This is a genomic window from Alistipes finegoldii DSM 17242, assembly GCF_000265365.1.
GTDB lineage: Bacteria > Bacteroidota > Bacteroidia > Bacteroidales > Rikenellaceae > Alistipes > Alistipes finegoldii.
The window spans coordinates 1,554,685-1,612,355 of sequence record NC_018011.1; the positions used below are offsets into that span (position 1 = coordinate 1,554,685).

General features: G+C 62.1%; 51 protein-coding genes (2 of these 51 only partly in view). 40 read left to right on the forward strand and 11 right to left on the reverse strand.

Annotation, left to right across the window (positions count from 1 at the left end):
- Positions 1–1,395 carry the 5' portion of a lipopolysaccharide biosynthesis protein gene (locus ALFI_RS06895; RefSeq protein WP_014775293.1) on the reverse strand. It extends 75 nt beyond the left edge of the window, so the window shows 1,395 of its 1,470 coding nt (coding positions 1–1,395); it begins with the start codon at positions 1,393–1,395; its stop codon lies off the left edge, out of view.
- 802 nt (positions 1,396–2,197) lie between these two features.
- On the opposite strand from ALFI_RS06895, the gene ALFI_RS06900 reads away from it, so the two are divergent.
- The 7 genes from ALFI_RS06900 (at position 2,198) to ALFI_RS06925 (ending at position 11,441) form a co-directional block, all read left to right on the forward strand.
- Entirely contained in the window at positions 2,198–2,779 is a 582-nt protein-coding gene (locus tag ALFI_RS06900) for a DUF3575 domain-containing protein (RefSeq protein ID WP_193559114.1), read from the forward strand.
- 12 nt (positions 2,780–2,791) lie between these two features.
- Positions 2,792–4,210, forward strand: coding sequence for a DUF3868 domain-containing protein (locus tag ALFI_RS06905; protein ID WP_014775295.1), 1,419 nt, complete (start codon positions 2,792–2,794; stop codon positions 4,208–4,210).
- Positions 4,211–4,229: 19 nt separating this feature from the next.
- Positions 4,230–5,489: a hypothetical protein gene (locus ALFI_RS16520; RefSeq protein WP_244265021.1), complete on the forward strand. Its 1,260-nt coding sequence runs from the start codon at positions 4,230–4,232 to the stop codon at positions 5,487–5,489.
- 193 nt (positions 5,490–5,682) lie between these two features.
- Positions 5,683–5,955 (forward strand): Mfa1 fimbrilin C-terminal domain-containing protein, encoded by a 273-nt coding sequence (locus tag ALFI_RS17400; RefSeq protein WP_244265032.1) that lies wholly within the window; start codon positions 5,683–5,685, stop codon positions 5,953–5,955.
- Positions 5,956–6,024: 69 nt separating this feature from the next.
- On the forward strand, positions 6,025–7,125 hold the full coding sequence (locus ALFI_RS06915; RefSeq protein ID WP_014775296.1) for a FimB/Mfa2 family fimbrial subunit: 1,101 nt from the start codon (positions 6,025–6,027) through the stop codon (positions 7,123–7,125).
- Between the two features lie 12 nt (positions 7,126–7,137).
- Complete coding sequence (locus ALFI_RS06920) at positions 7,138–8,292, forward strand: FimB/Mfa2 family fimbrial subunit (protein WP_014775297.1); 1,155 nt, start codon at positions 7,138–7,140, stop codon at positions 8,290–8,292.
- Positions 8,293–8,309: 17 nt separating this feature from the next.
- Entirely contained in the window at positions 8,310–11,441 is a 3,132-nt protein-coding gene (locus ALFI_RS06925; protein ID WP_014775298.1) for a DUF4906 domain-containing protein, read from the forward strand.
- A 43-nt stretch (positions 11,442–11,484) separates the two neighbouring features.
- Here ALFI_RS06925 and ALFI_RS06930 read toward each other — a convergent pair whose 3' ends face one another.
- Both ALFI_RS06930 and ALFI_RS06935 read right to left on the reverse strand, forming a co-directional pair.
- Entirely contained in the window at positions 11,485–12,468 is a 984-nt protein-coding gene (locus ALFI_RS06930) for a magnesium transporter CorA family protein (protein ID WP_009599088.1), read from the reverse strand.
- 69 nt (positions 12,469–12,537) lie between these two features.
- A complete protein-coding gene (locus ALFI_RS06935) occupies positions 12,538–13,311 on the reverse strand; it encodes a menaquinone biosynthetic enzyme MqnA/MqnD family protein (RefSeq protein ID WP_042493398.1) in 774 nt (257 codons plus the stop codon).
- Positions 13,312–13,558: 247 nt separating this feature from the next.
- Here ALFI_RS06935 and ALFI_RS06940 point away from each other — a divergent pair, with 247 nt between their 5' ends.
- The 16 genes from ALFI_RS06940 (at position 13,559) to ALFI_RS07015 (ending at position 28,280) form a co-directional block, all read left to right on the forward strand.
- Positions 13,559–13,963, forward strand: coding sequence for a hypothetical protein (locus ALFI_RS06940; protein WP_014775300.1), 405 nt, complete (start codon positions 13,559–13,561; stop codon positions 13,961–13,963).
- 134 nt (positions 13,964–14,097) lie between these two features.
- Entirely contained in the window at positions 14,098–15,087 is a 990-nt protein-coding gene (locus ALFI_RS06945; RefSeq protein WP_014775301.1) for a hypothetical protein, read from the forward strand.
- On the forward strand, positions 15,078–17,438 hold the full coding sequence (locus tag ALFI_RS06950) for a hypothetical protein (protein WP_014775302.1): 2,361 nt from the start codon (positions 15,078–15,080) through the stop codon (positions 17,436–17,438). Before ALFI_RS06945 ends, ALFI_RS06950 begins: the two co-directional genes overlap by 10 nt.
- Positions 17,435–17,698 (forward strand): hypothetical protein, encoded by a 264-nt coding sequence (locus ALFI_RS06955; RefSeq protein WP_014775303.1) that lies wholly within the window; start codon positions 17,435–17,437, stop codon positions 17,696–17,698. Before ALFI_RS06950 ends, ALFI_RS06955 begins: the two co-directional genes overlap by 4 nt.
- A 3-nt stretch (positions 17,699–17,701) precedes the next feature.
- A complete protein-coding gene (locus ALFI_RS06960; RefSeq protein ID WP_014775304.1) occupies positions 17,702–18,583 on the forward strand; it encodes a Clp protease ClpP in 882 nt (293 codons plus the stop codon).
- A gap of 66 nt (positions 18,584–18,649) precedes the next feature.
- Positions 18,650–19,627, forward strand: a complete 978-nt coding sequence (locus ALFI_RS06965) for a hypothetical protein (protein ID WP_014775305.1) — start codon at positions 18,650–18,652, stop codon at positions 19,625–19,627.
- Between the two features lie 2 nt (positions 19,628–19,629).
- On the forward strand, positions 19,630–20,127 hold the full coding sequence (locus ALFI_RS06970; protein WP_014775306.1) for a hypothetical protein: 498 nt from the start codon (positions 19,630–19,632) through the stop codon (positions 20,125–20,127).
- Positions 20,124–21,356 (forward strand): phage portal protein, encoded by a 1,233-nt coding sequence (locus tag ALFI_RS06975; RefSeq protein ID WP_014775307.1) that lies wholly within the window; start codon positions 20,124–20,126, stop codon positions 21,354–21,356. Before ALFI_RS06970 ends, ALFI_RS06975 begins: the two co-directional genes overlap by 4 nt.
- A gap of 242 nt (positions 21,357–21,598) precedes the next feature.
- Positions 21,599–22,072: a DUF6712 family protein gene (locus ALFI_RS06980; RefSeq protein ID WP_014775308.1), complete on the forward strand. Its 474-nt coding sequence runs from the start codon at positions 21,599–21,601 to the stop codon at positions 22,070–22,072.
- Complete coding sequence (locus tag ALFI_RS06985) at positions 22,047–22,472, forward strand: phage holin family protein (protein ID WP_014775309.1); 426 nt, start codon at positions 22,047–22,049, stop codon at positions 22,470–22,472. Before ALFI_RS06980 ends, ALFI_RS06985 begins: the two co-directional genes overlap by 26 nt.
- On the forward strand, positions 22,465–22,866 hold the full coding sequence (locus ALFI_RS06990) for a hypothetical protein (protein ID WP_009599093.1): 402 nt from the start codon (positions 22,465–22,467) through the stop codon (positions 22,864–22,866). The genes ALFI_RS06985 and ALFI_RS06990 overlap by 8 nt, the downstream gene beginning before the upstream one ends.
- A 91-nt stretch (positions 22,867–22,957) precedes the next feature.
- Positions 22,958–24,436, forward strand: a complete 1,479-nt coding sequence (locus ALFI_RS06995; RefSeq protein ID WP_014775310.1) for a ComEC/Rec2 family competence protein — start codon at positions 22,958–22,960, stop codon at positions 24,434–24,436.
- The gene (locus tag ALFI_RS07000; protein ID WP_009599133.1) at positions 24,433–25,581 is read left to right on the forward strand and encodes a THUMP-like domain-containing protein; all 1,149 of its coding nucleotides are present in this window, start codon (positions 24,433–24,435) and stop codon (positions 25,579–25,581) included. The genes ALFI_RS06995 and ALFI_RS07000 overlap by 4 nt, the downstream gene beginning before the upstream one ends.
- A gap of 74 nt (positions 25,582–25,655) precedes the next feature.
- Positions 25,656–26,960 (forward strand): YhjD/YihY/BrkB family envelope integrity protein, encoded by a 1,305-nt coding sequence (locus ALFI_RS07005; RefSeq protein WP_009599129.1) that lies wholly within the window; start codon positions 25,656–25,658, stop codon positions 26,958–26,960.
- Between the two features lie 19 nt (positions 26,961–26,979).
- Positions 26,980–27,759, forward strand: coding sequence for a Rossmann-like and DUF2520 domain-containing protein (locus ALFI_RS07010; RefSeq protein ID WP_009599140.1), 780 nt, complete (start codon positions 26,980–26,982; stop codon positions 27,757–27,759).
- Positions 27,735–28,280, forward strand: a complete 546-nt coding sequence (locus ALFI_RS07015; RefSeq protein WP_009599161.1) for a KdsC family phosphatase — start codon at positions 27,735–27,737, stop codon at positions 28,278–28,280. Before ALFI_RS07010 ends, ALFI_RS07015 begins: the two co-directional genes overlap by 25 nt.
- A 145-nt stretch (positions 28,281–28,425) precedes the next feature.
- Here the strand turns inward: ALFI_RS07015 and ALFI_RS07020 are convergent, their stop codons facing one another.
- The 4 genes from ALFI_RS07020 to glsA form a co-directional block, all read right to left on the reverse strand.
- The gene (locus ALFI_RS07020) at positions 28,426–29,493 is read right to left on the reverse strand and encodes a sialyltransferase (RefSeq protein ID WP_244265022.1); all 1,068 of its coding nucleotides are present in this window, start codon (positions 29,491–29,493) and stop codon (positions 28,426–28,428) included.
- Entirely contained in the window at positions 29,429–29,923 is a 495-nt protein-coding gene (locus tag ALFI_RS17405; RefSeq protein ID WP_009599138.1) for a BACON domain-containing protein, read from the reverse strand. The genes ALFI_RS07020 and ALFI_RS17405 overlap by 65 nt, the downstream gene beginning before the upstream one ends.
- A gap of 131 nt (positions 29,924–30,054) precedes the next feature.
- Positions 30,055–31,062, reverse strand: a complete 1,008-nt coding sequence (gene glsB, locus ALFI_RS07025; RefSeq protein WP_009599151.1) for a glycine N(alpha)-acyltransferase GlsB — start codon at positions 31,060–31,062, stop codon at positions 30,055–30,057.
- A 24-nt stretch (positions 31,063–31,086) separates the two neighbouring features.
- Positions 31,087–31,920: a 1-acyl-sn-glycerol-3-phosphate acyltransferase gene (gene glsA, locus ALFI_RS07030; protein WP_009599104.1), complete on the reverse strand. Its 834-nt coding sequence runs from the start codon at positions 31,918–31,920 to the stop codon at positions 31,087–31,089.
- A 93-nt stretch (positions 31,921–32,013) separates the two neighbouring features.
- Here glsA and rsmH point away from each other — a divergent pair, with 93 nt between their 5' ends.
- The 8 genes from rsmH (at position 32,014) to ALFI_RS07070 (ending at position 41,851) form a co-directional block, all read left to right on the forward strand.
- Positions 32,014–32,925, forward strand: coding sequence for a 16S rRNA (cytosine(1402)-N(4))-methyltransferase RsmH (rsmH, locus tag ALFI_RS07035; RefSeq protein WP_014775311.1), 912 nt, complete (start codon positions 32,014–32,016; stop codon positions 32,923–32,925).
- A 52-nt stretch (positions 32,926–32,977) separates the two neighbouring features.
- Positions 32,978–33,493 (forward strand): FtsL-like putative cell division protein, encoded by a 516-nt coding sequence (locus ALFI_RS07040; RefSeq protein WP_014775312.1) that lies wholly within the window; start codon positions 32,978–32,980, stop codon positions 33,491–33,493.
- Positions 33,494–33,499: 6 nt separating this feature from the next.
- Positions 33,500–35,764 (forward strand): penicillin-binding protein, encoded by a 2,265-nt coding sequence (locus ALFI_RS07045; RefSeq protein ID WP_014775313.1) that lies wholly within the window; start codon positions 33,500–33,502, stop codon positions 35,762–35,764.
- Between the two features lie 153 nt (positions 35,765–35,917).
- Complete coding sequence (locus tag ALFI_RS07050) at positions 35,918–37,375, forward strand: UDP-N-acetylmuramoyl-L-alanyl-D-glutamate--2,6-diaminopimelate ligase (RefSeq protein ID WP_014775314.1); 1,458 nt, start codon at positions 35,918–35,920, stop codon at positions 37,373–37,375.
- 15 nt (positions 37,376–37,390) lie between these two features.
- Complete coding sequence (mraY, locus tag ALFI_RS07055) at positions 37,391–38,635, forward strand: phospho-N-acetylmuramoyl-pentapeptide-transferase (protein ID WP_009599171.1); 1,245 nt, start codon at positions 37,391–37,393, stop codon at positions 38,633–38,635.
- Positions 38,636–38,637: 2 nt separating this feature from the next.
- Complete coding sequence (gene murD, locus ALFI_RS07060; RefSeq protein WP_014775315.1) at positions 38,638–39,987, forward strand: UDP-N-acetylmuramoyl-L-alanine--D-glutamate ligase; 1,350 nt, start codon at positions 38,638–38,640, stop codon at positions 39,985–39,987.
- A 4-nt stretch (positions 39,988–39,991) separates the two neighbouring features.
- Positions 39,992–41,452, forward strand: a complete 1,461-nt coding sequence (locus ALFI_RS07065; protein WP_009599084.1) for an FtsW/RodA/SpoVE family cell cycle protein — start codon at positions 39,992–39,994, stop codon at positions 41,450–41,452.
- 6 nt (positions 41,453–41,458) lie between these two features.
- Entirely contained in the window at positions 41,459–41,851 is a 393-nt protein-coding gene (locus tag ALFI_RS07070; protein ID WP_009599111.1) for an RNA-binding S4 domain-containing protein, read from the forward strand.
- 290 nt (positions 41,852–42,141) lie between these two features.
- Here the strand turns inward: ALFI_RS07070 and pth are convergent, their stop codons facing one another.
- Positions 42,142–42,705, reverse strand: coding sequence for an aminoacyl-tRNA hydrolase (pth, locus tag ALFI_RS07075; RefSeq protein WP_014775316.1), 564 nt, complete (start codon positions 42,703–42,705; stop codon positions 42,142–42,144).
- A gap of 10 nt (positions 42,706–42,715) precedes the next feature.
- Complete coding sequence (locus ALFI_RS07080) at positions 42,716–43,285, reverse strand: 50S ribosomal protein L25/general stress protein Ctc (protein ID WP_009599152.1); 570 nt, start codon at positions 43,283–43,285, stop codon at positions 42,716–42,718.
- Between the two features lie 206 nt (positions 43,286–43,491).
- Here ALFI_RS07080 and ALFI_RS07090 point away from each other — a divergent pair, with 206 nt between their 5' ends.
- The 8 genes from ALFI_RS07090 to leuB all read left to right on the forward strand — a co-directional run bounded on the left by ALFI_RS07090 (position 43,492) and on the right by leuB (position 52,505).
- Positions 43,492–44,052: an RNA polymerase sigma factor gene (locus tag ALFI_RS07090; RefSeq protein ID WP_014775317.1), complete on the forward strand. Its 561-nt coding sequence runs from the start codon at positions 43,492–43,494 to the stop codon at positions 44,050–44,052.
- Positions 44,049–44,372: a hypothetical protein gene (locus ALFI_RS07095; RefSeq protein WP_014775318.1), complete on the forward strand. Its 324-nt coding sequence runs from the start codon at positions 44,049–44,051 to the stop codon at positions 44,370–44,372. The genes ALFI_RS07090 and ALFI_RS07095 overlap by 4 nt, the downstream gene beginning before the upstream one ends.
- 13 nt (positions 44,373–44,385) lie before the next feature.
- Positions 44,386–46,053 carry a GIN domain-containing protein gene (locus ALFI_RS07100; protein ID WP_014775319.1) on the forward strand — a complete coding sequence of 556 codons (1,668 nt, stop codon included), beginning with the start codon at positions 44,386–44,388 and terminating at the stop codon, positions 46,051–46,053.
- A gap of 344 nt (positions 46,054–46,397) precedes the next feature.
- The gene (locus ALFI_RS07105; RefSeq protein WP_014775320.1) at positions 46,398–47,918 is read left to right on the forward strand and encodes a 2-isopropylmalate synthase; all 1,521 of its coding nucleotides are present in this window, start codon (positions 46,398–46,400) and stop codon (positions 47,916–47,918) included.
- Position 47,919: 1 nt separating this feature from the next.
- Complete coding sequence (gene leuC, locus ALFI_RS07110) at positions 47,920–49,296, forward strand: 3-isopropylmalate dehydratase large subunit (protein ID WP_014775321.1); 1,377 nt, start codon at positions 47,920–47,922, stop codon at positions 49,294–49,296.
- A gap of 12 nt (positions 49,297–49,308) precedes the next feature.
- A complete protein-coding gene (gene leuD, locus ALFI_RS07115) occupies positions 49,309–49,902 on the forward strand; it encodes a 3-isopropylmalate dehydratase small subunit (protein WP_014775322.1) in 594 nt (197 codons plus the stop codon).
- A 10-nt stretch (positions 49,903–49,912) separates the two neighbouring features.
- Positions 49,913–51,454: an alpha-isopropylmalate synthase regulatory domain-containing protein gene (locus ALFI_RS07120; RefSeq protein WP_009599096.1), complete on the forward strand. Its 1,542-nt coding sequence runs from the start codon at positions 49,913–49,915 to the stop codon at positions 51,452–51,454.
- A complete protein-coding gene (leuB, locus tag ALFI_RS07125) occupies positions 51,444–52,505 on the forward strand; it encodes a 3-isopropylmalate dehydrogenase (protein WP_009599112.1) in 1,062 nt (353 codons plus the stop codon). Before ALFI_RS07120 ends, leuB begins: the two co-directional genes overlap by 11 nt.
- Positions 52,506–52,874: 369 nt before the next feature.
- On the opposite strand, the gene thrC is transcribed toward leuB, so the two are convergent.
- Both thrC and ALFI_RS07135 read right to left on the reverse strand, forming a co-directional pair.
- Entirely contained in the window at positions 52,875–54,164 is a 1,290-nt protein-coding gene (gene thrC / locus ALFI_RS07130) for a threonine synthase (protein ID WP_014775323.1), read from the reverse strand.
- A 15-nt stretch (positions 54,165–54,179) separates the two neighbouring features.
- Complete coding sequence (locus ALFI_RS07135; protein ID WP_014775324.1) at positions 54,180–55,106, reverse strand: homoserine kinase; 927 nt, start codon at positions 55,104–55,106, stop codon at positions 54,180–54,182.
- Positions 55,107–55,900: 794 nt separating this feature from the next.
- Here ALFI_RS07135 and ilvD point away from each other — a divergent pair.
- Positions 55,901–57,671, forward strand: the 5' portion of a protein-coding gene (ilvD, locus tag ALFI_RS07140; protein ID WP_014775325.1) for a dihydroxy-acid dehydratase. It continues 50 nt past the right edge of the window; only the first 1,771 of its 1,821 coding nucleotides appear in the window; its start codon is at positions 55,901–55,903; its stop codon lies beyond the right edge, outside the window.

The following is a 57,671-nucleotide window of genomic DNA, read 5'->3' on the forward strand; positions in this document are numbered from 1 at the left end:
GGCCGCAAACAGCACTATATTAAACGCATAGGCGATCAATTTATTGTCGCCGCAGGCCGTTACGGCTTCGCACACGGCGAAAACCGCGAGCGCCGCGGCGACATACTCGCCGATACGCCGCCAGTCATAGGGCGTCGGATAGAAGCGGCGGTTGAGCCACCAGCTCACGGCGACCATCGTCGATTCGCTCGCCAGCCGCGCCCATGCGGCTCCGTAGTAACCCCACACGGGGATGCACCAGAAGCCGAAAACCAGCATCGAAACCAGACCCGCGCCCGTAACCACGATAGCCAGCGAGGTCTTCTCCTCGCGTTTGTACCAGAACGACAGGTTCAGCCAGACGCCCGTCAGCACATTGGCTCCGAGGACCACCGGGAGAATGAAAATCCCCTCGCGGAAGTCGCGGCCCACGATCAGCGCGAAAACGTCGCGGAACAAGGCGATGCCGAGGAAAATCAGCATCGAAGCCATCACGTAGTATTTCAGCGCCGCGGCGTTCATCTGCACGAAATCCGACTTCTTGAAATTCGACAGGAAGAACGGCTCGGCTGCGAGCCGGTACATCTGGTAAAAGAGCATCATCACCACGGCGATCTTCGTAATGGCGCCATAGATGCCTACCTGCGCCATGGCTCCTTCGGGCACGAGGTATTTGATCAGCTGCCGGTCGATGAACTCGTTGGCCGTACCCGCCAGTCCGCCGACCAGCAGAGGCAGCGAATAGGCGAAGACCGCGGCCAGCAGCGCCCAGTTGATCTTGGGCACGGTGCGGTCCACAGTGGCGAGAATGACCAGCCACGTCACGACGCTGGCGATCAGGTTGGCGACAAAAACCCAACCGACACCGAATTCCGTAGCGAAAAGCCCGGCGACGCCGAAAGCGACCGCCAACGCGACGTTCATCACCACGTTCAGCGCCTTGATGCCGACGAACAGCAGCGCCCGTCCCTGCTCGCGCAGCCGCGAGAAGGGGATGCAGGCCCAGACGTCGAAGAGGATGATAAGCCCCACCCAGACCACATATTCGGGATGCGCGGCATAAGCCTCGCCCATCAGCCCCGCGACGCCGTTGCGGAACGAAGCGACAAGCACGAAGAACACCACGGCGGCGAGCGACGTAACGCCCCATGTCGTGGCGAAAAGCCTGCGTTTGGCGGCCCGCACGTCGCCCCCGGCCTCCTCGGCCTTGGCCGAAAAGCGGAAGTAGCTCGACTCCATGCCCATCGTCAGCAGCGTAAGCGCCAGCGGAATGAGGGCATAGATGTCCGTGACGATACCATAGGTCTCCTGCCCGAAAATACGGGTATAGTAAGGCGTGAGCAGATAGCTCAGAAACCTCACCACAATGGTGCTGATGCCGTAGACGGCGGTTTGTTTGGCCAATTTTTCGAGCATGGCAGACGATTTGCAGTCGACAAAGATATTGCACGCCGGGCTTTGCGCCCGACAAAGATACAAATTTTAGCCGGAAACCCCGCATAATGCCGTTTCTTTCGGCAAGGCAAGATAAAAACGTCCCGGAAGCCGGACAAAGCCCCTGACAATCGGACCGAACAGCGTATTTTTCCACCCAAAATGATATAAATAAAATTGTGAATCAATATCTTTTATTCTTGCAGAAAAAATACTTTTTTATGGAAATTTGCATGAAATTTCCATAATGAGTGTTGTTCAATCCGAAAATTATTTTCTAATTTTGTCCTGTCGCAAACCGACAGACATACGGAAAGTGTTTTTCACTCTGTCCTTACAAAGAAATCTGACAGTTTCAACGTGAATCGGGGCAATGAACAGCACTCATTTTCTTGTTTAGATAGATTCGGCCAAAACAATTTTGCGCCGCAATTTTCGTATCTATTCAAGTGTGGGGTAAAGCATTCGTTTATTCGATTCTGGGTTTTGTCAGAACCTCTTTGTAGATGAACGAAAACAGCTCCACACTTTCTTTTTGTACAACCCACTACATGTAACACCCGCCTTGTGGAGCTACGAGGGGGGGGGAATTTGCCGAATATCAGCCGGATACTCATCTCGAATGAAACGGCATATCGAAGAATTGCCCTATGGAACAACCTTGTATACGCAGTTGTCCGAGTTCCGAAACCCGGCACGTATCCGAAAGAATACGGTCCGGGAGCGTCCGTTTGAGGATGATCCGTATACATGCATGCAGACGAACCTGATCGAAGATACGGCCATGAAATTCAGAATCTTTCTTTTGTTATGCGCATCGCTCTGGGGATGGAACGTCCGGGGGCAGAGCGTAGCTTTGAAAACAAACGTACTGTCCGATGCTTTTATGAATATAAACCTCGGAGTAGAAACCGGTCTGGCCCCGAAATGGACATTGGACATCACGGGCGATTTCAACGCATGGACGCTGTCGCACGGCCGCCGCTGGAAACACTGGCTCGTGCGCCCCGAAGCGCGGTTATGGTTCTGCGACCGTTTTGCAGGACATTTCATAGGTTTCCACGCGCACGGAGGGCAGTACAACATCGGAGGCGTGAAAAATGGAATCTCGTTCTTGGGTTCCGATCTCTCGAAACTTTCGGACTACCGCTATCAGGGCTGGTTCATAGGCGCCGGCGTCGCCTACGGATACGCTTGGATACTCGGCAGGCACTGGAACCTCGAAGCCGAAATAGGCGTGGGATACGCCTACACGCAATATGACAGCTTCCGATGCGTAGGCTGCGGAAAGAGAGTCGAGAAGGACAAACCGCATCATTACGTGGGGACGACCAAAGCGGCCGTCAATCTGGTTTACGTATTCTAAATGCTCGCTGCAATGAAACGAACGATTTTTTTCCTGTCGCTGCTGTTGGGAACGAGTCCGCTGCCGCACGCCCAAGAGATAGACGGGGTCACGGTCGGAAACCTGAAGATGGATCGGAACGGCGAATATCTGGTCGTGGAGATGGATGTCGAACTCTCCCGGCTGGAGGTAGAGGCGAACCGCGCCGTACTTCTGACTCCCCGGCTCGTGAACGGAGCCGATTCGGCCGACCTGCCCGCCGTCGGCATCTACGGCCGGCGCCGTTACTATTATTATGTAAGAAACGGCGCAAGCATGCTGTCGGGCGACGGCGAGACAAGTTTCAAGGCCGCCGAAAAACCCGAACGGGTAGCCTATCACGTCATCGTGCCATACGACGGATGGATGAACGGCGCCACGCTCCGGCTCTCCCGCCGCGACTACGGCTGCTGCAACACGATGCTCGCCGCACAGCAGGGCCTGCTGGGACACTTCGAGGAACCCGTCCCCTACACTCCCCGGCCTGTCTACGTCCGGCCGACGGCCGAGGCCGTCAAAAGCCGCTCGCTGAGCGGGTCCGCGTTCATAGACTTCCCGGTGAACAAGACCGTCATCTATCCCGACTACCGCCGCAACACGGCCGAACTGGGCAAGATAGAGGCCACCATCGATTCGGTGCGGAACGACCGGGACGTGACGATCACATCGGTATGGCTCAAAGGCTACGCATCGCCCGAAAGTCCGTGGACGCACAACCGCATGCTGGCCATAGGCCGTACCGAAGCGCTGAAAAAACATATCAGACAACTCTACCGCTTCGATGAGGGGGTCATCGAAACCGATTACGAACCGGAGGACTGGGCCGGACTGCGCAGCTATGTCGAATGCTCGAACCTGACGCACCGCGCGGAGATACTCGCCCTGATCGACAGTTCGCTCGAACCCGACGCCAAGGAGGCGAAAATCAAACGCTCCTATTCCGAAGAGTACGATTTCCTGCTGAAAAACCGCTATCCCGCGCTGTGCCATACGGACTACCGGATCACGTACACCATCCGCACGTTCAGCGACGCGCAGGAGATCCGGCACATCATGCTCACGCAGCCGCAAAAACTGAGTCTCAACGAATTCTACTTGCCCGCACAAGCCTGCAGCCCCGGTTCGGACGAATTCAACGAAACATTCGAAACGGCCGTACGCATGTATCCCGAAGATACGGCGGCGAACCTCAACGCGGCGAACACGGCCATGCAGAAAGGCGATCTGAAAAACGCGGAACACTATCTGCGAAAAGCCGGGGAGTCGCCCGAAGCCCTCTATGCGCGGGGCGCATACGCCATGCTTACGGAGGAGTACGAAACGGCCGCCGGCTATCTACAGGAAGCCGAGAAGGCCGGCATACGCGAGACCAGAGAGGCTTTGGAACAGTTGCAAAAACGGAACAAAAAATAAAACTTCAATCACATCTCCTATGAAACTGAAAAACATCCTTTGCGGGATACTCGTTTGCGGAGCATTCTGCGCTTGTTCGGACCAAGAGCCCGAAAACAGCAACAAGCCCGGATCATTCGACGGGAAAGCCTATCTGAGAGTCAACATCACCGACGCGAACTCCACGCGCGCGACCGGAGGCGACTTGGAATACGGCGACGCGACCGAGCACGAAGTGGTCAACGCCGACTTCTTCTACGATACGAACGGCATATTCATCGCCCGTGCAAACGTCTGGGACAGCGGCACGGAGAATGAGGACAACCCCGCGGGCAACATCGAATTCTTCGGTAAATCGGTCATCGTGCTGAAGGGCCTGACCGAAACCAACCACCCGAAACACTTGGTCACGGTGCTCAACACGCCGGAGGATTTCGAGCCGGCAAACACGCTGGACGAGATGAAGACACTGCTTGCAGGCAGCATCTACAACGGGTCGCACTTCACCATGAGCACCACCAGCTACGGCCGCACGGCGGCGGTTCCCTACTTCGTGACGGAGGTGAGCGAATCGGACTTCAAGAAGGAGCTGGACGAGGCGCAGAACGCAACGCCCGTAGACATCTACGTGGAGCGTCTGGCGGCGAAAGTCACCCTGCGCGTGGACAACGATAAGCTCGTTCCGGTCGATGGGAAACCCGGAATCTACAAGGTCAAGGTGACTGTCGCCGGAGACCCCAACCAACAGGAGCAGGGAACGCAGACCGGAGCGGCCGACATCTACGTCCGATCCCTCGGATGGGGGGGGGCTGAACGCCACCGCCAAGGATTCCTACATCGTCAAGAACATCGAAACCGCATGGTCGGATGCGGACCTCGGATTCGTTTGGAACGATGCGGTCTGGTTCCGCAGCTACTGGGGAAAGTCCTACAACTACGGCAAACAGGACGGCAAGTATCCCGACGTTTCGGCAGAAGCCGCAGTCGCCGAATACCTGAATTACATCAACGCCGACAAGCTTACCAAACAATTCGGGCAGTCAGCCTATTGCGCCGAGAACTCCAACACGTCGGAAATCGTATCGGAGTATCTCCATTCGGCCGTGACGAGCATCCTGCTCAAAGCGCAGATCCTCGACGAGAACGAACAGCCGCTGGAGATGATACGCTACAACGGAACGCTCTACAAACGCAACGACTACCTGAACTACGTGCTCAACACGCTTCAGAAAGGCAACAAGCTGAACCTGTACTGTCTGGAAGACGAGGCGACCGGAAAATACGTGCAGATAGATCATGACTGCGTCGAGCTGGCCAACGACCGCGACGGAAAGGTATACCTGAAACTGAAACCGCTCGCCGCAGGCACCTCGCTGTACAGAAAATCGGGCGAGACGTATGCCCCGGCCACTGATACCGAGCTCGGCGAGGTCGAGAAGAACATGAAGGATTTCAACGCCTACAACGAAGCCATCGGCTACAAGGACGGACTGATGTACTACAACATCCCGATCGAGCACCTGAACAACGCCGCGACGACCACCGACGCCGAAAACAAACGGGTGATCCCCGTCGCCAAGTACGGCATCGTCCGCAACCATCACTATGTGGTGACCGTCAACAGTCTCACGAAGATCGGCAAAGGCATCTTCGACCCCGAAGAGGAGATCGTTCCCGGAAAGAACGACGAAAAGGATACCTATTACGTAGGCGCCCGGATCAATATCCTCTCATGGAAGATCGTCAACCAGAACGTAAATCTGTAGTTTCCGGCAGCCCCTTCGCGGAAGGGGCTGCCCCGGTCCGGACCCGATGAACTAAACAGAGTGACAGAGATGGGCACATCGTCTTACATATACGCAATAGGCAAAAGGACGCTCGCGGCGATCGTCTGCGCCCTGACGCTGCTGGGCTGCGACAGCGTGATCTACGACGGCGAGGGCGACTGTTCGGTAAATTACCGGGTGAAGTTCCGCTACGACATGAACCTCAAATTCGCCGACGCATTCGCCCGCGAGGTCGAGTCGGTAACGCTCTATCTGCTCGACGGCGGCGGCAGGGTGGTCTGGCAGCGCACGGAAAGCGGCGAAGCCCTCGGCAAAGAGGGATACGCCATGGAGGTGGACGTCGCTCCGGGAACCTACGACCTGCTGGCATGGTGCGGATCGACGGACAAAGGTTCGTTCAGAATCCCGGAATCGGCATCCGGAAAGGAGCTGACCTGCACGCTGATGCGCGAATCCGGAACCGACGGGACGGGACACGTCCGCGAAGACCTCGACAGGCTCTACCACGGCTATCTGCCGAATCAGACCTTCGGCGACACGGAGGGCACCTATACCTACGTCGTACCGCTCGTGAAGAACACCAACAACGTTCGCGTCGTATTGCAGCAGACGTCGGGAGAGCGGCTCGACGAGAAGCGTTTCTCGTTCCGGATCACCGCCGAAAACGGCCGGATGGACTGGGACAACCAGCTGCTGCCGGACGAACCGGTGACCTATCATGCGTGGCACAAGCAGTCCGCGACGGCCGGAACAGCGCTTCCCGACCTCCCCGACGCCGTGACGTCGGTCAATGCCGTTATCGCAGAGCTGACCACCGCACGGCTAATGGTGCGCGACAAGAGCGCGACGGTCCGGGCGGAAACCGGAACGAATCCGCCGCAACTACAGCCGGAGGAATTGCCGGAGGAGCGCAAGATGAGGCTGACGGTGCGCGACAACGACACCGGAAAGACCGTTCTCAGCATCCCGCTGGTGGACTACGCCCTGCTGGTCAAAGGCGAATACCGCCGGGATATGGACGAGCAGGAATTCCTCGACCGCATGGACGAGTACAACATCGTATGCGTGCTGGGAGAGGGAATGCGCTGGGTCAGCATGAGCATCAACATCCATTCGTGGAAAATGGTTTGGCAAAATACGGGAATCTGACAATTTACGCACATGTCACCGAACGGAATCATACGCATTTTCATCTGTCTCGCGACGCTCGCCGGCGCGACGCTCGTGTCGTGCCGCCGGACCGGACATGAAGAGCCGGTCCCCGGAACCGGCACGGAGCGGCCGGACGACGTGCGGGTAAGTTTCCGCATCGCGCTCGGCAGCACGAACGGCACGCGGGCGGGCGGAACGCCCGAAGGCTCGTACGACGACGGCACGCAGAGCGAATTCGAGAACGGGATCGACCTCGAAAACGGGAATTACAGATTCTTCTTTTTCGATGCGCAGAACCGATACCTCTCCGCGTTCCAGACGGTGGAGCTTATCCCCGACGGAAACGACTCCGACCGGTCGAAAACGTATGAAGTAGTCGGAAAAACGGACAAGATGCCGCCCGCGAATTTCAAGGTCGTCGCACTGGCGAACTGGCCCTCCTACCCCGAAAAAATGACGGCGGGAGAGACGACGATCGAGGAGCTTTGCACGGCGGAAAGCAGCCGTTACACGTTCTCCGCACCGTTCGTACTGTCCCGCGAACGGCTGATTCCGATGTACGGCGTAAAAAGCTGCGAGGAGATGACTTTCACACCGGGGATGCTCACCCATCTGGGGACCGTCCACCTGCTGCGCGCCATGGCCAAGGTAGAGGTGAGCTGCAAGACATCGGGCTGGACGCTCGAAAAGGTCGAACTGCTCCGGTACAATGCGACGGGATGCTGCGCTCCGAGTGGGGTCTACTCGCAGGACGACTATGTCAAGGGAAACTACGCCGGCGACTACACGGACGCCGTGCATCTGCCGGACGGCAGGAACGACGAGGCCCCGAAAACACGCGCATTCGACCGCACGGCGGACGGGCGCTTCATCGCCTACGTCCCCGAATACCGGAACGTCGCGGCAGGGACCGCGAACCGCAAAGCGGCCGACGCCGCCGAAATGCGGGTCCGATTCAAGGAGGCGCCCGGCAAGGAGTATGCCGTAGAATTCAAATACTACAACGCGCCGCCGGAAGGCAGCGCCGTCGGAGATCCGTTCGACATCCGGCGCAACTATTACTACAAATTCTCGATTTCGAAGACATCCGAACCGGATCTCGTCGTAGAGGTATTTCCCTACGAACTGGTCGAACTCGATCCCGGATTCGGACTGTTACCCTAAACAGACGACTGAAACGGATGAAAAGCAAAGCGATATATTACCTGCTGCTGGGCGGCATGCTGTTCGGATTCGGTTCCTGTATGCGCGACGACTTGGAAGCGGACGCGGGACCGATCGGCAAGGGCGAAAGCCGCGTATCGTTCGCCGTGACCTTTCAGGCCCTTTCGAACCTCTCCCTCGGAAAAACCCGCAGCCTCAATGGCGACGAGATCGCCGAAATCGAAGATATCTTCATCGCATGGTACAACGAAGACGGCTCGCTCGCGGGAAACGCCTACCGGACACGGGAGCAGATGAAGATTTCGGACCCCGACCGGGAAGGAAGCCCGTCAGAACAGACCACGCAGCGGGCCGAATTCACGTGCAACATTCCCTACGGACGTTACCGGATCTACGCCGTGGCCAACATGGGCGATCTCGCGGCAAGCACCCGATATGCTGAAAAAATCGCTCTGGAGGAGGATTTCAGGCGGATCGCCCCGGCATGGGAGACCGCCCCCGAACTGACGCGGAACAACGATCAGATGTCCGGCTACTTCACGGCCAACAAACCGGAATCCGGAGCGGTCCGGGGCGAAGCGCCGCTGCTGACGATCAATTCGGCCAAGCCGACGATCCACGCATGGCTGCGCCGTCTGGCATCGAAAGTCACGATATCGTTCGACACGAAGAATCTCTATGACAACGTCTATATCTACATCAAGTCCGCGCGCATACACAACATACCCCGGTCCTGCACGCTGCTGGACGCAAACGACGAACAGCGCATCAAGGACCCCGACAACGACGTATGGTTCGCCGGCGACACGATCGAATACGGTCAGGGAACCGATTTCAACCAGTGGCCGCGCCTGACAAAAGGCTCCAACCCCTTGGGAGGAACCGCCCAATCCAAGGAGCAGCTGCACGCCAACGACGCCCGGTCGCTCTTCTTCTACGAAAACATGCAGGGAAAGGGCAAGCTCAAATGGCAAGATGTGTCGGGCGACAACCAGCACATATCCTTCCTGGACGGCAACGACCCCGACGATCCGGGATACCGCGACGGCAAGCCCTGCGGCACCTATATCGAAGTGGAGGGTTTCTACATCTCGAACACCGCGGAGAACCCCGGAAAGGGCGCGATATTCTACCGGTTCATGCTCGGCAAGAATGCCGACGACGACTACAATGCGGAACGCAATTTCCACTACAAGCTCACGATGCGTTTCCAAGGCAGCGCGAACGACGTGGACTGGCATATCGACTATAATGAGGACCCCGGCATTTACGTCCCCAATCCCTATTACATCTCCTATCTGTACGACCACTCGATGATGCTTCCGGTGAAGATCAAAGGCAAACCCGTCGGAAATCTGAAAGCCGAGATCGTGGAGAACAACTGGGGCCCGTACCAAGCCGGCGACGAGTTCGAATACTACCCCGACGAAGTCTACTCCCTGAGCGGAAACCCGACCGCGGGCAATGTCACTACCGCAGACCCCGATAATCCGAAGATCAAGGACGGCCCGTGGAACGGATTTCTGTCGCTGGCCGCGACCCATATCAACTGGATCGGACGCGACAAATCTTTTTGGTGCGGCTACAACTACTTCTACTGGCTCCAGAAAGACTTCGGAACGGCCCTTTCGGGAGAAAGTCTGGAGGCGTACGGCGAAGCGCTGCTGCTTCCCCAAGAGAAAGGGCAGGCGCCCCGCGGATACCGGGAGTACGAGCTTTCGAAAAGCGGCACGATCGACGGAGGGAACAACGGCGACTACATCGTCACGATCGACGAGGCGAAAGAGAGGACCGTCCTGCAGATTCCGTGCTACACGCGGGCATTGCAGCTGGTGAGTACGACCGGATTTTCGGGCAACAACCCCTATTTTTCATACAGACGCTCGGCGAAGGTGAAACTGACCGTCCAGCTGGAGGGGCATCCCGAACCTACGGTGGACACCGTGACGATATTCCAAGTCCGCCGCATCATCAATCCCAAAGGCATTTACCGCCGTCACGACAACGACACACCGTTCAACGTGGTGCTCACACACCGTAAGAACGAGGCCGCCACACAATACCTTCCGTTCGAATCGGAGGGGCCGTGGGAGGCTGAAATCGAGACCGGCAGCGACTGGATCAGGATCAACGGCGTGCTCGGAGGCCGGGCCAAAGGAGCCACCGGGTCCGAAATCCGGTTCTCCTACCAGCCGGACGGCACCATCGGCGCGGATCAATGCAGGTACGGGATCATTCTGATACGTTACCACAACTACTCCTGCTACCACCGGATCTTCGTCCGTCAGGGCTACGCTCCCGCCCAAATCGCGGGCGATGCCAAATGGCACTGTTTCAATCTTTGCTACAACGACACGGAAGCGAAGTCGCCGTGCGAGGAGGGGTCGCTGTTCCGCTTCGGCAATTTCGACCAGCCCATCGACGCGACCAACAACGTGTTCGACAATTTCAAGGACCATGCGACGACCGAGTTCGATCTGGCTCCCTTGGAGTCGGGAAAAAAGGGGACATGGACCGAGGTCGCGGGAAAAACGCAGATCACGAACAAACCCCGCGCTTCGGCAGGATTCAGCGACCGCAAACAGACCATCAACGGCAATCCCAACTGCCATGTAGCCGAATACGAGGATTTCCACGCCCTGCAACTCAACTGCCAGTTCGCATACGGCGTGCTTTACGACGACGAATCCACCGAAACCTCTTTCGACGTGAAGGACATTTACAGCTACGCCTATTACAACGAAAGCAATAAGAACAAAGGCATGCGCGGATGTTTCGTCTACAACCCCAAAGGGAGTACGAATTCAGGCGGAGAGGGTGCGAACCTCTTCTTTCCAACCGGAGTCGCCGGATACGGCCGGCGTAAGAACTGCACGCAGGAGGGCGGCAAACGCGGCGTGCTGCGCTATGCCAACCGAGGTGCGCTCTACACCTCGTCGGACATTCATTACCGCCCGATGCTCTACACCGTTTACACCAATTTCGGAGCGATCTACTGGCTCAATAAACAGTCGGCTTCAGGAACTTCGGCGTGGGATATAAACGTCTCCACGTTCGACTTCAACAGTTTCAACAACAACGCATTTCTGGTGTCGGACTGGGGCGCCGGCGACGTAAGCGACGCCTGTTTCGTGCGGCTGGTGGAGTAACGGGAAAGAAAGGCCGGAGCGCGCCCGCAGAGCGGGCGTGTCTTCAGAGCCACTTCTTGTACTTGAAGTACCAGATGGTCAGCGCAGAACAGAAGATCATCAGACCGATGGCGAAGATATAGCCCAGCGGAATGTTCCAGCCGTTGGAGAGCGTCAGGGTCCAGTCCAGTTCGGGCATGAATTTGAAGTTCATGCCATAGATCGACGCGATGAGCGTCGCGGGCATGAAGATCACCGCCGCCACGGAGAAGATCTTGACGATCTCGTTCTGCTCAATGTTGATCAGACCCAGCGCGGCGTCCTGAATATAGTCCAGACGCTGGAAGCTGAAGTCGGCATGGTTGATCAGCGAGTTCACGTCCTTGATCATCAGCTGCAAGCGCGGATAGATGTCGTTCGGGAAACGTTCGGAGCGCAGGATACCCGACAGCACGCGCTGGCGGTCGAAGATATTTTCGCGCAGCGACATGGTGCTCTCCTGCAGAGCGCTGATGCGGTGCAGCACGGCCTTGTCGATCGAATCTTCGGAGTTGATGTCCTTCGAGAGCGCCGCGACCTGCTTGGCGATCAGCTCCACGAGGTCGGCGTCGAAGTCGATGCGCACCTCCAAGAGCGAAATGAAAAGGTGATAACCCGTCGAATAGTTGCGGTAGTTCATCTGCAGGCGCTTCTCCGTCTCGCGGAAAGTCCGGAATTCGGCACTGCGCACCGAAACCAGCACGCCCTCGTTCGAAATGATGAACGACACGGGTTCCACGATGAACGTGTCGCCCGTCGGCACGAAGAAATTGGAGTTGGAGATGATGGCATTCTCGTCTTCGGAGTATTTCGAAGTCGATTCGATCTCCTCGACCTGCTGTTTGGTCTGAAGGCTGATCTCCATGAAGTTCTCGACGGCCTTCTGCTCCTTGATCGTGGGCAGAAGCATGTCGATCCACAAAATGTCGTCGTAACCCAGCTCGTCGAAGAGCTTCGTGTCGGCATTGCGGATAATCTTGTTGTATTGCTTGAGGTAAATCGTAATCATAAAACGCTCTCCTTCTTAAAGTTCATAATCCTGTTCGGCAGAGAGGCGGACGACCGTCCGCTAAGCTCTTCAGCCGGGATTGGCCCTCGGAGACACCTTGATGCCGGAGTTCCAGAACTTTTGCAGCGCTTTATGCTTCTGATTGTCGAAAATATAGTCGATATTCTGCGTTAGGTAGCCGTACGCATCGTACGGTTTGCGGTCGAAGCCGTGTTCGAGGACGGCCTCGTACGTGTGTTCGATGCCGAAAGTCAGCGCATGCTGCAACCCTTCGGTCAGATCGGGATCGACACCCTTGCGGGCGATCCAGACGGCGAAAGCGAAGGGCAGACGCGTGGCTTTTTTCCACTCGGCGGCCAGATCGTACGAATAGGCGAAGCGGCCCTCGTAGTCGAAAACCTTGTCGCCGATCAGCAGGAAGGCGTCGCCCGGCAGGGCGCGGTCCAGCTGCGCGTAATCCTCCATCGTATAGTATTCGGGAGAGACCTTCCAGTGTTTGGCCAACAGATAGCCGGCCAGCTGCACCGAGGTCAGCGAATGGGCGTCGAGGAAGACCCGGCGCACCGTTTCGATCGGCTCGCCGCTCAGCAGGACGACCGTCCGCACGGGACCGGCGGCGCCGATGCAGTATTCGGTGACGATCTCGGCGTCGGCGAGCGACGGCACGGCGGCGGCAGGTACCAAGGCGATGTCGGCCTTGTGTTCGGCGAAATTCTTTGCGCAGACGGCGGGGGGAGACAACAGCAGTTCGGCACGCAGGTTACCTTCGTGCCCGATACCATAGATGAACGGTATCGTATTGAGATACGACACAGCCGCTATACGTGGAACTATGACCATCATCCATAAGGTATAAAACTGTTGGTTTCGATAAGGCAAAGGTAATCAAAAATCGGGAGTTTTTCCATAAAATTTAGAAAAAGTGCCCCGACCTCTTGACAAGGGGGTATCCGCCGATGTATATTTGCATCACAATTCACACCGCACGGTGCACCGTGCACGGGGTATCAACAACGGGACAAAATTCTTTGTCAGCTCCTTACGAATTGTTATTACCGTTTTTCAACAATCTTTCAAACACTTGTCAACAATGAATCGCACCCATCTCGAAGGTGCGGCGGAAGCGCTCGCGGCGCAGCAGGGTTACGCTTTCCACACGGGACCCGAAGACGGCATGGCCCACACCATGCGAAGCTACCCGGCGGCATGGCTCGCGCCCCTCGAACTGCACGCCGTCGAAGGACGCGGCCACGGCCGGGCGACGTACAACATGACGCTCCACCTGTTAAGCTCCGGCGCACGGCTCTCCCCCGCGGAGCGGCGCACTGCGCTGGCCCGGATGGAGGAGCAGCTGCTCGAAATCTTCGCGGCGCTTTCGCTCGACGAACGGGTTCTCGCCGTCGAAGGGCTTTCGGTCCGCCCCCGCGCCTTCGCACTCACGCCGCACGGCGAAATCTCGCAGACCGCCGCCGCGCGCATCGTAACCTTCTTCTGATTCGGAGCGCCCCGCCTCTTGCGGCGACACCGCCCCGGCCCGGCTCAGGGCACGGCACTGTCCGCACACGAGAAAGCCGCAAAAGGCGGCGGGGCGCGTCTCCGCCGTAACGACATCTCTCAAAACACGATCCAATGACATTCACACAAATTCCGCAACAGTACGCCCCGCTCGGCGGAGAGCTTCGCTACACGGTCACGGCCGCGGCGGCGGGGACGATCGACCTGCGCATCACCGACACCGGAAGTGCAGACCTGATCGGCGCAAGACGTTTCGCAGGAAGCGCGTCGGTCTCGTTCGACGCCGCGCCCTGCCTGCGCCGCGCCATCCGCTTCTCGCCCGTGACCGGGAGCACCGGATTCCACGTCGCCGAGGGCCGCTGCATCGCGGCGGTCGTCGAGGCCGGCATGACTCCGGCCGGAGAAACGGACCCAGCAAACGGTGAAAAAGCCGTCTCCCCGGAACGCACGTTCCTGCCCCGCCGCAACATCGTCGCGGCCCCCGCCCTACTAACGGCCATGCCCTCCGTCCGCACGATCTCGCCGGGCGAAAGCGACGAACTGACGCTGCTCTGCGACGAAGCCTGCACGATAACGGTCACGGCGCAGGCCGGGGACTCCGCAACCGCCGAGAGCTACCGCACGAAAAGCGGCGGAGTGCTCGTCTTCCGGCTCGACACCCGCGACTTTCCGGACGCCGAAACGCTGACCGTGGACGCCGGAAAATGCGGTTCGGTCTCCTACACGGTCGTCCCGACCGTTTCCGGCGGCCGCAGGCTCGCATGGCGCAGCAGTGCGGGCAGCATCGAGCATTACACCTTTCCGATCGAAAAATCGGTGACGGCTGAGACCGTAAAGGACCGGGCGTACGGGACCGACGGCCACCTCACGGCGGCGGCCCGCACCGAACGGCGGACCACGCTCGTATCGGCTTACGAGACGCGGGCCGTACTCGAAGCCCTCGGCGAGATCACGGCTTCGCCCGAAGTATGGCTGGCGGAGGGCGGGGGATATACGCCGGTCGACGTAACGACCCCAGCCGTCGTCGTACACCGCCACGCGGCGGTGAACTGTCTCGAAATCGAAATCCGCTCCAAGCGCAAAACCCGCATGCCATGGAACTGAATATCGACGGAAAGCCGTGCGACCTCGGATCGGAGCGGATCGCCGTGCCGGGATACGCCGCCGCGGCCCTCGCCGACGTCGAGGCCGCCCGCGAAGGCCGTTCGCTGACGCTGACCATCCCCGCAACGATGCGCAACGATGCGCTCGCCGGATTCGCCCGCGATCCGCATACCGCAGAACGGTTCAACGCAACGCTGCACACGGCGGAACTTACGGCCGAAGGTTCCGTGATGCTGAGCGGAACGGTGCGGATGTTGAGCGCATCGGACGAAGGATACCGGATAGAAATCCGCGACGGCGGAGCGGGCTGGGCGAAAAACGCCGCACGGCGGATGTTCAACGCCCTCGGCGTCGATTTCCGGGCGGCCCTGACTCCGGAGACGATCCTCGCAGGCTGGACGGACGATTCGCCCGTGAAGTTCTTCCCGATCCGCCGCGACGAATACCCGCAGCGCAACAGCCCGACGGACCTGCTCCCCGCCCAGCGGCTCCTGACGGTGGACGATTACCACCCGTTCCTGCATGTGGCGACGCTCGTCGAAACGATCTTCGGCGAAGCGGGGTACCGCATCGAAAGCAGATTCATGGAGTCGGAGCTGTTCCGGTCGCTCTACATGAGCGGCGCATACGCCTCGCGCGACACCGCGGCCCTCGCCGCCCGCATGGGCTTTTTCGCCCGGCGGCTGTCGTCCGCAACGGCGAAGGCCGATTATTCGGGCCGCGTGGCCGCCAACCCGAATACCGCGCTCAATTCCGTGGGAAACATCGTCGAGACGGCCACGCCTCAGACCCCCGACGCCGACGGGGAACCGGTTCCCGGCCTGAGCAACAACGGCGGCTGTTTCGGTTTCGACCGGGGCAATATCGTATTCACGCCCACGACCGAGGTGAGCGCGGGATTCGAGTATTACCTGAAGTACACCACCGACCACGTGATCCAGAGCCGCCAGCGGCTCAAAGGGTTCGATTCGGTCTACCTCGGCACGGGCGCCGACATGCGTTTCTCGCTGGCCAACCGTTACGAAGACCGCCGCGGCGGGATCGCGCAGAACCGCAGCTACACGGCGATCGTCTTCGACCACGCCGAAGGAAGGCAATACCGTCTGAGCTATACGAGGAACGGAACGGCGGACACGCTCTGGGCCGAATTCTCCGCCCGCACGGCGCAGGTCGTCACGCCCGCGGCAGGAAGCGTGGCGAATCCCGTGCTGCTGGTCGGCAGCGGCTCCCGCTGGGAGCCGTACGCCGGAGATTGGGCGCTGTACGACGGGTATATCGCCGAGCGGGGAGAGACCACCGTCGAACTGCGGGTGCGCACCGCCGCCGAGCGGCTCTCGCCCTCGTCACCCAAATATTTCAACCGGATTTACTTCCACGGGGCCGAGGAGGGCATGTCGCTCACCCTGCACAAGGAATGTTCGCTCCAGCCGCGTTTCTCGTCGGCGCCCGGATACGGGTCGGCGATCACGTTCGCCGACGTGGCCCGGCACCGGATCCGGCAGTCGGAACTGCTCGAAGCGCTGCAACACCTCTTCAACCTGCGCTTCCACACCGAGCAGGCGACAAGAACCGTCCGGATCGAACCGGCGGACGATTTCTTCGCTGCAGGTCCCGCGGCCGACTGGCGGGCGAAAACCGACTTCTCGCAGCCCGTGGTGCTGGCGGACATCGCCCCCGAAGTCCACGAACGCCGCACATGGCGCTATCTGGCGGGCGACGGAGCCGTGGCCCGTTTCGACGCCGAGGCTGAAAGCCCCTTCGGCCAATGGAGCGTCACGACGGGCTCCCGTGCGGCCAAGGAGGGCGAAAAGACGCTGGCCAATCCGCTGTTCTGCCCCACGATCAGCACCGCGGGAGGTTACTCCGACGCCTCTTCGGCCGTAATCATGCAGGTCGGAGACCGCGACGACGTACAGGAGGACGGCACCAACTTCACGCCGCGCATCGTACGCTTCGCGGGCATGCACCCCCTGCCCGACGGCGAGCGGTGGGGATTTCCGTCGGGGCAGGCGGAATATCCCCTCGCGGCGTTCCATTTCGCGGGGGACGGCGCGGCGGCAGGATTCACGCTCTGCTTCGAGGACCGCGACGGCGTGCGGGGCCTGCACCGTTATTATGACCTGCAAACGGGCCGAGAGTCCGCAGGCCGGCGCATCACCCTCTCGCTGCGGCTCGCGCCCCACGAATTCGAAAGCCTTTTCACGCCCGGAACGGGAGCGCCCGACCTGCGTTCGGCGTTCCTGCTCGACACGGGCGAAGGGACGGTCCGCGCAGCGCTCCGTGCCGTGGAAGATTACGACCCGCAGGCGGCCTCCGTCCGCTGCACCTTCACCCAACTCCCCGACGCATGACAACCCGCCACAAAAAACGACTGGCCGCGATCCTGCTGCGGGAACTCGGCGGGCTGGAGGGCGAACGGGCCGTCGAACGGCTGTTCGAACTGGGACTGGTCAACCTGCGGGTCTGCGAACAGCGGGCCGTACGCAACGAAATCGAACGGCTGGGCGCAGAGGGCGTGCCGCGGTGCGAAGCCATGCACGCCACGGCCGAACTGTTCTGCTGCTCCTACGAAAAAATCCGCAGCTACTATTACAACTCGTACAAATCCTGAAACATGAAATCGGAAATTCAAATCGACAACAACGCCGGCGTCTGCCAAATCGACATCGAGGGCACGATCGGCGTGCCCGAAGAGTGGCAGTTCGACCGGCCCGAAGCGCGCGTGGCGACCTACGAAAAGTTCCGCGACGCCGTGCGCCGCATCGCCGAAATCGACGCGTCCGAAGTGGTGGTCAACATCCGCTCGACGGGCGGTGACGTGAACGACGCGCTGCTGATCCACGATGCGCTCACGGCGCTCGGCGCACACATCACGACCCGCTGCTACGGGTACACAGCCTCGGCGGCGACGATCATCGCGCAGGCCGCGTCGCCCGGCTGCCGCGAAATATCGGCCAACGCCCTCTACCTGATACACACGGCCGTCTGCGCCACCGAAGGCAACGCCGCCGAGCTGAACGGCAAACTCGACCTGCTGCGCCAGACCGACGCGCGCATCGCCGCAGTCTATGCCGCCCGTTCGGGACGCCCGGCGGCCGAGTTCGAAACCCTGATGGCAGAAAACAACGGCAACGGCCGCTGGCTGTCGCCCGAAGAGACCGTCGCGGCCGGTCTGGCCGACGTCGTGACCGATGCGGCGGGGCATCCCGCCCCCTCGCTGACGCGAAACATCGCCCGCGGCTGGGAACGCCTGCTCATCCGCATCGGTCTCAGCGCCGGAGAGCAGCTGCCCGCGGACCGGGACCGCAACGTCCTCCACACCGAAGGAGAAGAGCGGGAGCTGCTCCGCCGCTCCGCCGCCGCGGTGCGTCAGGCGCAGCAGCGGGTCGTCCCCACGCAAACCCGGCCCCGCGAGGATCCCTCCTACGGCGACCTCGTGCGGACAGCCAACCAACGCGCCTACTCCGAAGACGCGAAACGTCTGCGCAACATGTAAAACCGGGAGAGTCCCACAGAAAAAGGCTCCCCGACCATTCGAACAACCACCAAAATCATTTCAACCATGAGTTTCTTAGAAAACGCCAAGCAGTACACCGGTTCCGACCTCGAAAACATCTTCTTCCGTCCCATCCTGAGCGGCCCTTCGGCCGGCGAACTGGGCGTGAGGGTCCTCTACAACATGCCCGTCCCGACGACCATCCAGCTCTGGGAAGGGCAACGCAACGTCCTCCAGAAGTACACCGCCGCAGGGTGGTCCGGGGGCAGCGCCGCCAACAAACTGCAGAAAACCATCGCTCTGAGCCGCGTGAAGGCCGAGCTGGGATTCTCGGCCGCCGACTACTTCTCGCTGGTATACGAGAAAATCGCGGCGCGCGCCGACGTCAATATGGACGACCTGACGGGCAGCGAGCTGGAGCAGGCCGAAACCTCGCTCTTCAAGCAGGCCATCGCCGAGGGAATCCGCGCCACGATGTGGGTCGGCGACACGACGGCCGCTTCGGGCTTCAACACCTTCGACGGCTTCCTCAAAAGCGTCAAGGCAGGCGCCGAGCAGGAGCGGTTCCACAATTCGGTCTACGAAGCCGCCGACTTCACCAATCCCGAAAAGATCGTCGCGATCCTCGACGACCTCTGGCAGAACGCCGACGAACGTATCAAGGACCGCAAAGCCGAAGGCCAGCTCGCCTTCTTCGTCACCTCGGATCTCTACTACGCCTACGAAAAGTACCTCGACAGCAAGGGCGCCGACGCGGCCTACGCCGAAAGCACCAACGGCCGTCAGGGACTGGCCTACCACGGCATCCCGCTCGTCGACGTCCGTCTGGGGGCCTATCTGTCCGACACCTCGCTCCACAAGTCGTTCTGCCTGCTGACCGACCGCCGCAATCTCGTACTGGCCGTCAACACGTCCGACTTTCCGGGCAACGAAGTGCGCATGTGGTACAACCCCGACCTGATGGAGAACCGCCAGCGCGCCGTCTTCATGGCCGGATGCGACGTGATCGACGAGACGATGCTCTCTTACGCATTCCGGGTATAGCGATGACAGCGTCCACACCCCGCAAACCCGCCGGCGGCATCACGGCCGCCGCGATCACCCCCGCAGGAAATCTCCTGCGGGCGGCGCTGGGGGCCGACGGGCGCGCCGAAGCGGTATTCCGCGACGGGACGCTGCTCACGCGGCTGCCGCTCGCCGAACAACGCTCCTCCTATACCGAGCTGAGCGACACCCAAGCCGGACCGCAGCGCGTGCGTCATACGCTGAAGCTCGTCGTCAGCCGCGAAGCGGCCCGCACGCTTTTCGGCCCGGCATTCCGTCGCACGGCCGCGACCGAGGGGCTGATCGCAACCGTCACGGCCGCATCGGGCGAACGGCTGCTGATCGGCTGGTCGGCCCGGCTGGGGAGAGAACAACCCCTGCGGCTCGGCTCGGTGAGCAACGAATCGGGCGTAAAACCCCTCGACGGCACGCCGGTCGTCGTGACCCTCACCTGCGAGGACACCGACCCGGCCCCGGAACTCAAACAACAGGAACCATGAGCAAAAAGCACAAAATCAAACCGGCCGTCGCGGTGAACAACCGCACGGTCGATCCCTACATCACGCTCGGCGCGGGACGTGTCGAAAACGACGCGTTCTGGCGCTGGGGCGACGACAACCTCTTTCCCAACGCGCTGGCGCTGATGGCACGCCGTTCGGTGACCCACCGCCGCATCATCAACGACAAGGCCGACTACATTTCGGGCAAGGGCTTCACGTGCGACGAGGTGCAGCAGCCCCGGCTCGCGGCCTTCCTGCGCCACGTAAACGGCGACGGGGAGAGCCTGCGGCAGGTGCTCAACAAGCTGGCGTTCGACAAGGCGCTCTTCGGCAACGCATTTCTCGAAGCGGTGACCGACGCCGGGCATACGTTCCTTTCGCTGCACCATCAGGACGCCTCGCGCTGCCGGCTGGCCCGCGACTCGGCCCACGTTCTGCTCCACCACGACTGGACGGCATTCAAAGCGGCCGAAGCGCGGACCCTGCCCCTCTACCCGGCATTCGAAGAGCAGTCCGACGGCACGCTGCGCGCCGTGATCCACTACAAGGACTACGAACCGACGTTCGAACATTACGGCGTGCCGCCCTACATCGCGGGGTTCAACGTCTCGGCCATCGCCTACAAGACCGACAAGTGGAATATCTCGCGGCTCGACAACTCGTTCCAGCTCTCCGGCGTGATGATGCTCGACAGTACGGTGGACAGCGAAGCCGAAGCCGAACGCATCGTACGGCTGGCCGAGCAGAAATTCGCGGGCAACCCCGGACAGGTGATGTTCGTCATCCGCGACGGCGGCGAGCAGAACGACAATTCGCGTTTTATTCCGATCGCATCGCAGAACGAGGGCGACTGGCAGGCGCTGCACGAGCAGGCCGTGTCGGACATCGTCGTGGCCCACTCGTGGTTCCGGACCCTGAGCGGACTGGAATATGCTTCGGGATTCAGCGCCGAACGCATCCTGCACGAGTACGAAGTGGCCCTCAACACGGTCATCCTCGGCGAGCAGGCCGAACTGACCGAGCCGATCCGCCAGCTCCTGACATCCGTATCGGGATTCGACACGTCGTCGCTGCAAATCGTAAACCGTCCGCCGACACGCTCCAAGCCGATCTACATGAAGGTCTGGGAGGCCCGCAAGGCCGACGGACTGGAGTATGATCCCGACGACGAGCGCCAGCAGGCGTTTCTGTCCGAGATCACGAAGTATAATATCAGGAGCATAGAATAAGACCTGATTCTCCGGGTGCTTTCGAAACTTTCTGTTCGCCGCCTTCGGCGTCGTTTACAAGTCCGACCCGCCCCTGAATCCCCGCCCGGCGGGGAGTTGCCGCACGCGGCCAAGACGACGCAAAGGTTGTCTTGCTTTTCCCGCTCCAGCACGCTGTTGTCGCGTTTGTAGTTATGACGCCCCCGCGGGAACTTCCGCACCGCTTTCAGCGATATTCGAAAATCATTTCAATTACAACAACCATGAACACACTTATCACCCCCGCGCAGGCCGTCGCGCTGGCCTTCGCCGACGGGGAGTATCTCGCACCGGAGAGCGTCACGCAGAGCGACATCGCCGCGGCCGAACAGCGCTACCTCGTCCCGGTCATCGGGCGGCTGCTGTACGAGAAGCTTCTCTCAGGCTCGCACGCCGGCTTCACGACCGAATATCTTGCGGCTCCGGCGGCGCTTTTCACGCGCATCGCCCTCCAGCCGCGGCTCGACGTCCGCACCGGGCAGTGCGGCACCGTCGCGCCCAAATCCGCCGCCTACCAGCCCGCAGGCACGCAGGCCCTGCGCGAGCTGCAACGGAGCCTGCGCCGTCAGGCCCGGACGCTGCTGCGCCGCGCCGCCGAACACCTCGAAACGCACGCCGCCGAATTTCCGGAATACGACCCGCACAAGAACATCCTCAACCGCTGTACGACCGATGGAAACTTTGTACAGACTCGTTAGCGGTGCGGCGGCGGGGATCGCCGCCCTGTTCGCCCCGATCGGGCCGCTCGTGGCCTGCGCCGTGGTCTTCATCGGCATCGACTTCCTGTCAGGCGTCGCCGCCAGCCGCGCGGCGGCCCGCCGCGAAGGCCGCGCATGGTATTTCGAGAGCCGCGAAGCATGGCGCACGGTCCTCAAGCTGGCCCTTGCCATTACAGCAATCGCCATGGCGTGGCTGATCGACAGCTGCATCCTCGACTTCATGGAGCTGAACGTCGCGCGGCTCTTCACGGGCTTCACGTGCGGCGTGGAGCTGTGGTCGTTCCTCGAAAACGCGTCGCAGCTCTCCGACGCCCCGCTGTTCCGCTGGCTGCGCCGCTACGTACGCCGCCGCATCCGGAGAGAGACGGGCGATGAGTAGGGGGCTGAGCAACCGGAACCCCGGCAATATCCGGCAGTCGGCGGTCCGCTACAAAGGCGAGGTGCGGCCCTCGCGCGATCCGGCGTTCAAGCAGTTCGAATCCATGCCGTGGGGGTACCGGGCGATCTTCGTCCTCTTGGACACCTACCGCATCCGCCACGGTCTGGATACCATACGCGGCATGATCTCGCGCTGGGCCCCGCCTTCGGAGAACCGCACGGAAATCTACATCCGCGCAGTCGCCGACGCCGTGGGCATTGCCGACGACCGTCCGGTCGACACCCGCGACCGGACAACGATGCTCCGCATGGCGGCGGCCATTTCGCGGGTGGAAAACGGCACGGCGGCCGATATGGACGACGTGGAGCGGGGTTGGGAGCTATTTCGCCAATAGCAGCGGAGAGTCCCGCCCGATCCGGCGTCCGCATGAAAACCTTTTGCCTGAACAGCACACAAAACAGCCCTCTTTTGTTATATTTGCAGGTATGAAACCCGAATTCCTGCTTGCCAAACTCGACCGTATGCCGATGCTGAAAGCCGTCGTGCCGTTTGCGGCCGGGATTCTCGCCGCCGACCGTTTCGCACTGCCCCTGTGGTTTCTCGCAGGGGCCTTTTTGCTCTCCGGCGTCTCGGCGCTGCTTCTCCGGTCGCCGCTCTGCACCCTCGCCATGCTCTTCACGGCGGGATTCGGCGCGGCACAGCTCCGCGATACCGGACGCACGGTACCTTACGGGGTATACACGGCCTATGAACTCTCCGTCGAGGGCATCCCCGCCGACCGGGGCCGCTATGCTTCCGCCGAAGCGACCGTCACGGCGTGGCGCGACCCGGCCGACGGCACGTGGCACCCCGCAGGCGACCGGGTGACGCTCCATGCCGACAGCCTAACGGCCCTGCATCCGGGCGAGCGTCTCCGCTGCCGGGGCACGGTCCGGCCGCTGCGCGGCGGCGCGGAGAGTTACCGCCGCCTGATGACGCGGCGGGGATTCGCGGGAACGATATGGCTGTCGGAGCGAACCATACTCGAACGATTGCCCGCCCGCAATACGGCCCTGCATCTGCATGCCGCCGAACGAATGGGCCGTCTGAGAATCCCCGGCGACGCGGGTGCCGTCTGCCGCGCCATGACGGCGGGCGACCGGAGCGGCATCACGCCCGAACTGCGCGCGGCCTATTCGCGCAGCGGACTGTCGCACCTGCTGGCCGTATCGGGACTGCACACGGGCATCGTCTTCGCACTGGTCAATCTGCTGTTGTGGTGGCTGCCGCTGCTGCGCAGGGGCCATCTGCTGCGCAACCTGCTGGCGGCGGCCTGCATCTGGATTTACGTCGCCGCGGCGGGATTTCCGCCCAGCGCCGTGAGGGCGGCGGTGATGTTCACGATGCTCCAGTCCGCCCTCGCCTCCGCGTCGGAATACAACGGACTGAACGCCCTCGCCGCAGCCGCCTTCGGCATGCTGTTGTGGAATCCCGCATGGCTCGGAGACATCAGCTTCCAGCTCTCGTTTGCGGCCGTTGCGGCGATCCTCGCATGGGGCGTACCCCTCTGCCGCCGGCTCCGCACCCGGCGGCGGGCGCTGAACCCGATTACCGACGCGCTGGCGGTCAGCTTGGCGGCGACGCTGGCCACGGCGCCCCTCGTATCGCATACGTTCGGCATCGTGCCGCTGGCGGGAGTCGTCGTCAACCCGGCGGCGATCCTGCTCGGAAGCGTCGTGGTGCTGGCCGGCGCGCTCTGGATGCTGCTGCCGTTCGGATGGGCGGCCCCGGCATTCGAATGCGTGCTATCGCACACGGCCGAAGGACTCAACGCGCTGGCGCGCGTCACGGCGGATCTGTCCTGCGCAGCGGCGGAATACGCCCTCGGCGGAGGGGCGACGGCGGCCGTTTACCTCTTTTTCGCGCTCGCAACGGCTGCCGCATGGTCCGCCGAACCGAAAAAAAGCGTACATTTGCCCGCATGATGACCCCCGAAGAATACGAACTGCTGCTTACGGACGAAGTGCAGCGGGCCATTGCCGTCTCCCGCGGCCGCGATCCGCTGGACGTGGCCCTCGACCGCACCGTGCCCCACGCGCGGCTGGTCGCCACGCAGGTCAAATACCTCGCGCGGGCGGCATCGAAACTGCCGTCGTATGCCGCCGCGCAGTGCATACTCCCGCCGCTGGCCTTCGAGCAGGCGTCGAGCGAGGCGTGTGCGGCGCACAAACGGATCGACGGCGACACGGCGCTGGACCTCACCTGCGGACTGGGCGTCGATGCGCTTTTCCTGAGCCGCCGTTTCCGGCGCGTGGTGACGCTCGAACGCAGCGAAACGCTGGCCCGTATCGCCGCCGAAAACTTCCGGCGGCTCCAAGCCGCCAACATAGAGGTCGTCCACACCTCGGCCGAGGAGTATCTGCAACGGCCCGGACTGCGCTTCGACTGGATTTTCGCCGACCCCGACCGCCGCTCGGCCGACGGCCGCAAGCTGGTGCGGCTCGAAGCGTGCTCGCCCGACGTCACCGCCCTGATGCCGCTTATCGCGCGCGCGTCAGGGCGTCTGTGCATCAAGAACTCGCCGCTGTTCGACGTGGACGAAGCCCTGCGGCTCTTTCCCGACAGCCGCGTGGAGGTCGTCTCGCTCGGCGACGAGTGCAAGGAGGTGCTCGTCTACGCCGACGGCACGGGTCCCGCCCTCACGGCGACGGCGCTCGGCCGCGGCAGTTTCACGGCCACCCCCGGCCAGACGCCGCCGCCCGCACCCGACACCTTCGACCCGTCGCGCTACCGCTGGCTGGTCGTGCCCGACGTCGCGCTGCAGAAGGCGCGGCTGGCGCGGCTCCACCTGCGCGGCAAGGCCGACATCTGGAGCGAAAACGGCTACGGATTCGCCGCCGAAGAGCCGCAGGAGGTAATCGGCAAGGTATTCGCAGTCGAAAGCATCGAACCGTACGACCCGCGGCGGCTGAAACGCAGCCTGAAAGGAGCCGGAGCCGAGCTGATGAAACGCGACTTCCCGTTCGGAGCCGAGGAGCTGGCCCGGCGGCTGGGCGTGCACGCGGGAGCCGACGTGCGGCTGGCCTTCACCAAAATCGGAAACGGATTTTGGGCGGTCCGGTTGAAATAGCTATATTTGCAGCATATCGGAATGCGCCCGGCGGCGTTCGGCGCGCAGTCCGTTTGCAGGAATCGTAACAGCCTATGAAAATCAGCGAGATATTCACCTACTTCACCGACACGATCTTCCGGCGCGACATCAACGAATGGCGCAACCCGGTCATCCGGTGGCTCGTACAGCAGTACCGCCTGCTGTTCTACACGGCGCGGGGCCTGCTGGAACACGGCATGATCGTCCGCAGCGCGGCCCTCACATTCTATACGCTGATGTCGCTGGTGCCGATCGTAGCGGTGGTTTTCGCCGTGGTCAAGGGCTTCGGACTGGCCGACGGACTGATCGACAACCTCTACGCCCTCTTCCCGCAGAACCCCGAAATCATCGACTACGTCGTCGGTTTCGCCGAAAAGGCGCTGGCCCGCACGCAGGGCGGCGTGGTGGCGGCCGTGGCGCTGGTGATGCTCTTCTGGGCCATAATCCGGGTCTTCGGCTCGATCGAAAGCGCCTTCAACAACATCTGGGAGGTCAAGGTCGAACGCAGCGTGACGCGCCAGTACACCGACTATATCGCCGTGGTGATGATCGTTCCGGTGCTGTGGGTCGTGGCCAATGCCGTAGGCAACTACACCCAGCAGCTGCTGGGATTCGACGGCAGCTGGTATTTCGACCTGCTCTCGCGCTTCGCGTCGATGTTCATCATCTGGGTGATGTTCACCATCCTGTATATCATCATCCCCAACACCAAAGTCAAATTCAAGAGCGCGCTGATGGCGGGCATCGTCGCCGGCACGCTCTTCCTGCTCTTTCAGTGGGGCTATATCTACATTCAGCGGTGGATGACCTCCTATAACGCCATCTACGGCAGTTTCGCGGCCCTTCCGCTGCTGCTGATCTGGCTCCAGACCTCGTGGCAGATCCTGCTGTTCGGCGGCGAGCTGTCGTTCGCCTACCAGAATATCGCCCGCTTCGGCGAGGAGCGCGAATCGCTGCTGATAAGCTACGACCAGCGGCGCAAGATCCTGCTGGCCGTGATGCTCTCCGTGGTGCGGCACTTCCGCGAAAAGGGCGGTGCAACGCCCGCCGACGTGATCCGCGCACGGCTCGGACTGCCCACGCGCATCGTCAACGACGTACTCTACCAGCTCGTGCAGGCCGGACAGCTCATCGCCGTGCCTTCGGGCGACGGCGAACGCGAAGTGGCCTTCGCCCCGGCGCACGACACCGGGACGCTGACCGTCTACGGGGTGCTCGAAGCGGTCGAAGCGTCGGGGCAGACGACCGTCGATCTGGCCCGCAACGCCGAACTGACCCGCATCGACCGGGAGTTGGAGAACCTGAAGGAAACGGCCCGCAAATCGCAGGACAACGTGCGGCTGGTGGACCTGCTTTAACGAAACGACAAAGAAACTTATGGAACGCGCAGTAATCATCGGAAGCGGCAACCTCGCGGAAGCATTGGCGCAGGCCGTCGCCCGAAGCGGCCTGAAACTCGTACAGCTCTTCGCCCGCAACGCCCAGCGCGGAAAGACGGTCGCCGCACTCGCCGGCACCCAATGGACCTCGGACCCGGCCGGGCTGGCCGAAGCCGACATCTACCTGATCGCAGTAAGCGACCGGGCCGTAGCGGAAGCGGCCGCTTCGCTGCCCATTCCCGCGGGGGCCGTCGTGGCCCACACCGCCGGAAGCGTGCCGCTCGAAGCCCTGCCCGACCGCCCCACGACGCGCCGGGCCGTCTTCTATCCCCTCCAGACCTTCACCAAGGGCCGCGAAGTGGATTTTTCGCAGATTCCCGTCTTTCTCGAAACCGACGACGAAGCCCTGCGCCCGGAGCTGGAAGCCTTCGCCCGCCGTCTCTCGCGCACGGTGATCTGGGCCGACTCGGCCTGCCGGGCAAAAGCGCATCTCGCGGCGGTTTTCGCCTGCAATTTCGTCAATCACATGTACGCCGTCGCAGAGCGCATCGCCGGCAGTGCGGGACTTCCGTTCGACGTGCTCAAGCCGCTGATCGCCCAGACCGCCGCCAAGGCGCTCGACGCGGCCTCCCCGGCCGACGTGCAGACAGGTCCCGCCGTGCGCAACGACACCGGAACCCGCGCCCGCCACTGCGCCCTGCTCGACGACGACCTGCAACTCAAGAACATCTATTCAATCATAAGCAACAGCATATGGGAAACTTCAAAGAAGATATAGCGCGCACCGAAGCCTTCGTCTTCGACGTGGACGGCGTGATGACCGACGGCGGCATCATCCCCACACTCGACGGCGACTTCATCCGCCGCTACAACGCCAAGGACGGCTATGCGCTGGCCTACGCGATCAAAATGGGCTACAAGGTCTGCATCATCACCGGAGGACGCGGCAAGACCCTCGAAAACCGGCTGAAGATGCTGGGCGTCACGCGGGCCTACATCGACTGCATGGACAAGATCAGCGCCCTGCACGAATACTTCGCCGAGGAGGGCATCGACCCCCGGAACGCAATCTACATGGGCGACGACATCCCCGATCTGGAGTGCATGCGCGAAGTGGGCATCCCGGTCTGCCCGGCCGACGCAGCCGCCGAAGTGATCGAAGCGTCGCGTTACGTCTCCGAATTCAAGGGCGGCGAAGGGGCCGTGCGCGACATCGTCGAGCAGGTGCTCCGCGCCCGCGGCGACTGGGCCAAAAACTCCGAGGGCGTGACTCCCTCGTCGCTGGCCGCCTCGCGGTAAGCTGCCGCCGGGAACGGAGGGGACGGACAACCAAGACAAACGGGACAAGACCCGAAAAAGGCAGGCAGCACGCCCGCAAACAAAACAGCCGGTCGCATGACCGGCTGTTTCCATATCCGCAGGAACCACATCCGCAGAAGAGTCTTTACTGCATCCACTCGACGTTCGCCGCGTCGCGGAACAGCAGGTTGAGCGGCCGCACCAGACTCTCGGCATCCGGAGCGAAGATGAACCGCACCTTATCGACGGGCACCGTCAGGAAAACCGTCGAGGGATAACCGCCGATCATATCGACGTGATCCATCAGCGACCAGACGAAAATCTCGAACGGCATCTGACCGGGAAGCAGCGTCAGACCCGGAAAGTCGGTTTCGTACGACGCCGAAGAGGTGTCGGCGGGATGAGGCTTGAAGAAAATGTCGTACGCTGCGCCGTACTGTCCGACGATCCGCGCCACGTAATCGCGCTGCTGCTGTTCGCTCGCGGCGTTCTGATGGCTCGTTCCGATGATGATCAGGTTGCCTTTGGGAGAAGCGTCGAACAGGGCGGCGAATTTGTCGTAATCGAAGCCCGCCATGTCGTAGAACAGCCTGCGGGCCGATTCGGACAGTGCCGACAGCATCTCGTAGGGCTGAATATCTTCGATCTGCATTTCACGAAGTTTGTCGGTAATGAACGGGCAGGAGCTTTCGAGCAGCGACCCGTTCTGCATCACCAAGCGATAGCCGGGACGGGTCGCGAGGTAGTAAGGCCACGTCCACGATTCGAGTTCGAACTCGGCACGGGTTTCGGGATAACGTCCCCCGTGATTCCAGTCGAGCGCCTCGACCTCCGCGGCATAGGTTTCCCAGTTCTGCTGAGCCGTGGCCGGATCGCCGAAATAGTTGTAAAAGTTGTTGTATGTCGCCGTTCCGTCCGAAAGCAGGCTCACCTTCACCCGCGCGGAGTCGATTCCCTGCGCCACGAACCAGTCGTAACCCAGACGGCAGCGCAGGTCGTCCACATAGAGACTGAAGACGGCCGTCGGATCGGCCTTGTTGATCTCCAGAACACGCCGTTTCATTTCGCGGCACATCGCGTCCTTTTCGGCTTCGGTGGCATCCGAGGTCCGGTCGGCCGCCGTCGTGACTTTGACATGCGGCGGGAACTTATCCGGGTCGAACGTTCTCGAACGCGTATAATAGAAATAACTCGGTTTGTCGTGGGACAGCACATGCAATCCGGCATAGAGGGCGGCATCGTGCCGAATCCGGCATAAAAATAGTAATCCGGCGCGCGTCGTAACCGTCCTTCGGCGCGCTCTGCGACATGACGAACGGCACGATCAGGTCCTCGCTGGCAAAAGCCAGCTGCGCACTGCGGGCGGGGCCTTCGTTCCGGTCGAAGGTCACCTCGATCTCGGAATATCCCGCCGGGCCTTCCGTGGCGGAGAGCGTAAACCACTTGTCCCCGGCGGCGGCCGTCACGCGCCACGGCAGCGACGAAGTTACGGAGATCTTGCCGGCGCGGGCCAGTGCGTCGAGCGACAGAAAACTCTCGCCGGCGTTGACAACCAGCACGGGACGGGTCGTTTCGTCGTCGCTGCACGCCGCCGATCCCGCGATCAGGGCCAGACAAAGGAGGGCCGAAAACAATCTTTTCATAGCGAATCAAATTAGCGTTACTGCCCTTATAAACGCTGCAAAAGCCCTTTTACTGCATCCCGCGACCGATTTCCGTCTGAAAAATTAAGCCGCACGGAATGCCGTGCGGCTTTTATCCGATGCAGCAGACGTCATTCGCCTTTGCGTTTCTTGATCCGGTCCAAATGCTCGCGCACCCGTTTGCGGAAAAGCTCGCGGCGGTACTGCAGATTGGCCTGCCACCCCAGCCAGCGGGTATAACGCTCCCGTTTTTCGGGATAGATGTCGCGTATCGTGACCAGAATGCCCGTCTCCTCGACACCGCCGAAATCGGGATTCGACACCGTATCGAAAACCCGCATCGTGGGCGAAAGGTTCATGTATGCGTTGATCAGCGGCGGAATGTTCTCGTTGAACTCGCGGATTTTCTGAATCAGAATGCGGTAATTCTCCTGATAGGTCTGCCCCGTGAAGAGCTGCTCGTAATAAGGGTCGTCCAGATCGAGCCGGAGCGGATGGATGCCCTCGACGAGGTTGTCCCGGTCGGGGAAGTAACGGCGCAGGAACCAGATCAGGGCGTTGCGGGCCACAGCCTTGTAGGTCGTGTACATCGTCACCTTGCCGAAAAGGTATTTGGCGCGGGGGTCCAGCACGATCAGCGCACCGAGCCCGTCCCAGAGGTTGTCCAGCGCATAAATGCTTTTGGCGTTGCCGCGCGCCTGATAGGAGGGCTGCACGAACGAACGGCCCAGTTCGATGGTGCGGGGCAGGTATTTGCGGCGGAACTTGTCGCTGAAGCGGAAATAGTGTTCGGTCGAGAGATGCCGCGGATATTCGTCCGTGCAGATGATGAAACGGTAGCCGCCGACGATCTCTTCGGCGGCGGGGTCCCACACGATCAGCTGGTAGTAGCCGTCCTCGGCCAGATCTTCGGCGTCGATGTCCAGCTCCTTGCCCGTGCCGCCACCCGCGCCGCGGAACGCGATTTCGCGCAGGCGGCCGATCTCGCGCATCAGCGACGGACACTCGGCGGCCGAGAAGATATAAATCTCGTTCCCGGCCTTCTTCGTATCGCGGGCCTTGCGCTCCGGCGTCAGTTCGGCGCGGAGCTGTTCCCTTTCAACGGGAGGTATGATGGCTTCCATCTGTCTCTGTTGCATATAACTGGGGCAAAAATACCGATTTTAGCGTTTTTCCGGTTCCGGCGCGAGCATATTTTCCAAAAAATACGCCTTTTTGCGTACGAATTCGGCCTGCTCGCGGAGTCCGCCGTAACGCTGCAGCTCGGAGACGGGAATCGGGTCGCCCACGAAAATGCGGAAGTGCCGGCCCTTTTGGGAAAACATTTCGTCGGGCAGCCAGAGCATCTCGATATTGAGCTTCAGCCCCAGCATCACGCGCAGCCGGGCCACGCGGTAGAAGAAGTTCGACAGCCGTCCTTCGACGAACACCGGCACGATCTCGCGCTGCGAAGCGTAGGCCTTTTTCAGGAAGTTGGTTTTCCACGGCAGGTCGGTCACCTCGCCCCCGATGCAGCGCGAGCAGAGCCCCGCCGGGAAGGTCAGGATCGGCACTTCGCCGACGAACTCCTCGTCGAATTTGCGGGCGTAGGCGCTGTTCTGCGAACCGTGCTTGTTCACCGGAATCCACAGCGGCCGCAGCGGTTCGAGGTGCATCAGCAGGTCGTTGACCACCACGCGGGCGTCGCCGAAGCGGTCTATCAGCTTGTCGGCGAGCATCATGCCGTCCATGCCGCCGAAAGGATGGTTCGCGGCGAACAGATAGCGGCCCTTGGGATCGAGCTTTTCGAGCCCCTCGACCGTATAGGTCACCTGCCACTCCCTGAAGCAGGCGCGGATAAACTCCTGCGGGGGCAGGTTCCAGTAGTGTTCGAGGATATAATTGATCTCCGACTCGTGAATCGTGCGGCGGAGCCAGCCGATGACGAAGCCGGGAATCCAGCGGGCCAGCCGCGGGGCTTTGTCGGCAAGTACTGCTCCGATATCTATTCTGGGCATAAAGACGTACAAAAAATTATATCCACAAATATAGGTATTCTTTTTCGAAAAATCCCTAACTTTACACCCAAATCGACCTTGTCAGCAACGAATATGTCTCAGTATCATACACCTGTCCTTCTGGAGGAGTCCGTAGACCTGCTCGCCGTAGACCCTGCGGGCACTTACGTGGACCTCACTTTCGGCGGGGGCGGCCATTCGCGCCGCATCCTCGAAAAGCTGGGTCCCGGCGGGAGACTCTACGCTTTCGATCAGGACCGCGACACACGCGCGAACTGTCCCGACGACGGGCGGTTCCACTACGTCGAGAGCAACTTCCGCTTTCTGCGCGGGGCGCTGCGGCTGCGGGAGGTGGAGCAGGTGGACGGCATTCTGGCCGATCTGGGCGTCTCGTCGCACCATTTCGACGCCGTGGAGCGGGGTTTCTCGTTCCGGGGCGAAGCGCCGCTGGACATGCGCATGAACCAGCGGGGCGCGCTGACGGCGGCCCGCGTCGTGAACGGCTATCCGGCCGACGCGCTGACGCGTCTGCTGGGAGACTGGGGCGAGCTGGAGACCCCGTGGAAAATCGCCAACTGCATCGTCCGGGCACGGGAAGCCGCACCGATCGAGACCACGGCGCAGCTGGTCGAGGCCGTGAAGCCCTGCACCCCGAAAAAAGACGAGTCGAAGTTCCTGACCAAGCTTTTTCAGGCGCTGCGCATCGAGGTCAACGGCGAAATGGAGGCGCTCAAAATGGCGCTGGAGCAGAGTCTCAAGGTACTGCGTCCCGGCGGGCGGCTGGTCGTCATCTCGTACCACTCGCTCGAAGACCGGCTGGTCAAGAACTTCCTGCGCAGCGGGAATTTCTCAGGCTCGGTGGAGAAAGACTTTTTCGGACGCGCCCTCACGCCGTTCGAACTCATAACGCGCAAGGCCGTGGTCCCCACGGCCGAAGAGTTGGAACGCAACCCCCGGTCGCGCTCGGCCAAGCTGCGCGCGGCCGCAAAACGGGAGAACGAATAACGGAGGGCGGAGGCCGCCGCGAATCATTCAACGACAAAAGCAGCAGAGAAGGATGTTCAAGGACCACGAATTCGACCCGGTAACCCCCGAAGAGGAGGCCCGCCGCAGGCAGGAGGAGGAATTCGCCCGCCGCGTGCGGCGCGAGGTGCTGCGCATCGAGCGGGGCGAAGCCGACGAGGACATCCGCGCCGACATGGAACGCGAAGAGGAGGAGAAGGCCGAAGAGGAGGAGCGCCAGCGCCGGGAGCGCCGCCGCAAGGCCAGCACCTTCTGGCAGCTCTTCTCAGGTACGATCCTCGTCCACGAGGGAGTCTCGAAATACTATCCCTACATGCTCTCGATCGCGGGCATGTTCTTTTTGAGCATCGCCGTGATGTTCACCACCCTGCATCTGGACATGAAATACTCGCGCCTCGAACGCGAAGTGCAGATCCTGCGCGAACGCTCGATCCGCCTGCAGGAACAGCGTTACCGCCGCACCACCCACTCGGCCATCGTCGAACGGCTGCGCGAACGCGGCATCGAGCTTATCGACCCGCCGGCGCCGGGCGAAATCATCGAAAACTGACGGACGATGAAAGAGGAACGTTCGAAGATCAAAAGCGACATTCTGCTGCGGGTACGGCTGCTTTACGTGCTGTTCATACTCGCCGGGGCCGTCGTGCTCGGACGATTGGTCTGGGTGCAGCTCTTCAGTTCCGAAGTGGCCTACAACGCCGAACGGCTGGCCAGCCGCATCTTCACCGAGGAGACCATTCCGGCGCAGCGCGGCAGCATCCTCTCGCGCGGCGGCGCGCCGCTGGCGACTTCGATCTTCCGCTATCAGGCCGCCTTCGACTTCGCTTCGCCGGGTCTCGATTCGCTGAAAACCTTCCGCGAACAGAGCGACTCGCTGGCCAAACTCCTCGCGGCGTTCTTCCGGGACAAGTCCGCCGCCGAATACAGCCGCAAATTCCGCGAGGAGCACGCCCGCCACTACCGGCTCGTCAACGGACGCGACACGACCTACCTGCGCTCCGAAGGGTGGTTCTCGCGCCTGATGGACCGTCTGCGCGGCGAAGAGTTTGCCACGCGCCGCATCTACGACACCATCCGCGACCACACGCCCGTCAATATCTTCCCCCGCGAAGTGGACTACGCCGAATGGCAGACCCTGCGGCGTTATCCGCTGCTGAACTGGAACATGGGCATGGTCTACCGGCTCGTCGAACGCGACCAGCGGGTCTACCCGCAGGGCGAACTGGCGCGCCGCACGATCGGACTGACGGGCGACAAGGGAAATTACGGCATCGAGGAGGCCTACCGCGAAGAGCTTGCGGGCCGCGACGGCAAAGCCTTGCGGCAACGCATCGCCAGAGGCTTCTACGGCCGCGTCGCGGGCGGCGGCCACGAGGACCCCGAAGACGGCTACGACGTGGTGACCACGCTCGATCTGGACCTGCAGGACGTCGCCGACAAGGCGCTGCGGCGCCAGCTAGAAGCTCAGAACGCCATCTGGGGCACGACGATCGTCATGGAGGTCCATACGGGCGAAATCCTCGCCATGGCCAATCTGGGCCGGGCTGGAACCGAAGGGGCATTTTACGAACGCGAGAATTACGCGCTGGGGCGCAGCATGGAGCCGGGTTCGACCTTCAAGCTGGCGACGATGCTCACGCTGCTCGACGACGCCGACATGTCTCCCCAGACCGCCTACGACACCCACAACGGCGACCCGGTGACCGTAGGCCCGGCCAAGAATATCCGCGACTCGCACCGCGGCGACCACGTCATCGACTTCCGCCGCGCCGTGGCTTCGTCGTCGAACGTCTACTTCGCCAAGGCGATCTGGGAGCGTTACGGCATCACGGGCAAGAAGCAGGAGTACAGCGACTTCCTCCACGAAAAACTACGTCTCGGACAGACCGTCGGACTGGAACGGCTGGGCGAGCGCGCCCCGTCGATCACCACCGACTGGAAAGTTCCCGATCCGGGCGTCATGCTGGTCAAGATGAGCTACGGCTACCGCGTGCGGCTGGCTCCGATCCAGATGATCACCTTCTACAACGCCATCGCCAACGGCGGCAAAATGATCTCACCCGTGCTGGTGCGCGAACTGCGGCGCGGCGACCGCGTCGAGGAGCGGTTCGAAAGCCGCACCCTCGCCTCGTCGATCTGCTCGCGCTCGGCGCTGCGCGAGGTGCAGCGGTGTCTCGAACTGGTCTGCACAGAGGGTACCGCCAGCCTCTATTTCAGGGACACCGCCCGGCTGCGCGTGGCCGCCAAGACCGGCACGGCGCAGATCACCGACGCCCGCAGCCGCGAAGGCCGCTACTACCTCGGCTCGATGATCGCCTACTTCCCGGCCGACAACCCCCGCTACACGGTGCTGACGACCATCGAAACCCGTGCGCAGGCCGGCAAGGCCTATTACGGAGGTCCGCTGGCGGGTCCGGTCGTCAAACGCATGGTCGATTACATCTACAACCGCAACCGCGACTGGTACGGCCGCGTCGAGCGGCACGGCCCGCGCCGCCACCCAGACCGGATCAAGGGCGGCGACATCGCCCAGATCCGCCGCGTGGCGGACAAGCTTTCGCCCCGCGCTTCGTTCGACCACCGCACGGGCTGGGGCCGCGTGCAGGTGGACAGCCTTTCGAACGTGGTCATCACGAGCCTTCCGGCCGAAACGGGCACGATGCCCGACGTGCGGGGCATGGGACTCAAGGACGCGCTGTTCGTACTCGAAAGCCGCGGCCTGAAGGTCCGCTTTTCGGGCCGGGGAGCCGTCGTCCGGCAAAGCGTCGCTCCCGGAGCGCGCATCACGCCGGGCGCGACGGTCGCCATAACGCTGAACTAAGATGAAAGAACTGACGATATTCACCCCGGCGCCGCGCCGCAGGGAGACTTTCCCGGCTTCCGGACGCGTTCGCGGAAGCGCCTGCGATCCGAATTCCGCGGACCGCGGCGACAAAGACGCCCAAGGGGCGAATACGACAAAAGACAACGGTTTATGAAAACACTGAAAGAACTTCTCCGAAATACCCCCGTCACGGCACTGCACGGCGACGATTCGGCCGCCGTCGCCGGGTTGGTTTACGACTCGCGTGCCATCGGGCCGGGCGACTGCTTCTTCGCCGTGCGCGGCACGCAGAACGACGGGCACGACTTCATTCCCGCCGCCGTCGCAAAAGGCGCCGCCGCCGTCGTCTGCGAACGCCTGCCCGAACAGACCGCCGCAGACGTCACCTACGTCGCGGTGCCCGACGCCGCAGGCGCGCTGGCCGACATGGCCGCGGCGTTCTACGACCACCCCAGCCGCGCGCTGAAACTCGTCGGCATCACCGGCACCAACGGCAAGACCACGACCGTGACGCTGCTGTATGACCTCGTACGGGCGTTGGGTCATAAGGCGGGACTGATTTCGACCGTGGTCTACAAGGTCGGCGAACGCACCGTCGAGGCGACGCACACCACGCCCGACCCCGTGCGGCTCAACGCCATGATGCGCGAAATGGCCGACGAGGGGTGCGAGTACTGCTTCATGGAGTGTTCGTCGCACGCCATCGTGCAGGAGCGCACGCGCGGGCTGCACTTCGCGGGCGGCATCTTCTCGAACATCACCCACGACCACCTCGACTACCACAAGACCTTCGCCGAATACATCCGCGCCAAGAAACTCTTCTTCGACTCACTCTCAAAAGAGGCCTTCGCGCTGACCAACGCCGATGACAAAAACGGCCGCGTGATGGTGCAGAACACCGCCGCAGCCATACACACCTACTCGCTGCGCTCGATGGCCGACTTCCGCTGCAAGATCGTCGAAATGCACCCGGACGGCATGCTGCTGCGCATCGACGGACAGGAGGTATGGGTCGGGCTGGTGGGCCGCTTCAACGCCTACAACCTGCTGGCCGTATACGGCGCGGCGGTTCTGCTGGGCTTCGACCGCGGCGAAACGCTGCGCGCGGCGAGCATGCTGCACCCGGTCAGCGGCCGCTTCGAACTGGTCCGGAGCGCAAACGGCGTCACGGCCGTCGTCGATTACGCCCACACGCCCGACGCGCTCGAAAACGTGATCCGCACCATCGAGGAGATCCGCACCCCGGCGCAGAAGCTGATCGTCGTCTGCGGCTGCGGCGGCGACCGCGACCGCACCAAGCGGCCCGAAATGGCGCAGATCGCCGTGCGGTACGCCGACACGGCCGTCTTCACGTCGGACAATCCGCGCCACGAGTCGCCCGAAGCGATTCTCGACCAGATGGCGGCGGGACTCGAACCCGGCGCGCGCTTCCTGCGCATCGCCGACCGCGCCGAAGCCATCCGCACGGCGGTGATGCTCTCGCAGCCGGGCGACATCCTGCTCGTGGCGGGCAAGGGCCACGAAACCTATCAGATCGTCGGCGACGTGAAACACCCCTTCGACGACCGGGAGGAGGTCCGCAAAGCCTTTGATTCATTCGGTAAATAAAACCCAACGAACAATATGCTCTATTACATCTTCAAGTATCTGGACGAAGCCTACAACCTGCCCGGTTCGGGCATGTTCCAGTACATTTCGTTCCGCGCCGCGGCGTCGATCATCCTCGCGCTGCTGATCGTCATCATTTTCGGCCGCAAGATCATCGACTTCCTGCGCCGCAAGCAGATCGGCGAAGAGGTCCGCGACCTCGGTCTGGAGGGACAGCTCCAGAAGCGCGGCACCCCCACCATGGGCGGCGTGATCATCCTGCTTGCGATTCTGGTTCCGATCCTTCTGCTCGGACGGCTCGACAACATCTACATCCAGCTGATGATCGTCTCGACCGTATGGCTGGGGCTGATCGGCGGACTGGACGACTACATCAAGGTTTTCCGCCACAACAAGGAGGGGCTCAAGGGCCGTTTCAAGATCGTGGGACAGGTCGGGCTGGGCATCATCGTCGGCACGACGATGTGCGTGTCGCAGGAGATCGTCGTCCGCGACAAAGTCGTACAGCCCGTACAGACCGTCTACATGAACGAGGACGGCTCCGTGCTCGAAACCGTACACCGCAACGTGGTCCTCAGCTCCGAAAGCCTCAAGACCACCCAGACGACCATTCCCTTCATCAAAGACAACGAATTCGATTACGGCTGGCTCACGGGCGGCAATACGACGATGACGTGGCTGCTCTACGTGCTGGTCGCCATCTTCGTGGTGACGGCCGTCTCCAACGGCGCCAACCTCACCGACGGACTCGACGGACTGGCCACGGGAGTCTCGGTGCCGATCGTGGCGGTGCTGGGCGTACTGGCTTATCTCTCAGGACATATCGTATACGCCGACTACCTCAATATCATGTACATCCCTGACAGCGGCGAACTGGTCGTCTTCGCCGCGGCGCTGGTCGGCGCGCTGGTCGGCTTCCTTTGGTACAACTCCTTCCCGGCGCAGATCTTCATGGGCGACACCGGCTCGCTGTCGATCGGCGGCATCATCGCCGTCTTCGCCCTCTGCATCCGCAAGGAGCTGCTGCTGCCGCTGTTGTGCGGCGTCTTTCTGGTCGAAAGCTTCTCGGTGATGATGCAGGTCGGCTACTTCAAATACACCAAGCGCAAATACGGCGAAGGCCACCGCCTGCTGCTGATGGCTCCCGTACACCACCATTTCCAGAAGAAGGGACAGTTCGAGACCAAGATCGTCCTGCGTTTCTGGATCATCTCGCTGCTGCTGGCGGCCATCACCCTCGTAACGTTAAAGATCCGGTAATCATGAAAAAGATAGCAGTGCTGGGCGGCGGCATCAGCGGATACGGCTCCGCGATCCTCGCCAAGAAGAAAGGGTTCGACGTCTTCCTCTCCGATGCGGGGCGGATCGCCGACCGCTACAAGGCCAAGCTCGACGAGTGGCAGGTGCCCTACGAGGAGGGCGGCCATACCGAAGAGCGCATCCTCGACGCCGCGGAGGTCGTCAAGTCGCCCGGCATCCCCGAAACGGCGCCGCTGGTGCGAAAACTCCGCGCCGCAGGCATTCCCGTGATCTCCGAAATAGAGTTCGCGGGCCGCTACACGGGCCGGGCGAAGTGCATCTGCATCACCGGCTCGAACGGCAAAACTACCACCACGTCGCTCATATACAAGATCATGCGCGACGCCGGGATGCGGGTCGCTCTGGGCGGCAACATCGGCGAGAGCTTCGCCTACTCGGTCGCCACGGGCGATTACGACTGGTACGTGCTGGAGCTGAGCTCGTTCCAGCTCGACGGCATGTACAAGTTCCGGGCGCATATCGGCGTGCTGATGAACATCACGCCCGACCACCTCGACCGCTACGACCACTGTTTCCAGAACTACGCCGATTCGAAAATGCGCATCACGCAGAACCAGACTTCGCGCGACTATTTCGTCTATTCGGGCGACGACGAAGTGATCTGGCAGCAGCTTCCGAAATACGACCTGCGCATGAAGCAGCTCCCTTTCGCGGCGAAAAATGCTGTGGCCAGCGGCGCGGGGGACGCTTTCCTCTGCGACGGCAAATTCACGGCGGCCGTCGGAAAGGCCTCGGTCGAGATCGACACCGCGAAACTGCAGATCAAGGGCCTGCACAACGCCTACAACGCCATGGCGGCGGCGCTCGCAACCCTCGCGGCAGGAATCGCTCCGGCGGCGATCCGCCGTTCGCTCTACGGCTTCGCGCCCGTCGAGCACCGGCTCGAACCGGTCAAGGAGAGCGGCGGCGTGCTGTGGATCAACGACTCGAAGGCCACCAACGTCGATTCGGTCTACTATGCGCTCGAAAGCATGAAACGCCCCGTGGTGTGGATCGCCGGCGGTACGGACAAGGGCAACGATTACGGGCCGCTCAAGGATTTCGCCCGCGAGAAGGTGCACACGCTCGTCTGCATGGGCATAGACAACGCCAAACTGCTCCGGGAGTTCACGGGCGTCGTGCCCGAAGTGATCTCCACCGATTCGCTCGACGCCGCGATGACGGCGGCCAAAGCCGCCGCACGGCCCGGCGACGCGGTGCTGTTGTCCCCGGCCTGCGCAAGCTTCGACCTTTTCAAAAATTACGAGAACCGCGGCGAGCTGTTCAAGGCGTGGGTAAACGAAAAGGCATAAGGCGATGAAATTCGGCGAACGGAAACAGACACAGGGCGCGCAGCAGGCGCAGGAACCTTGGTCGGAAACGGCCGGGAACGCTCCGCGCACGGCCGGAGCGGCGGCCGCAGAGACTGCTCCGCACGGTAGCGAGGGGCGGGGCGGCCGGGGCAAGAGCCGATCCGGAGCCGAGTACGGGACCGCTGCGGACGAGGAAAACCCGCAGGCGGCGAACGCGTGCGGCGAAACGGCCGAAAAGCCCAAATTCAGGCTTTTCACGGGCGACCGCGTGTTGTGGATCATCATCGCGGTGCTGGCGGTGGTTTCGGTGCTGGTGGTCTACTCCTCGACGGCCAAAATGGCTTACGACGCCCACACGGCCCGCACCACGGCGCATTTCCTGCGCCAGCAGCTGATGATCCTGATCGTCAGTCTCGTCGTGATGGTCGCCGTGCAGAAGATCAACTGCCGCATCTACAACCTCTTTTCGCGCCCCGTCTACATCCTTTCGGTCCTGCTGACCGTCGCCGTCTACTTCATCGGCGCCACGACCAACGGCGCCGCCCGCTGGATTCCGCTGGGACCCTTCCAGTTCCAGCCCTCCGAAGCGCTGAAGGTCGCCACAGTGCTCTTCCTCGCCAGCCAGCTGGCGGGACGCCAGTCGAAGATCGACAAAATCCGCATCGTGCCGTCGCTCAGGTTCTGGACATGGCGTTCGTCGCGCGAACAGCGCCGCATCTGGCGCGAAGGGACATGGCCGATCCTGATGCCCGTGGTCGTCTCGTGCACCGTGATCTTCCCGGCCCACACCTCGTCGGCCGTGCTGGTGTTCCTCGCCTCGTGGGTGATGATGCTCATCGGGCGCGTCCGTTTCGGCGAACTGATGAAGCTCGTCGGGCTGGCCTGCGTGGGCATCGTCCTCATTATGACGCTCAACCTCGGCCGCAGCGAAACCGCCGAAGGGCGCGTCTCGACATGGATACACCTCTGGACCCGTTCGCAGACCGACAAGCCGATCGAACACCTCACCGACACCGAGCGTTCGATGATCGCCATCTACAACGGCGGCATCTTCGGTGAGGGAGCCGGACAGAGCGCCATGCGCGTGGAGATGATCCACCCCGAAAGCGACTACGCCTACGCCTTCTTCGTCGAGGAGTACGGCATCGTGCTGGCCATCGCGCTGCTGATGCTCTATCTGTGGATCTTCTTCCGCGGAATCGAAATCTTCCGGCGGTGCGGCACGGCCTTTCCGGGACTGCTGGTGCTGGGACTGGCGCTGCTGATAACCTGTCAGGCGCTGCTGCACATCATGGTGACGGTAAACCTGATCCCCGAAACGGGGCAGACGCTGCCCCTGATTTCGCGCGGCGGCTCCTCGACGCTCTTCACCACCATCGCTCTGGGCATGATCCTCAGCGTCAGCCGTCAGAACGACGAACAGTCGCACGACACGCCCCGCAGCGAATCCATTTATGAAAAGTAACGACCTATGGACGACATCAGACTGGACAAATACCTCTGGGCCGTGCGGGTGTTCAAGACCCGCAGCGACGCCGCAGACGCCGTCCGCAACAACAAGGTGACCGTGAACGGCGCCTACGCCAAACCTTCACGCGAAGTCAAGATCGGCGACGTGATCGCCGTACGCCGGATGCAGGTGACCTATTCCTACAAGGTCCTCGACCTCGTGTCGAGCCGCCAGCCGGCCAAGAACGTTTCCCTGTACTGCCTCAACGTCACGCCGCAGGAGGAGCTGGACAAACTCAACGTTCCGCGCGAGACCGTCTTCGTATTCCGCGACCGCGGCACGGGCCGCCCCACCAAGAAGGAGCGCCGCGAGCTGGACGGCCTGATGGACGAACTCTATTACGACGAGGAGTAGGCGCACACCCCGCTGCGGGGCCGCGACATGCCGGCAACGGCTATCCGCCGCCCAAGACGCCGCCCGAAGGCGGCAGGCCGGCCATTCCGCCAACCGCCCGACGCTCCGCCCCCGAAATCACGCCGCATTCGCCGTGTCCACACCGCACGGCGCGATTTCCACGGCGAAACTGCCGAAAACGACAAGATTCCTGCGGAATACACAAAAACGAAAAACCGGGCCTTTCCGTGCAAGCACGAAAGCCCGGTTTCCCGTTTCATATGCCGGCAGGCATCTATTCTTGTTTTCGGCTACTTCTTGTTGAAGAAGTTCATCGTCCGTTCCATGCCGATCGTGGCGAACGACAGAATCGCGTCGCAGAAGACTTTGAGCCGTTCAGGCATCGCCTTCCGGTCCTCTTCGCTCCACTCGCCCAGCACGTAATCGACCTGATGCCCCTTCGGGAAGTCGCCGCCCACGCCGAAGCGCATCCGGGCGAAATTCTCCGTTCCCAAGAGTTCGGCGATATTCTTCAAGCCGTTATGCCCTCCGGCGCTCCCCTTCGGGCGCAGCCGCAGCGTACCGAACGGCAGTGCGATATCGTCCGAAACGACCAGCAGATTCTCCGGGGCGACCTTTTCGGCCTCCATCCAATAGCGGACGGCCTTGCCCGAAAGATTCATATAGGTCGAGGGTTTGAGCAGAATCAGCGTGCGGCCCTTGTGTTTCACTTGGGCCACATCGCCGTAACGCGCCGTGGTAAAAACAGCGTTGGACGCCTCTGCGAGGGCGTCCAACACATTGAATCCGATGTTGTGTCGGGTCCCGGCATATTCGGCGCCGATATTTCCCAGCCCAACAATAAGATATTTCATACGCTACCGACTAATCCTGAGCCGCAGCGCCGCGCGAAGCACGGGTTACGCGAACGGCGCAGACAGCGGTGGTTGCGGGAGTAACGAATTTCAGGTTCTCGAACTTGAGGTCGCCCACGAAGATCGTCTTGCCGACGCCCAGCGTGGTCACGTCTACGACCAGTTCGTCGGGCAGGTTCTCGACCAGCGCGCTGACGACCAGCTTGCGGGCCGACAGAGCCAGCTTACCGCCGACCTTCACACCCTCGGCGTTACCCGTCAGGCGTACCGGAATCGCGATCGAAACGGGCTTGCCGTCGGCGATACGGTAGAAGTCGAGGTGCAGGATCTGCTCGCGGACGGGGTGGAACTGAGCCTCACGCAGCACGGCCTGCTCCTTCTTGCCGTCGAAATCGAACTCGACGATGTAGGAGTTGGGGGTGTAGATCAGGGGTTTGATCTCGCGGGGGTCCACCGAGAAGGCGACCGACTCGCCGTGGCCCGACAGTACGCAGGGAACCATGCCCTCGCGGCGTACGGCCTTGGCTGCTTTCTTGCCGTACTCTTCACGCTTTACGGCCTTTACAGAAATGGTTTTCATTGCAATTTGTTTTTAATGTGTTACCTTGGGCGGTTCTCAGCGAGACCTCGCGGGCCGCGCCCCAATTCCGCCTGTTTCGGAGCGCAAAGATAAGCCAAATTATCAAGAATCAAAAACCGGACGCGGAAAATTCGCCCTCGGAGCAGAAAAATTTCGGATTCGGATTTAACTTTCGCACCTTTGATGCGTCTTATTGACAAACCCTCATGGAGACGACCCGCGACATATCGGCAGAAGAGCTTGCGGCGCTGCGCGACCCCGGCGTCCGGCACGGGGCCTTCGACCGGCTGGTCGGGGCGTACCTCCGTCCACTTTACTGGCATGCGCGGCGGCTGGTGGTGGTCCACGAAGACGCCGAGGACGTGGTGCAGGAGACCTTCGTCCGGGCATACGACAGGATCGGCACCTTCCGGGGCGGGAGCGACGAGATGGGGGCATGGCTCTACCGCATCGCCACGAACACGGCCCTGACGCTGCTCCGACGGCGCAAAACGGGACTGTTCGCCTCGCTCGACGAAGTGAGCCGGACACTGGCGGGCCGCGTGGCGGAAGAGTGCGGCGAGGACGCCGACCAAATGCAGGTGCGTTTCCAGCAGGCCGTGCTGGAACTGCCGCTCAAGCAGCGTCTGGTCTTCAACCTCCGCTATTACGACGGGATGTCCTACGGACAGATAGCCCGCGTGCTGGGACAGCGCGAACAGACGCTCAAGGTCAATTACCACTATGCAGTACAGAAACTGAAAGAAAAACTAACGCAGGAAATATGAACCGTGAATTTGAAAACAGCGGCCGGGAAATGCCTTACCGCATCCCGCCGCAGAGTCTCGAAGCGCTGCACGAGCGCATCCTCAGCCGGACCTCCCGCCGCCCGGCATCACCTCCCCGGACCGTCCGCAGATACTGCCTGACGGCCGCCGCGGCGGCTGCCGTGCTCGTCATGGGCCTGCTCGTTACCGAATACCGCACCCGCAGGGCCGACACACCGGCCCCGGACCTCGAACAGATGCTCGCCACGACCCCGGCCGAGACGCTGCGTCAGGCCGCCGCGGAGAATTACGACGACATCCTTTACAACCAGCAACTCTAAAAACATTTCAGCTATGAAACATATCCTGCTTTTCCTCTGCACCCTGCTGTTCGCCCTGACGGGAAACACCGCACCGGCCTGCAACGAATCGGAACAACTGCTGGCCGAGGCCCGCACAGCGACGAACGCCGCGGGGAGCGTCTCCTCCGGCGAACTGGAACGCGCCATGGCCGAAGCCCGGCGGACCATGGAGGCGACCGGCCGGGAGATCGAACGCGCCGTGGCCGAAGCGCGCCGTGCGACGGAGCTCTCCGACCGTGAAATCGCGCGCGCCGCGGCCGAAGCCCGGCAGGCCATCGATGCGGCGGAACGCATCGACTTGGCCAACCAGTCGCTCGAAGAGCTGAACAAGGCGGCCCGCGAACAGATCGTCCGCGAGCTGGGGCTGAGCACCCGCCAGCGCAGGGAGTTCGAGCCGATCTACAAGGCCTACCGCGAAGCGCTCGACAAAGCCGTCGACGCCCGTGCCGGCGCTTCCGGCGCCGACGAAGCCACGCAGAAAAACAGCCTGAAGGCCAAACTCTCGAACATCGCCGCCACGGCGCAGGTCAAGCGCGACTATGTGGACAAATTCGCCGCCGTGCTCACCGCCGAGCAGATCCGCCGGCTCTACAACACCGAAGGCGAGATCGGCACCAACATCAAGCGGGCCGCCTTCGACCGGAGCAGCCGCACCCGCAGCGGACGGCTCAAAGGCAGCGGACGCATGGTGACGCAGGACTGGGGCAAGGCGGGCGACTACACGGGCATCTCGGCCGCGGCGTTCTTCGACATCACCGTCAGCCCCGCGGCCAAAACCATCAGCGTGACGGCCGACGACAACGTCATCGACTATCTGGTGCTGGAGCGCGACGGCGGGAAGCTGAAATTCCGCGTCAACGCCAACAGCACGGAAAACATCTCGGTCTCGGTCACCGTTCCCGCATCGGCCTCGCTGCGCGAAATATCGGCAGGCTCCTACGGCAAGGTGAACTGCAAAATGCCGCTGAAAGGTCCGTCGGTTTCGGTCTCCGTATCGAGCTACGGATCGGTGAGCGCCGACATCGACACGCCCGGCGCCGCGAAACTCGACGTGTCGAGCTACGGCAAATTCGCAGGCTCGGTGCGCTGCAGCGACGGCGAGCTGCGGATTTCGAGCTACGGATCGGCGCAGGCTCCCGTGGAGTGCCGCAACAGCTGCAAACTGACAGTGGGCAGTTACGCCAAATTCTCGAACGACATCAAAGCCTCCGACCTCACGGTCGAGGTCAGCAGCGGCGCCAGCGTCGGCAGTACGCTGACCGCCGACGCGCTGACGATGCGCATCGACAGCTACGCCAAATTCTCCGGCACGGTGACGGTAAACGCCCGGCAGGCGAAGCTGACCGTCAGCAGCGGCGGCTCGTTCAACGGGACATTCAGCGGCAGTTCGCTCGAAGCGAGCGTCGGAAGCTACGGCAAAATCTACCTGAAAGGCGCGGCGCAGGTCGCCGACGCCACGGTCCGGGTCTCGTCGGGCGCGAATTTCTCGGCCCCCGAACTGCGGGTCTCGGATTACGACCTGACGGTGTCGAACTACGCCAAAGCCGACGTCTGGTGTTCGGGCCGTCTGAAAATCAACGCTTCGACAGCCGCCAAAGTGACGTACGGCGGTCCCTGCACGGTCGAAACCGTCTCCGACAACATCCAGCGCAGAAAGTAAATGCCAACAACCATAAGCGTATTTACGGAAACGGGCCGCTCTTCGGGGAGCGGCCCGTCGTTTTTCCCCGCTTCCGGCTCGAATCCGGCCTTCGGAAGAGATTTCCCGCAACAAATCGGCGGCCGTGCGACAAATTCCGAAAGGTTATAATCCGTAAGCGCTCCCGGCCCAAAGCCGCCGGACTTTCGCCGGATGCTCTCCCCCGGCGCCGAATCTGTAATGAAAACCCCGCCCGAACGCACTCCGGCGCGGGCGGCGCGGCAAACGAAACTTGCGCAGAATGAAGGGATTCGGAAATATTTTTAATATATTTGTTGCCAAGGTTAGTTAGATCAAGTCCTATTATGTGCGAAAAACTTTTTATTTTCGACACCACGCTCCGCGACGGCGAGCAGGTGCCGGGCTGTCAGTTGAACACCACCGAGAAGATCGAAGTCGCCAAGCTCCTCGAAAGTCTCGGCGTGGACATCATCGAAGCGGGATTCCCGATTTCCAGCCCCGGAGACTTCAACTCCGTACTTGAAATTTCGAAGGCCATTTCGGCCCCGACGATCTGCGCGCTCACCCGCGCCGTGAAAAAAGACATCGACGTCGCCGCCGACGCCCTGCGACTGGCCAAGCACAAGCGCATACACACCGGAATCGGCGTATCGCCCCAGCATATCTACGACAAACTGCGCTCGACACCCGAAAAGATCATCGAATCGGCCGTCGAGGCGGTGAAATACGCCAAGCGCTACGTCGAGGACGTCGAGTTCTACGCCGAAGACGCCGGGCGCGCCGATCCGGAATACCTCGCCCGCGTGATCGAAGCGGTCATCGCGGCCGGCGCCACGGTGGTCAACATTCCCGACACCACGGGCTACTGCCTGCCCGGCGAGTACGGCGCGAAGATCAAATACCTCGTCGATCACGTCTCCAACATCGACCGGGCGATCATCTCGACCCACTGCCACAACGATCTGGGCATGGCCACGGCCAACACCCTGAGCGGCATCCTCAACGGCGCGCGGCAGGCCGAGGTGACGATCAACGGCATCGGCGAACGCGCGGGCAACACCTCGCTCGAAGAGGTGGTGATGACCCTGCGCTGCCACAAGGAGCTGAACGTCGATACGAACATCGACGCACAGCTCATCACCAAGGCTTCGCACCTCGTGTCGAGCCTGATGAACATGCCCGTACAGCCCAACAAGGCGATCGTCGGCCGCAACGCCTTCGCCCACTCGTCGGGCATCCATCAGGACGGCGTGCTGAAAGACCGCCAGACCTACGAGATCATCGACCCGCAGGACGTCGGGCTCAACCAGTCGGTCATCGCCCTGACGGCCCGCAGCGGCCGCGCGGCGCTCGTGCACCGGCTCGAACTGCTCGGCTACAACCTCACGCAGGAAGAGCTGGACGACACCTACGCCAAGTTCCTCGAACTGGCCGACAGGAAGAAGGAGATCCACGATTACGACCTGCTGTATCTGGTGGGCGACATCGACCGCATGAAACAACAGTCCCTGTCTCTCAAATTCCTGCAGGTGACCACCGGAACGCTCGTTCCGACGGCGACCGTGGTGCTGAAGTTCGGCGACCACGAGCGCATGGCCATCGCCACGGGCAACGGTCCGGTGGATGCGGCCGTTTCGGCCATCAAGACCCTCATCAACGAGAAGGTCGTGCTCACGGAGTTCCTCATGCAGGCCATCACCAAGGGGTCGAACGACGTGGGCCGCGTACACGTGCAGGTGCAGTGCGGCAGCCGCACGGTCCACGGATTCGCCGCACATACCGACACCACACGGGCGTCGATCGAAGCGTTCCTCGACGCGCTGCGCATACTGAACGTAACCGAACGCAAGGAAAAGGAGGCGTAAGATGGGAAAGACTCTTCTGGACAAAATATGGGATGCGCACACCGTGCGCACCGAAGACGGGGGACGCTGCGTGCTCTACATCGACCGGCAGTACATCCACGAGGTGACGTCGCCCGTGGCTTTCGCCGGACTCGAACGGCGCGGCATCGGCGTGGCGCGTCCGGCGCAGATCACGGCGACGGCCGACCACAACATCCCCACCGTCGACCAGCACCTGCCGATCGCCGAGCCGGAATCGCGGCGGCAGGTCGAAGCGCTGGCGGCCAACTGCGCCCGGTTCGGCATCGAGCATTTCGGCGTGGGCGACCCCCGGCAGGGCATCGTGCACATCATCGGTCCCGAACTGGGCTTCACCCAGCCGGGCATGACCATCGTCTGCGGCGACAGCCACACCTCGACGCACGGGGCGCTGGGCGCCGTGGCGTTCGGCGTGGGGACGTCGGAGGTCGAAATGGTCTTCGCCAGCCAGTGCATCATCCAGTCCAAGCCGCGGAGCATGCGCATCACCGTGGACGGGACGCTTCGGCCGGGCGTCGAAGCCAAGGACATCATCCTCTACATCATCTCCCGGCTGACCGCTTCGGGCGGCACGGGCTATTTCATCGAATTCGCCGGCGAAGCGATCCGCTCCCTCTCGATGGAGGGGCGCATGACCGTCTGCAACATGAGCATCGAATGCGGGGCGCGGGGCGGCATGATCGCCCCCGACCAGACCACGTTCGACTACCTCCGTGGCCGCGAACGCGCGCCGCAGGGCGCCGCTTTCGACCGGGCCGCGGCCCGCTGGCGCGAACTTTACAGCGACGCCGACGCGGTTTTCGACAAGGAATACCGCTTCGACGCCGCCGACATCGCCCCGATGATCACCTACGGCACCAACCCCGGCATGGGGATGGCCGTCGATGCGGCGATTCCCGCCGACGCCGACGACAAGGCGTTGAAATACATGGGATTCGAATCCGGCGAAACACTGCAGGGCAAACCCGTCGATTACGTCTTCGTCGGCAGCTGCACCAACGGCCGCATCGAGGACCTGCGCCTTTTCGCACGGCTGGTCGAAGGCCGCCGCAAGGCCGACAACATAACGGCGTGGATCGTCCCCGGCTCGAAAGGCGTCGAAGCCGCCGCAAGGGCCGAGGGGCTGGACCGGATTCTGGCCGACGCGGGATTCGAACTCCGCCAGCCGGGCTGTTCGGCCTGTCTGGCGATGAACGCCGACAAGATTCCGGCGGGCAAATACTGCGTTTCGACCTCGAACCGCAATTTCGAAGGGCGTCAGGGTCCGGGCGCACGGACGATGCTTTCGGGCATCGCGGCGGCCGCCGCCGCTGCCGTCTGCGGGCGCATCGAAGACCCGCGCAAGGTGTTTGAAATGTAAAAGTCAAGAAAAATGTCCATACCCAAATTCGAAACTTTCACGTCGGGGGCGATGCCCGTCCGCACGGAAAACATAGATACCGACCAGATCATCCCGGCGCGCTTTCTCAAAGCCACCGAGCGCAAAGGCTTCGGCGACAACCTCTTCCGCGACTGGCGTTACGACGCCGAGGGTCGGAAGGTCGCTTCGTTCCCGCTCAACGACAGCCGCTACGGGGGCCGCATACTGGTCGCAGGCCGCAACTTCGGGTGCGGCAGTTCGCGCGAACACGCCGCATGGGCCATCGCCGACTACGGCTTCCGCGTCGTGGTGTCGAGTTTCTTCGCCGACATCTTCCGCAACAACGCCCTCAACAACGGTCTGCTGCCGATCACGGTGAGCGACGACTTCCTCGCAGCGATCTTCGCCGCCATAGACGACGATCCCGCGGCCCGTTTCACGGTCGATCTGGAGGGGCAGACGCTGACCGCCGAAGCCACGGGCCGCAGCGAGCGGTTCGAGATCGACGCCTACAAGAAACGCTGCCTGCAGAACGGCTACGACGACGTGGATTACCTGTGCAGCATCTCCGACCAGATCCGACGGTTCGAAGAGGCCCGAAAATAGCCCCGCGACGATGCTTCCCCCGGTCGAAATAATGGATACCACGCTGCGCGACGGCGAGCAGACGTCGGGCGTTTCGTTCAACGCCCGCGAAAAGCTCTCCATCGCCCGGCTGCTGCTGGAGGAACTGCGCGTCAGCCGCATCGAGATCGCTTCGGCGCGGGTCTCGCAGGGCGAGCAGGAGGCCGTGCGGCGCATCGCCGAGTGGGCCGCCTCCAAAGGCTATTCGGACCGCATCGAGGCGCTGGGATTCATCGACGGCGGCATATCCCTCGACTGGCTCGGCGACGCCGGATGCCGCGTTGTGAACCTGCTGACCAAAGGGTCGCTCAAGCACTGCCGCGAGCAGCTCCGCCGCACGCCCGAAGAGCACCTCGGCGACATCCGCGCTACGATCGACAAGGCCGTCGCGCGGGGCATGCGGGTAAACATCTATCTGGAAGACTGGTCCAACGGCATGCAGCATTCGCCGGAGTACGTCTACGCCATGCTCGACGCACTGGCCGACGCCCCCGTGCAGCGTTTCATGTGCCCCGACACGCTGGGCGTGCTCGATCCCTACGCCACCGAACGGTTCTGCGGCGATCTGGTGCGGCGCTATCCCCGCCTGCGCTTCGACTTCCACGCCCACAACGACTACGATCTGGCCGTCGCCAATACCGCCGCGGCCGTGAAAGCCGGATTCCACGGGGTCCACGTCACGGTAAACGGGCTGGGCGAGCGGGCCGGGAACGCACCGCTGTCGAGTACGGTCGCCGTCCTGCACGACCGCCTGCACCGCGCCACCGGCATCGACGAGACGAAGATCAACCACGTCAGCCGCATGGTCGAGACCTACACCGGCATCCGCATTCCCGCCAACCGCCCGATCGTCGGCGAAAGCGTCTTCACGCAGTGCGCCGGCATCCACGCCGACGGCGACAACAAGAACAACCTCTACTTCAACGAACTGCTTCCCGAACGGTTCGGCCGCGTCCGCGAATACGCCCTCGGCAAGACTTCGGGCAAGGCCAACATCATGAAGAACCTCGAAACGCTGGGCATCGACCTCGACGAAGCCTCGATGCGCAAGGTGACCGAACGGGTCGTGGAGCTGAGCGACAAGAAGGAGCTGGTGACCGCCGAGGACCTGCCCTACATCATTGCCGACGTACTGCGTTACGATCTGGCCGAAAATCCGGTCCGCATCCTCAACTACAGCCTTTCGCTGGCGCAGGGGCTGCATCCCGCGGCTTCGCTCAAGATCGAGATCAACGGACGGGAGTACGAGCAGACCTCGGCCGGCGACGGCCAGTACGACGCCTTCATGCGGGCGCTGCGGCAAATCTACGAGCACCAGCTCCGGCGCGAGTTCCCGATGCTGCGCAACTACACCGTCTCGATCCCGCCCGGCGGCCGCACCGACGCCTTCGTGCAGACCATCATCACGTGGGAAATGGGCGGCAAGGTATTCAAAACGCGCGGTCTGGATGCCGACCAGACCGAAGCCGCTATCAAGGCGACGATCAAAATGCTGAACATAATCGAAACAAACTATAACGACCATGAATGTTAACATAGCCCTTTTAGCCGGCGACGGCATCGGTCCTGAGATCATCGCGCAAGCCGTCAAGGCGCTGGACCACGTCGCCCGGAAGTATGCGCACAACTTCACCTACCGCGAAGCGCTGGTGGGCGCCTGCGCCATCGACGCCACGGGGGATCCCTACCCGGAGGAGACGCACAAAATCTGCCGCGAAGCCGACGCCGTGCTGTTCGGCGCCATCGGCGACCCCAAATACGACAACGACCCCAAAGCGCCGGTACGCCCCGAACAGGGGCTGCTGCGCATGCGCAAGTCGCTGGGACTGTTCGCCAACCTGCGCCCCATCGCGCTCTTCGACACGCTGGCCGACCGCTCGCCGCTCAAGGCCGAGGTGGTGCGGGGCACCGACTTCGTCTGCGTCCGCGAACTGACGGGCGGCATCTATTTCGGACGGCCGCAGGGCCGCGACGAAGGGGGCGACCGGGCCGTGGACACCTGCACCTACTCGCGGCAGGAGATCGAGCGCGTGCTGCACGTGGCGTTCCGGCTGGCCATGAGCCGCCGCCGTCACCTGACGGTAGTCGACAAGGCCAACGTCCTCGAAACCTCGCGCTTCTGGCGCGAGATCGCCCAGCAGCTCGCACCCCAATACCCCGAAGTGGAGCTGGACTTCATGTTCGTGGACAACGCCGCGATGCAGATCATCCGCCAGCCGACCCATTTCGACGTGATCGTCACCGAAAACATGTTCGGCGACATCCTCACCGACGAAGCCAGCGTCATCAGCGGGTCGCTGGGCATGCTTCCGTCGGCCAGCGTGGGGTCCGAAGTCGCGCTTTTCGAGCCGATCCACGGCTCCTATCCGCAGGCCGCAGGCAAAAACATCGCCAACCCGATGGCTGCGATCCTCTCGGCCGCCATGCTGCTCGAACATCTGGGGCTGACCGCCGAAGGGAGCGCCGTCCGCGACGCCGTAAACCGGGCGCTCACCGAAGGGATCGTCACCGAAGACCTCGCCGCACAGGGCGAACGGCGCTATTCGACCTCCGAGGTCGGGGATTTCATCGCTGCGCATATTTAGCCGGGAACCCCGCACGCAAAAGGAGAGTCACGCACACAAAAAGGGAATTCCGCACGCAACCCGGAAATCCCGCACAAAAAAAGGGCTGCAACCGCCGCGTTGCAACCCTTTTTCAATTCCATTCTTCCCGCCGTTTCGGGGCCGGGAGTCGGCTCGGCTCCAAACCGGCCCGGCCGTAACCGGACATCGCCAGTCCCTGCCGCGCAGTTCCGGAACACGGTCTCGCTGCAGCGGACAGTTCCGGAAAGGGACGGATTCCGCCATCGCGCCGCCCGCTATCCGCCTGCCGTAGAACCGTCACCGGCAAATCACCGGCATGTCATTCGCCCGTCATCGGCACCGAAACACCAGCGGGGACCGCCGCGAATCTCACACTCCGGCGACGTACTCCTCCAGCGCCCCAAGATCCACCGCCATCGGCTCCGAAACCCGCGGACGCTTCACCAGCTCCGCAAGGCGCGGAGGCAACGGCACCTTCGCCCCGGTCACGGGCGAAATGACCTCGCCGAACTTGGCCGGATGGGCCGTCGAAAGGTAAAACCCCGGCCTGCCGCAGGCCACGGAAGCCGCATAGCCCACGGCGCTGTGCGGATCGGACAGATAACCGTAATTCCGGTACAGCCCGTCGATCGTACGGCGGATCATGGCGTCGTCGCACCGGAACCCCAGCAATTCGCCGCGCAGGGCGTCCGCATCGCCGCCGCACAGCCACATCATCCGCTCGAAGTTGCTCGGCGCTCCGACGTCCATCGCATTGGCCAGCGTCCGCACCGACGGCCGCGGACGGTAATCGCCCGTCCGCAGGAATTCAGGCACCACGTCGTTGGCGTTCGACGCCGCGACGAATCCGCCGAGGGGCAGCCCCATGCGGCGCGCCAGCATGCCGGCCGAGAGGTTGCCGTAGTTGCCGCTCGGCACCACGACCACCGGACTTTCGCCGCCCGCCGCCTGCCGCCACCGGAAATACCCGTAGAAGTAATAGAACGCCTGCGGAATCCACCGCAGCAGGTTGATCGAATTGGCCGACGATACGCGGTGTGCGGCCCTGAAAGAGCTGTCGGCGAACAGCTCCTTGACCAGCCGCTGGCAGTCGTCGAAGGTTCCGCCCACGCGCAGCGGATGGATATTGCCTCCGAGCGCGGTCATCTGACACTCCTGCAGGCGGCTGATCTTCCCTTCGGGATAGAGCAGCACCACCTCGACGCCCGGCACGTTGTAGAAACCGTGCGCCACGGCGCTGCCCGTATCGCCCGACGTCGCCGTCAGGATCACCAGCTTTTCATCCGCGCCGCCCAGCAGGCCGACCATGCGGCCCATGAATCCGGCGCCGAAGTCCTTGAACGCGAACGTCGGGCCGTGGAACAGCTCCAGCGTATAGCGGCTGCCGACCGGACGCAGGGGAACCTGAAAATCGTAGATGCGGCCGATCTCGCGCTGCAAAATCCCGGCGTCGATATCCTCGCCGAAGAACAGTGCGGCCAGATACCCCGCCAATGCGGCATAGGATTCCCCGGCCAGCCGCTCCGCGACCGCCATATCAGCCTGCGGAATACGTTCGGGGACGAACAGTCCCCCGTCGGGCGCCAGCCCCGCCTCGACGGCTTCGCGCAGAGAACAGGGCCGTGCATGTGCTTTGTCTCTCGTGCTGTAGTATTTCATGGTTTTCGTCTTTTCTTAGTCTTCGATTCGCGCCCCGCAGTTCGACACGCGGCCCGCATAGATGTTGCAGCCGATTCCCAGCCCGGCGAAGTGGCTCTTCATCCGCTCGGCGACCCGTTCCGACACCGACCCTTCGGCGGCCAGCGCAAAGACCGAAGGTCCCGATCCGGCGATGTTCATGGCCAGAGCACCTTCGGAGAGCACCCCCTCCTTCAAACGGTCGTAACCGGGAATGAACCCCTTGCGGTAAGGCTCCGCGACGACGTCGTGCATCGAGCGGCCGATCAGCGCCACGTCGCCCAGCGCCAGTCCGGCGACAAGTCCGCCGACGTTGCCCCACTGCGTGACGGCATGCGCCATCGGAATCTCGCGGGGCAGCACCTCACGCGCCTCTTTGGTGCCGACCACAATGTCGGGATGCGCCACGGCGTAGAAAAAGTCGTCGGGCACCGGCAGGCGGATGATGTCCAGCGGCCCGTATCCGCGGATCAGCACCACGCCGCCCAGCAAGGCCGGCCCGACGTTGTCGGCATGGGGCGTGCCGCCGATCAGCGCTTCGCCCATCATGGCGAACTCCACCAGCCGTTCCGCCGCAAAGGGGCGGCCCAGCAGTTCGTTCAGCCCGTAGACGGCGGCGGCCGACGAGGCGGCGCTCGATCCGATGCCGCTTCCGGGAGCTATCTTTTCGAGAATCGTAACCTCGACCCGCACGGGCTTCCCGTACGCTTCGAGCATGGCTGCGACGGCCGGGGTTATGACGTTGTCTTCGGGATTTTCGGGGAGTCTCTTCCCGCTCTCGTTGCGGATCGCAAGCCCGCTCGCACCCGCTTCGGCGGCGACCTCGATCCGGTCGCCCACGCCGTCGAGCGCCAGGCCCATGATGTCGAAACCGCAGCCCAGATTCGCCACCGTTCCGGGGGCGAAAACCTTGATATGTTTCATGGTAAATGTTCTTTGAGTTAAACTGCCTTTGACTGAAAATCCGGGTTTCCGCCCCGGCAGCCTCGGCCGGGTGTGCATACGGAGATGCTTCTGACGGAAAAAACAAACTAAACCCCCCCAGGGGTTGTAGTAGCGGCAGTCGTGAAGATAACGGAGAGGGCGGCATACGTCGTCGGAGCGCAGGCGTTCCCGCACTCTCCGAACATCGTATGATTCCGTTTCATATCCATCAGGGACAAATATAAGACAAAAAAATTTAACATCCAAATCAGGTAACGATTTGTAAGATGCTTTCCAAATAATCCGCAAGGGTTTTACAGCGAAATGAATAGCACAAAAAGGCCGCATACACCTATAATAATATAAAAACCGTAATATATTACAAAGACACAGGACCACAAATCCCGCACAAATCGGCCTAAAACAGGTTTTAAGGCCAAAAACCGCGGTTTCAAATTGTAAGCAAATGAGGAATACGACCTGAAAACAGCAACCACAGAGAACGATCTGCTTCCGGAATATCACATTATTAAATTTCTTTAGGAATTTATTTGTACGTCTGATTTTATATACTTATCTTTGAAACGGAACAAACACAGAAATCCGGCCATGACCGCTCTGAATCATTCGAACAATAACGTCATTAATCTGCTGCTCGTCGTCACTACAGGATAACGGGAGAAAGGTGATGCGTATATTCGAAAGATTATAAAAAAGCCTTTCTCCGACGGAGAAAGGCTTTTTTGACATCCGGCCCCGCCGCCGGAAGCGGACATGCCGAAAAACGAGAGAAGATGAAACACACACTCAGAAGCGCCGTCACGACGACGGGCCGCCGCATGGCCGGCGCCAGAAGCCTCTGGCGCGCCAACGGCATGCGCGAAGAACAGTTCGGGCGGCCGGTCGTCGGCATCGCCAATTCGTTCACCCAGCTGGTGCCGGGACACGTCCACCTGCACGAAATCGGGCAGTATGTCAAGCAGCGCATCGAAGCCTGCGGATGTTTCGCCGCGGAATTCAACACCATCGCCGTAGACGACGGCATCGCCATGGGCCACGACGGCATGCTCTACTCGCTGCCCTCGCGCGAGATCATCGCCGACAGCGTCGAATACATGGCCAACGCCCACAAGGTCGATGCGCTGGTCTGCATCTCGAACTGCGACAAAATCACCCCCGGAATGCTGATGGCCGCCATGCGGCTCAACATCCCGACGGTCTTCGTGTCGGGAGGGCCGATGGAGGCGGGCAAATTCGACGGGAGGGACATCGACCTGATCGACGCGATGGTCATGGCGGCCGACGAAGCCTGCAGCGACGAGCAGATCGCGCGCGTCGAACGCTGCGCCTGCCCCGGCTGCGGCTCGTGTTCGGGCATGTTCACGGCCAATTCGATGAACTGCCTGACCGAAGCGCTGGGACTCTCGCTGCCGGGCAACGGCACGATCGTCGCCACGCACGCCAACCGACGCCGGCTGTTCGAAGACGCCGCGGCGCTGATCGTCCGCAACGCCGAACGCTACTATTTTCTGGGCGACGAATCGGTGCTCCCGCGTTCGGTCGCGACCAAAGCCTCCTTCGAGAACGCCATGTCGCTCGACATCGCCATGGGCGGCTCGACCAACACGGTGCTCCACCTGCTGGCCGTGGCCCGCGAAGCCGGCGTGGATTTCACGATGCAGGACATCGACCGCCTTTCGCGTCGGGTTCCGGTGCTCTGCAAGGTGGCTCCCAACTCGCAGTATCACATACAGGACGTCAACCGCGCAGGCGGCATCCTCTCCATTCTGGGCGAACTGGCGCGCGCCGGCCTGCTCGACACCTCGGTCCCGCGCATCGACGGGCGGACGCTCCGCGAAGCGATCGACGCCTGCGACCTGCGCAGCGAGACGCTGACCGACGCGGCCCTGCGCCGCTGGCTGAGCGCCCCTGCGGGGCTTTACAGCCGCGAACTGGGGGCGCAGCACTCCTATTACGACGCCCCCGACGCAAACCGCACGACGGGCTGTATCCGCGACGTCGAACACGCCTACTCCCGCGACGGGGGACTGGCCGTGCTGACGGGCAACATCGCCCGCAACGGCTGCATCGTCAAGACGGCGGGCGTCGATGAGTCGCTGCACGTTTTCCGCGGCCGCGCACGGGTCTACGAATCGCAGGAACAGGCTATCGAGGGCATTCTCGGCGACGAAGTGCAGGCGGGCGAGGCGGTCGTCATCCGCTACGAAGGCCCCAAGGGAGGTCCCGGCATGCAGGAGATGCTCTACCCCACGTCGTACCTCAAATCCAAGCACCTCGACAAAGCCTGCGCGCTGATTACCGACGGCCGCTTTTCGGGCGGCACGTCGGGGCTGTCGATCGGCCACGTCTCGCCCGAAGCCGCGTCCGGGGGCGAAATCGCCGTCGTCCGGACGGGCGATGAAATCGAGATCGACATCCCGCAGCGCTCGATACGCCTGCTGGCAGACGACGCCGAAATCGCCGCGCGGATGGCCGCTCAGGAGTATTTTCGCCCCGCCGCACGCGACCGCAAAGTCCCCGCGTCGCTGCGCGCCTACGCCAAGC

Coding starts and splice junctions, on each gene's coding strand:
- ALFI_RS06945 (WP_014775301.1), top strand. CDS start 14,098: ATGACATTCACACAAATTCCGCAACAGTACGCCCCGCTCGGCGGAGAG.
- ALFI_RS07120 (WP_009599096.1), top strand. CDS start 49,913: ATGCTTCCCCCGGTCGAAATAATGGATACCACGCTGCGCGACGGCGAG.
- leuC (WP_014775321.1), top strand. CDS start 47,920: ATGGGAAAGACTCTTCTGGACAAAATATGGGATGCGCACACCGTGCGC.
- ALFI_RS06955 (WP_014775303.1), top strand. CDS start 17,435: ATGACAACCCGCCACAAAAAACGACTGGCCGCGATCCTGCTGCGGGAA.
- ALFI_RS06960 (WP_014775304.1), top strand. CDS start 17,702: ATGAAATCGGAAATTCAAATCGACAACAACGCCGGCGTCTGCCAAATC.
- ALFI_RS07100 (WP_014775319.1), top strand. CDS start 44,386: ATGAAACATATCCTGCTTTTCCTCTGCACCCTGCTGTTCGCCCTGACG.
- ALFI_RS07080 (WP_009599152.1), bottom strand. CDS start 43,285: ATGAAAACCATTTCTGTAAAGGCCGTAAAGCGTGAAGAGTACGGCAAG.
- rsmH (WP_014775311.1), top strand. CDS start 32,014: ATGTCTCAGTATCATACACCTGTCCTTCTGGAGGAGTCCGTAGACCTG.
- ALFI_RS06915 (WP_014775296.1), top strand. CDS start 6,025: ATGGGCACATCGTCTTACATATACGCAATAGGCAAAAGGACGCTCGCG.
- mraY (WP_009599171.1), top strand. CDS start 37,391: ATGCTCTATTACATCTTCAAGTATCTGGACGAAGCCTACAACCTGCCC.
- ALFI_RS07010 (WP_009599140.1), top strand. CDS start 26,980: ATGGAACGCGCAGTAATCATCGGAAGCGGCAACCTCGCGGAAGCATTG.
- ALFI_RS17400 (WP_244265032.1), top strand. CDS start 5,683: ATGTACTACAACATCCCGATCGAGCACCTGAACAACGCCGCGACGACC.
- thrC (WP_014775323.1), bottom strand. CDS start 54,164: ATGAAATACTACAGCACGAGAGACAAAGCACATGCACGGCCCTGTTCT.
- ALFI_RS07000 (WP_009599133.1), top strand. CDS start 24,433: ATGATGACCCCCGAAGAATACGAACTGCTGCTTACGGACGAAGTGCAG.
- ALFI_RS06925 (WP_014775298.1), top strand. CDS start 8,310: ATGAAAAGCAAAGCGATATATTACCTGCTGCTGGGCGGCATGCTGTTC.
- ALFI_RS07040 (WP_014775312.1), top strand. CDS start 32,978: ATGTTCAAGGACCACGAATTCGACCCGGTAACCCCCGAAGAGGAGGCC.
- ALFI_RS06930 (WP_009599088.1), bottom strand. CDS start 12,468: ATGATTACGATTTACCTCAAGCAATACAACAAGATTATCCGCAATGCC.
- ALFI_RS06935 (WP_042493398.1), bottom strand. CDS start 13,311: ATGATGGTCATAGTTCCACGTATAGCGGCTGTGTCGTATCTCAATACG.
- ALFI_RS07095 (WP_014775318.1), top strand. CDS start 44,049: ATGAACCGTGAATTTGAAAACAGCGGCCGGGAAATGCCTTACCGCATC.
- ALFI_RS06900 (WP_193559114.1), top strand. CDS start 2,198: ATGAAATTCAGAATCTTTCTTTTGTTATGCGCATCGCTCTGGGGATGG.
- ALFI_RS06975 (WP_014775307.1), top strand. CDS start 20,124: ATGAGCAAAAAGCACAAAATCAAACCGGCCGTCGCGGTGAACAACCGC.
- ALFI_RS07045 (WP_014775313.1), top strand. CDS start 33,500: ATGAAAGAGGAACGTTCGAAGATCAAAAGCGACATTCTGCTGCGGGTA.
- ALFI_RS07135 (WP_014775324.1), bottom strand. CDS start 55,106: ATGAAACATATCAAGGTTTTCGCCCCCGGAACGGTGGCGAATCTGGGC.
- ALFI_RS07070 (WP_009599111.1), top strand. CDS start 41,459: ATGGACGACATCAGACTGGACAAATACCTCTGGGCCGTGCGGGTGTTC.
- ALFI_RS07090 (WP_014775317.1), top strand. CDS start 43,492: ATGGAGACGACCCGCGACATATCGGCAGAAGAGCTTGCGGCGCTGCGC.
- ALFI_RS06950 (WP_014775302.1), top strand. CDS start 15,078: ATGGAACTGAATATCGACGGAAAGCCGTGCGACCTCGGATCGGAGCGG.
- ALFI_RS07015 (WP_009599161.1), top strand. CDS start 27,735: ATGGGAAACTTCAAAGAAGATATAGCGCGCACCGAAGCCTTCGTCTTC.
- ALFI_RS07005 (WP_009599129.1), top strand. CDS start 25,656: ATGAAAATCAGCGAGATATTCACCTACTTCACCGACACGATCTTCCGG.
- ALFI_RS06995 (WP_014775310.1), top strand. CDS start 22,958: ATGAAACCCGAATTCCTGCTTGCCAAACTCGACCGTATGCCGATGCTG.
- ALFI_RS06980 (WP_014775308.1), top strand. CDS start 21,599: ATGAACACACTTATCACCCCCGCGCAGGCCGTCGCGCTGGCCTTCGCC.
- glsA (WP_009599104.1), bottom strand. CDS start 31,920: ATGCCCAGAATAGATATCGGAGCAGTACTTGCCGACAAAGCCCCGCGG.
- ALFI_RS16520 (WP_244265021.1), top strand. CDS start 4,230: ATGAAACTGAAAAACATCCTTTGCGGGATACTCGTTTGCGGAGCATTC.
- ALFI_RS06920 (WP_014775297.1), top strand. CDS start 7,138: ATGTCACCGAACGGAATCATACGCATTTTCATCTGTCTCGCGACGCTC.
- ALFI_RS06970 (WP_014775306.1), top strand. CDS start 19,630: ATGACAGCGTCCACACCCCGCAAACCCGCCGGCGGCATCACGGCCGCC.
- ALFI_RS06985 (WP_014775309.1), top strand. CDS start 22,047: ATGGAAACTTTGTACAGACTCGTTAGCGGTGCGGCGGCGGGGATCGCC.
- leuD (WP_014775322.1), top strand. CDS start 49,309: ATGTCCATACCCAAATTCGAAACTTTCACGTCGGGGGCGATGCCCGTC.
- glsB (WP_009599151.1), bottom strand. CDS start 31,062: ATGCAACAGAGACAGATGGAAGCCATCATACCTCCCGTTGAAAGGGAA.
- ALFI_RS07065 (WP_009599084.1), top strand. CDS start 39,992: ATGAAATTCGGCGAACGGAAACAGACACAGGGCGCGCAGCAGGCGCAG.
- leuB (WP_009599112.1), top strand. CDS start 51,444: ATGAATGTTAACATAGCCCTTTTAGCCGGCGACGGCATCGGTCCTGAG.
- ALFI_RS06990 (WP_009599093.1), top strand. CDS start 22,465: ATGAGTAGGGGGCTGAGCAACCGGAACCCCGGCAATATCCGGCAGTCG.
- ALFI_RS06905 (WP_014775295.1), top strand. CDS start 2,792: ATGAAACGAACGATTTTTTTCCTGTCGCTGCTGTTGGGAACGAGTCCG.
- ALFI_RS06965 (WP_014775305.1), top strand. CDS start 18,650: ATGAGTTTCTTAGAAAACGCCAAGCAGTACACCGGTTCCGACCTCGAA.
- murD (WP_014775315.1), top strand. CDS start 38,638: ATGAAAAAGATAGCAGTGCTGGGCGGCGGCATCAGCGGATACGGCTCC.
- ALFI_RS17405 (WP_009599138.1), bottom strand. CDS start 29,923: ATGAAAAGATTGTTTTCGGCCCTCCTTTGTCTGGCCCTGATCGCGGGA.
- ALFI_RS06940 (WP_014775300.1), top strand. CDS start 13,559: ATGAATCGCACCCATCTCGAAGGTGCGGCGGAAGCGCTCGCGGCGCAG.
- ALFI_RS07105 (WP_014775320.1), top strand. CDS start 46,398: ATGTGCGAAAAACTTTTTATTTTCGACACCACGCTCCGCGACGGCGAG.
- ALFI_RS07050 (WP_014775314.1), top strand. CDS start 35,918: ATGAAAACACTGAAAGAACTTCTCCGAAATACCCCCGTCACGGCACTG.
- pth (WP_014775316.1), bottom strand. CDS start 42,705: ATGAAATATCTTATTGTTGGGCTGGGAAATATCGGCGCCGAATATGCC.